Annotated in this window: 49 protein-coding genes (1 of these 49 running past the window's edge); 30 read left to right on the forward strand and 19 right to left on the reverse strand. The window is 27.4% G+C overall.

The features are described from left to right. The 3 genes from KJR01_RS05640 to KJR01_RS05650 form a co-directional block, all read right to left on the reverse strand. On the reverse strand, positions 1 to 640 hold a 640-nt coding region (locus KJR01_RS05640), incomplete at its 3' end, for a HAMP domain-containing protein (protein ID WP_214117690.1). Continuing rightward, a complete protein-coding gene (locus KJR01_RS05645) occupies positions 615 to 1,370 on the reverse strand; it encodes a cache domain-containing protein (RefSeq protein WP_214117691.1) in 756 nt (251 codons plus the stop codon). The genes KJR01_RS05645 and KJR01_RS05640, both read right to left, overlap by 26 nt. 166 nt (positions 1,371 to 1,536) lie before the next feature. Then, positions 1,537 to 2,364: a prephenate dehydrogenase gene (locus tag KJR01_RS05650; RefSeq protein WP_214117692.1), complete on the reverse strand. Its 828-nt coding sequence runs from the start codon at positions 2,362 to 2,364 to the stop codon at positions 1,537 to 1,539. A 67-nt stretch (positions 2,365 to 2,431) separates the two neighbouring features. Here KJR01_RS05650 and KJR01_RS05655 point away from each other — a divergent pair, with 67 nt between their 5' ends. Next, on the forward strand, positions 2,432 to 2,839 hold the full coding sequence (locus KJR01_RS05655; protein ID WP_214117693.1) for a hypothetical protein: 408 nt from the start codon (positions 2,432 to 2,434) through the stop codon (positions 2,837 to 2,839). Between the two features lie 51 nt (positions 2,840 to 2,890). Here the strand turns inward: KJR01_RS05655 and KJR01_RS05660 are convergent, their stop codons facing one another. Genes KJR01_RS05660 through KJR01_RS05675 form a run of 4 tightly spaced genes read right to left on the reverse strand, consistent with a single transcriptional unit; the run spans position 2,891 to position 7,866 of the window. Further along, positions 2,891 to 3,613, reverse strand: a complete 723-nt coding sequence (locus KJR01_RS05660) for a fumarate reductase iron-sulfur subunit (protein WP_214117694.1) — start codon at positions 3,611 to 3,613, stop codon at positions 2,891 to 2,893. Continuing rightward, a complete protein-coding gene (locus KJR01_RS05665; protein ID WP_214117695.1) occupies positions 3,606 to 5,597 on the reverse strand; it encodes a fumarate reductase flavoprotein subunit in 1,992 nt (663 codons plus the stop codon). Before KJR01_RS05665 ends, KJR01_RS05660 begins: the two co-directional genes overlap by 8 nt. A gap of 18 nt (positions 5,598 to 5,615) precedes the next feature. Beyond that, a complete protein-coding gene (locus tag KJR01_RS05670) occupies positions 5,616 to 6,335 on the reverse strand; it encodes a fumarate reductase cytochrome b subunit (protein WP_214117696.1) in 720 nt (239 codons plus the stop codon). Between the two features lie 52 nt (positions 6,336 to 6,387). After that, complete coding sequence (locus KJR01_RS05675; RefSeq protein ID WP_214117697.1) at positions 6,388 to 7,866, reverse strand: DASS family sodium-coupled anion symporter; 1,479 nt, start codon at positions 7,864 to 7,866, stop codon at positions 6,388 to 6,390. 451 nt (positions 7,867 to 8,317) lie between these two features. Here KJR01_RS05675 and traF point away from each other — a divergent pair, with 451 nt between their 5' ends. Further along, the gene (gene traF, locus KJR01_RS05680; protein ID WP_214117698.1) at positions 8,318 to 10,051 is read left to right on the forward strand and encodes a conjugal transfer protein TraF; all 1,734 of its coding nucleotides are present in this window, start codon (positions 8,318 to 8,320) and stop codon (positions 10,049 to 10,051) included. Positions 10,052 to 10,089: 38 nt separating this feature from the next. On the opposite strand, the gene KJR01_RS05685 is transcribed toward traF, so the two are convergent. Beyond that, positions 10,090 to 11,490, reverse strand: a complete 1,401-nt coding sequence (locus tag KJR01_RS05685) for an alanine/glycine:cation symporter family protein (RefSeq protein ID WP_350028233.1) — start codon at positions 11,488 to 11,490, stop codon at positions 10,090 to 10,092. Between the two features lie 399 nt (positions 11,491 to 11,889). Here KJR01_RS05685 and KJR01_RS05690 point away from each other — a divergent pair, with 399 nt between their 5' ends. From KJR01_RS05690 to lepA, 3 genes are all read left to right on the forward strand, one after another. Continuing rightward, positions 11,890 to 13,098 (forward strand): aromatic amino acid transport family protein, encoded by a 1,209-nt coding sequence (locus tag KJR01_RS05690; protein WP_214117700.1) that lies wholly within the window; start codon positions 11,890 to 11,892, stop codon positions 13,096 to 13,098. Next, a complete protein-coding gene (locus KJR01_RS05695; RefSeq protein ID WP_214117701.1) occupies positions 13,095 to 14,459 on the forward strand; it encodes an L-serine ammonia-lyase in 1,365 nt (454 codons plus the stop codon). The genes KJR01_RS05690 and KJR01_RS05695 overlap by 4 nt, the downstream gene beginning before the upstream one ends. Positions 14,460 to 14,543: 84 nt before the next feature. Then, positions 14,544 to 16,331, forward strand: coding sequence for a translation elongation factor 4 (gene lepA / locus KJR01_RS05700; protein ID WP_214117702.1), 1,788 nt, complete (start codon positions 14,544 to 14,546; stop codon positions 16,329 to 16,331). 24 nt (positions 16,332 to 16,355) lie between these two features. Here lepA and KJR01_RS05705 read toward each other — a convergent pair whose 3' ends face one another. Further along, a complete protein-coding gene (locus KJR01_RS05705; protein ID WP_214117703.1) occupies positions 16,356 to 17,012 on the reverse strand; it encodes a uroporphyrinogen-III synthase in 657 nt (218 codons plus the stop codon). Beyond that, the gene (locus tag KJR01_RS05710) at positions 17,009 to 18,094 is read right to left on the reverse strand and encodes a CinA family protein (RefSeq protein ID WP_214117704.1); all 1,086 of its coding nucleotides are present in this window, start codon (positions 18,092 to 18,094) and stop codon (positions 17,009 to 17,011) included. The genes KJR01_RS05705 and KJR01_RS05710 overlap by 4 nt, the downstream gene beginning before the upstream one ends. A gap of 75 nt (positions 18,095 to 18,169) precedes the next feature. On the opposite strand from KJR01_RS05710, the gene ileS reads away from it, so the two are divergent. From ileS to KJR01_RS05790, 17 genes are all read left to right on the forward strand, one after another. Beyond that, positions 18,170 to 20,902, forward strand: a complete 2,733-nt coding sequence (gene ileS, locus KJR01_RS05715) for an isoleucine--tRNA ligase (RefSeq protein WP_214117705.1) — start codon at positions 18,170 to 18,172, stop codon at positions 20,900 to 20,902. Between the two features lie 94 nt (positions 20,903 to 20,996). Then, positions 20,997 to 22,358: an Asp-tRNA(Asn)/Glu-tRNA(Gln) amidotransferase subunit GatA gene (gene gatA, locus KJR01_RS05720; protein ID WP_214117706.1), complete on the forward strand. Its 1,362-nt coding sequence runs from the start codon at positions 20,997 to 20,999 to the stop codon at positions 22,356 to 22,358. A 215-nt stretch (positions 22,359 to 22,573) separates the two neighbouring features. After that, a complete protein-coding gene (locus KJR01_RS05725; RefSeq protein ID WP_214117707.1) occupies positions 22,574 to 23,599 on the forward strand; it encodes a hypothetical protein in 1,026 nt (341 codons plus the stop codon). Positions 23,600 to 23,610: 11 nt separating this feature from the next. Beyond that, entirely contained in the window at positions 23,611 to 23,742 is a 132-nt protein-coding gene (locus tag KJR01_RS10385) for a hypothetical protein (RefSeq protein WP_284467021.1), read from the forward strand. A gap of 128 nt (positions 23,743 to 23,870) precedes the next feature. Beyond that, positions 23,871 to 24,890 carry a hypothetical protein gene (locus tag KJR01_RS05730; RefSeq protein WP_214117708.1) on the forward strand — a complete coding sequence of 340 codons (1,020 nt, stop codon included), beginning with the start codon at positions 23,871 to 23,873 and terminating at the stop codon, positions 24,888 to 24,890. A 24-nt stretch (positions 24,891 to 24,914) separates the two neighbouring features. Next, positions 24,915 to 25,064, forward strand: coding sequence for a hypothetical protein (locus tag KJR01_RS05735; protein WP_214117709.1), 150 nt, complete (start codon positions 24,915 to 24,917; stop codon positions 25,062 to 25,064). A gap of 117 nt (positions 25,065 to 25,181) precedes the next feature. After that, complete coding sequence (locus KJR01_RS05740; protein WP_214117710.1) at positions 25,182 to 26,243, forward strand: lysozyme inhibitor LprI family protein; 1,062 nt, start codon at positions 25,182 to 25,184, stop codon at positions 26,241 to 26,243. Beyond that, a complete protein-coding gene (locus tag KJR01_RS05745; protein ID WP_214117711.1) occupies positions 26,240 to 26,725 on the forward strand; it encodes a hypothetical protein in 486 nt (161 codons plus the stop codon). Before KJR01_RS05740 ends, KJR01_RS05745 begins: the two co-directional genes overlap by 4 nt. After that, the gene (locus tag KJR01_RS05750) at positions 26,715 to 29,027 is read left to right on the forward strand and encodes a VWA domain-containing protein (protein ID WP_214117712.1); all 2,313 of its coding nucleotides are present in this window, start codon (positions 26,715 to 26,717) and stop codon (positions 29,025 to 29,027) included. The genes KJR01_RS05745 and KJR01_RS05750 overlap by 11 nt, the downstream gene beginning before the upstream one ends. 71 nt (positions 29,028 to 29,098) lie before the next feature. Next, positions 29,099 to 30,397 (forward strand): HlyD family type I secretion periplasmic adaptor subunit, encoded by a 1,299-nt coding sequence (locus KJR01_RS05755; RefSeq protein WP_214117713.1) that lies wholly within the window; start codon positions 29,099 to 29,101, stop codon positions 30,395 to 30,397. Continuing rightward, complete coding sequence (locus KJR01_RS05760) at positions 30,394 to 31,659, forward strand: TolC family protein (protein ID WP_214117714.1); 1,266 nt, start codon at positions 30,394 to 30,396, stop codon at positions 31,657 to 31,659. The genes KJR01_RS05755 and KJR01_RS05760 overlap by 4 nt, the downstream gene beginning before the upstream one ends. A gap of 1 nt (position 31,660) precedes the next feature. Continuing rightward, the gene (locus tag KJR01_RS05765; protein WP_214117715.1) at positions 31,661 to 33,757 is read left to right on the forward strand and encodes a peptidase domain-containing ABC transporter; all 2,097 of its coding nucleotides are present in this window, start codon (positions 31,661 to 31,663) and stop codon (positions 33,755 to 33,757) included. 199 nt (positions 33,758 to 33,956) lie between these two features. After that, positions 33,957 to 34,811, forward strand: a complete 855-nt coding sequence (locus KJR01_RS05770; protein ID WP_214117716.1) for a hypothetical protein — start codon at positions 33,957 to 33,959, stop codon at positions 34,809 to 34,811. After that, entirely contained in the window at positions 34,808 to 38,956 is a 4,149-nt protein-coding gene (locus KJR01_RS05775) for an SPM autocatalytic domain-containing protein (protein WP_214117717.1), read from the forward strand. The genes KJR01_RS05770 and KJR01_RS05775 overlap by 4 nt, the downstream gene beginning before the upstream one ends. Before the next feature lie 130 nt (positions 38,957 to 39,086). Continuing rightward, positions 39,087 to 39,422 (forward strand): hypothetical protein, encoded by a 336-nt coding sequence (locus KJR01_RS05780; RefSeq protein WP_214117718.1) that lies wholly within the window; start codon positions 39,087 to 39,089, stop codon positions 39,420 to 39,422. 283 nt (positions 39,423 to 39,705) lie between these two features. After that, complete coding sequence (locus tag KJR01_RS05785; RefSeq protein WP_214117719.1) at positions 39,706 to 40,317, forward strand: hypothetical protein; 612 nt, start codon at positions 39,706 to 39,708, stop codon at positions 40,315 to 40,317. A gap of 45 nt (positions 40,318 to 40,362) precedes the next feature. Then, positions 40,363 to 40,974 (forward strand): hypothetical protein, encoded by a 612-nt coding sequence (locus KJR01_RS05790; RefSeq protein ID WP_214117720.1) that lies wholly within the window; start codon positions 40,363 to 40,365, stop codon positions 40,972 to 40,974. A gap of 49 nt (positions 40,975 to 41,023) precedes the next feature. On the opposite strand, the gene KJR01_RS05795 is transcribed toward KJR01_RS05790, so the two are convergent. Genes KJR01_RS05795 through KJR01_RS05835 form a run of 9 tightly spaced genes read right to left on the reverse strand, consistent with a single transcriptional unit; the run spans position 41,024 to position 49,349 of the window. Next, complete coding sequence (locus KJR01_RS05795) at positions 41,024 to 42,718, reverse strand: proline--tRNA ligase (protein ID WP_214117721.1); 1,695 nt, start codon at positions 42,716 to 42,718, stop codon at positions 41,024 to 41,026. Further along, positions 42,715 to 43,941: a glutamyl-tRNA reductase gene (gene hemA / locus KJR01_RS05800; protein ID WP_214117722.1), complete on the reverse strand. Its 1,227-nt coding sequence runs from the start codon at positions 43,939 to 43,941 to the stop codon at positions 42,715 to 42,717. Before hemA ends, KJR01_RS05795 begins: the two co-directional genes overlap by 4 nt. Beyond that, positions 43,941 to 44,828, reverse strand: a complete 888-nt coding sequence (locus tag KJR01_RS05805) for a polyprenyl synthetase family protein (protein WP_214117723.1) — start codon at positions 44,826 to 44,828, stop codon at positions 43,941 to 43,943. The genes hemA and KJR01_RS05805 overlap by 1 nt, the downstream gene beginning before the upstream one ends. Position 44,829: 1 nt before the next feature. Beyond that, positions 44,830 to 45,273 carry a hypothetical protein gene (locus KJR01_RS05810; RefSeq protein ID WP_214117724.1) on the reverse strand — a complete coding sequence of 148 codons (444 nt, stop codon included), beginning with the start codon at positions 45,271 to 45,273 and terminating at the stop codon, positions 44,830 to 44,832. Further along, a complete protein-coding gene (locus tag KJR01_RS05815; protein WP_214117725.1) occupies positions 45,246 to 45,398 on the reverse strand; it encodes a hypothetical protein in 153 nt (50 codons plus the stop codon). The genes KJR01_RS05810 and KJR01_RS05815 overlap by 28 nt, the downstream gene beginning before the upstream one ends. Beyond that, entirely contained in the window at positions 45,395 to 45,889 is a 495-nt protein-coding gene (locus KJR01_RS05820; RefSeq protein WP_214117726.1) for a thermonuclease family protein, read from the reverse strand. The genes KJR01_RS05815 and KJR01_RS05820 overlap by 4 nt, the downstream gene beginning before the upstream one ends. Then, positions 45,889 to 46,905 (reverse strand): D-alanine--D-alanine ligase, encoded by a 1,017-nt coding sequence (locus tag KJR01_RS05825; RefSeq protein WP_214117727.1) that lies wholly within the window; start codon positions 46,903 to 46,905, stop codon positions 45,889 to 45,891. Before KJR01_RS05825 ends, KJR01_RS05820 begins: the two co-directional genes overlap by 1 nt. A gap of 9 nt (positions 46,906 to 46,914) precedes the next feature. Then, the gene (gene ruvA, locus KJR01_RS05830; protein WP_214117728.1) at positions 46,915 to 47,469 is read right to left on the reverse strand and encodes a Holliday junction branch migration protein RuvA; all 555 of its coding nucleotides are present in this window, start codon (positions 47,467 to 47,469) and stop codon (positions 46,915 to 46,917) included. Beyond that, on the reverse strand, positions 47,466 to 49,349 hold the full coding sequence (locus KJR01_RS05835; protein ID WP_214117729.1) for a flagellar assembly protein A: 1,884 nt from the start codon (positions 49,347 to 49,349) through the stop codon (positions 47,466 to 47,468). The genes ruvA and KJR01_RS05835 overlap by 4 nt, the downstream gene beginning before the upstream one ends. A gap of 62 nt (positions 49,350 to 49,411) precedes the next feature. Here KJR01_RS05835 and murJ point away from each other — a divergent pair, with 62 nt between their 5' ends. The 8 genes in view from murJ to KJR01_RS05875 are tightly spaced (at most 10 nt apart) and all read left to right on the forward strand, a layout consistent with a single transcriptional unit that may run on beyond the window. After that, positions 49,412 to 50,824, forward strand: a complete 1,413-nt coding sequence (gene murJ / locus KJR01_RS05840; protein ID WP_214117730.1) for a murein biosynthesis integral membrane protein MurJ — start codon at positions 49,412 to 49,414, stop codon at positions 50,822 to 50,824. Further along, the gene (gene cysS / locus KJR01_RS05845; protein ID WP_214117731.1) at positions 50,811 to 52,157 is read left to right on the forward strand and encodes a cysteine--tRNA ligase; all 1,347 of its coding nucleotides are present in this window, start codon (positions 50,811 to 50,813) and stop codon (positions 52,155 to 52,157) included. Before murJ ends, cysS begins: the two co-directional genes overlap by 14 nt. Further along, a complete protein-coding gene (locus KJR01_RS05850) occupies positions 52,154 to 53,908 on the forward strand; it encodes an ABC transporter ATP-binding protein (RefSeq protein WP_214117732.1) in 1,755 nt (584 codons plus the stop codon). The genes cysS and KJR01_RS05850 overlap by 4 nt, the downstream gene beginning before the upstream one ends. A 10-nt stretch (positions 53,909 to 53,918) precedes the next feature. Further along, positions 53,919 to 55,148: a M16 family metallopeptidase gene (locus KJR01_RS05855; protein WP_214117733.1), complete on the forward strand. Its 1,230-nt coding sequence runs from the start codon at positions 53,919 to 53,921 to the stop codon at positions 55,146 to 55,148. Continuing rightward, complete coding sequence (gene dapA / locus KJR01_RS05860; protein WP_214117734.1) at positions 55,145 to 56,038, forward strand: 4-hydroxy-tetrahydrodipicolinate synthase; 894 nt, start codon at positions 55,145 to 55,147, stop codon at positions 56,036 to 56,038. Before KJR01_RS05855 ends, dapA begins: the two co-directional genes overlap by 4 nt. Then, positions 56,038 to 56,820, forward strand: coding sequence for an enoyl-ACP reductase (locus KJR01_RS05865; RefSeq protein WP_214117735.1), 783 nt, complete (start codon positions 56,038 to 56,040; stop codon positions 56,818 to 56,820). Before dapA ends, KJR01_RS05865 begins: the two co-directional genes overlap by 1 nt. Next, positions 56,820 to 57,359 carry a CDP-diacylglycerol--glycerol-3-phosphate 3-phosphatidyltransferase gene (gene pgsA, locus KJR01_RS05870; protein WP_214117756.1) on the forward strand — a complete coding sequence of 180 codons (540 nt, stop codon included), beginning with the start codon at positions 56,820 to 56,822 and terminating at the stop codon, positions 57,357 to 57,359. The genes KJR01_RS05865 and pgsA overlap by 1 nt, the downstream gene beginning before the upstream one ends. Then, on the forward strand, positions 57,356 to 57,671 hold the beginning of the coding sequence (locus KJR01_RS05875) for a M50 family metallopeptidase (protein WP_214117736.1). It continues 785 nt past the right edge of the window; 316 of the gene's 1,101 nt are visible here — the first part of the coding sequence; its start codon is at positions 57,356 to 57,358; the stop codon falls past the right edge of the window. The genes pgsA and KJR01_RS05875 overlap by 4 nt, the downstream gene beginning before the upstream one ends.

The following is a 57,671-nucleotide window of genomic DNA, read 5'->3' on the forward strand; positions in this document are numbered from 1 at the left end:
TTGTTTTTAACATATCTCTTATTTGCTTACCTAACATATTAGTTGCAAGTTCTACTCTACCTTTAGCATTTTTTATTTCATTTCTAAAGTCGTTTTGGCTATATTCATCAAATATCTTTTCAATTGAGTTTGTATTAGCTCCAACTTTTTCTTCTAAAGTATCAAGCATTTTATTTAAGACATTTTTTAATTCAATTAATTGTGGGTTTGCAGGATTTAGAGTAATTCTTGCTTTTAAATCTCCGCTTTCAATTGCTGCTGCTGTTTGAACGCTTTGTTCTACTGCGTTTGTATCTTGAGTAAGTGAGTTGATTGTTCTTTCAATGTTTTCATTAATAGCTTTAGCCATATCTCCGAACTCATCTTTAGAATTTAAATCAATCTTACTTGCTGTTTTTCTTTCGTGATTTATTAGTGCGAATACTTCTTTTAGACCTTTTTGAATGATTTCAAGTGGGCGAAGTGAGAATTTGATTAAGAAGAATAAACATAATAAAATAATCACTAAAGAAGCGAAAAATAATGTTATATTTTGTTTTAATAAAGAATTTAAAGTATCATCTATATCGCTAGTTAAATTGGTGCTACAGAATTTCCAGCCTGTTGTATTTGAATTAATACATACTGCAGTTTTTTTCATCACCTTTAAAGGTATAGCGAACTGAAATGCCATCTTTTAGATTATTTTCAATCATTTTTATAACATCATCTTGTTTTAATTCAAATTCTTCATTTGGGTGCATTACAAATTCTAATTTATCATCATAAGCAAATATTGTGTTGGTCTTAGAAAAATGTAAAGTTAAAATTTGATTTTTTAAATCTTTAAATGCCATATCTCCACCAATTACTCCAATGATTTTGCCATTTTTAATAATAGGTGCTGAAATTGTCATAACTTTTTCTTTTAATCTCTCATCAGGATAAACTTCTTTACTTAATAAAGCTCTATTGGCACTAATAGCATCTTTATACCAACCCCTACTTCTTGCATCTTGGTCTTTTACTATGTAAGGCTCATTATTAGAACTAATATAATAAAACTTACCACTATCAGCCATACCAATAAATAAAGCCGAGAAATTTGAAATTCCTAAATAATTTTTAAGAATTTTAAAAATATTCTCATCTTGATTATCTTCACTAATTGAATTTGCTAAAATTGGTGAGAATTGCTCTATAAAATTTATTCTTGAATTAAAATAAGAATCTACATAAAGCATAGTGGCATTTAAGCCGTTTTCTTTAGCTTTATCAGTAAATGATAATGAATCAGTTTTTGAACTAGAATAATTCACTAAGCATAAAATGATAAAACAAACTACAAGTGGGATAGCAATTAATGCTGGAATTTTGTTTGTTAATTTCATAATACTCCTTTTTAAAAAATTGCGTTAATGTTACAATTAAAGAATTGAATAATATTTAATAGAAAAAAAATTTTTAAATATCTATGTAGCAATGGTTTAAGCGTTTAAGGAATAATAAGAAAAATTATGATTTCAATTAAAAATATATTAATTGAAATCAATGAAATTATAAAATCTCTTTTAATTTATTTGCATTCTTAAGCCATTCGTTTAGCTTTTGATATTCATCGTTATTTATCATTTGCTTAAACTCATTTAGTTCATTTATAAAGCCATCAAGAGCATTTAAAACATTTATTTTATTTTCTTTAAAAATACTTTCCCACATTGCAGGGCTACTCTTTGCAATCCTACTCATATCAGCAAAAGAACCACCTGCTAGGTGTAAAATATTTTTCTTATCTTCGCAATCTAACACATAATTTGCTAAAGAAAAGCTGATTACATGCGGTAGATGAGATATGATAGCACTATGATGATCGTGTGAGCTTGCATTCATAAAAGTAATTCTCATTCCAATATTACTTAATAATTCTATGGTTCTATGCTGATGAAATACGCTCGTATTTTCGGTATTACACAATACACAAACAGCGTTTTTAAATAAATCAATCTTAGCAGCACTAGGACCATTATGCTCTGTTCCTGCCATTGGATGAGCTAGTATGAATTGCTCTTTTAAATCATCGCTTATTGCGTTTTGAATACTTTCTTTTGTGCTACCAAATTCTATAATTGTAGTAGTTTTTGGAATATCTTTTAATTGTTTAATAATTTCAATAATAGCCCCAACAGGAACACATAAGAAAATCAAATCACAAGTTTTAATCTCATCAAAAGTTATAATTTCATGAACTAAATTAAGCTTTAAAGCTTCTTTTTCGTGTTCTTTATTTAAATCAATTCCATAAACTCCACTAATAAATTTGTTTTTCATCAAATTTAAAGCCAATGAGCCACCAATTAATCCTAATCCAATTACAACTGCTTTCATAACTTATCCTTAATTAAGATTTATATATGCAAAATAATATAATATTTTTCTAAAAAAAGGAGTTTAAATGGTTGATTTTATTGTGATTTTTTTACACTTATTTTCAGCAATTATTTTTATAGGTTATGTATTTGTTGATGCGATTTTATGCTATGGGTTAAAACAAGCTAATGAGCTAAAAAAGGCTTATTTTAAAAGTTCAGGTATTTTATATGCACTTAGCTTTGTTGTATTAATTCTTAGCGGAATTTATCTAGCATATAATGAATATACTAATTTTGCAAATATAAATAAAATTATGTTTTTTATCAAAATAACTCTAGTAATTTTAATGCTTTTTATAACTTTTATTAGTATTTATATAGCGAGATTTAAAAACAATAAAGAACATTTTTTGGTAAAACAAGCTCATATTTTAGCCTTGATAATATGTTTTTTGATAGTTTTATTTGCAAAATTATTAAGTATTTTATGAGTAGTGAAAAAAGAATTTGAAATAAAATCTTATTTCAAATTCTTAATATTTTTAGCCTTTATTTGTAGCTAATTTGCGTCTTAGATAAGCGATTTTTGTTTGTAGTGGTAATTGTTTAGGGCAATTATCTTCACAAGCAAGTAAGCTCATACAAGCAAAAATTCCATCATCATCACCAACTAATTCATAAAAATCATCTAAAGTTCTATTATCGTGTGGGTCTTGCTCGTATCTTGCAGCCCTCATAAGTCCTGCAGCACCTATGAAATTAGGTCTCATAACTTTAGTTGCACAAGAAGCTATACAAATACCACATTCAATACATCTATCAAGCTCAAATGTTTCTTCAGCAACTGCTGGTTCAACTCTTTCTTCAATCTTAGAAATATCAGTAACTTTGTCAGTATGTATCCAGCTTTCTACCCTTTTACACATACCTTCCATCCATTCACCTGTATTAACACTTAAATCCTTAATATGCTTAAACGCAGGTAAAGGCATAAGCTCAATTACTCCATCAGGATAATCTTTAGTAAGAGTTTTGCAACCTAATTTTGGTTTTCCATTAATCATCATTGCACATGAGCCACAAATTCCTGCACGACAAACGAAATCAAAACTCAAACTTGCATCAAATTTTTCTCTAATTTGATTTAAAACTATAAAAATAGTCATACCACTAGTTTCATCTAATGTATAAGTAGCAAAATGTGGCTTGCTAATTTTACTATGTGGATTATATTTAAATACCCTTATTGTTAGTTTCCTACTCATAATCAACCCCTATTCTTTGATTAGCTGCTTTAAATCTAGCTTGTAATTCATAAGGCATAAGTGCGTCTTGGATTTCTGCTCTACTTTTACCTTCTGCTTGTAATTTTTCTGTAATTTCATCTACTTGTTTTTGACGAACTTCACTTAAAGGATTTTCAATTATATTTCCTTTTGCACCATAACCACGGAATGCTGGTGGCATTTCCATTTTCATAATATCAAGGTCTTCATATTCAACTCTAGGTAAAGTTGAGCCTTCATCCCAATAAGTCATAGTTCTTTTCATCCAATTTAAATCATCTCTTTTTGGATAATCTTCTCTATAATGAGCCCCACGGCTTTCAGTTCTAAGAAGCGCACCACGAGCAACACATAAAGCAACTTTTAACATTCTTGGAACTCTATAAGCTTCTTCTAGCTCTGGATTTGAGCAATTTAATTCTTTATCTTTAATAGCTACTTTTTTGCTCTCTATTAATAATTCTTCAAGGCGTTTTACTGCGTATTCTAATCCTTCGCCTGTTCTAAAAATAGCAACATGCTCCCACATAATATCTTTCATTTCGTTTTTGATTTCAAAAATATTATATTTACCTTCACGATTTGCTATTTCTTTTAAATAATTTGCTTCATCGTTTAAGAATTTTTGAACCACTTGCATATCAGCTACTATTGTATTATTTTTGCAATACTCAGAAAAATAATCTCCTACAATCATACCTGCAACAACGGTTTCAGCACAGCTATTTCCACCAAGTCTATTAAATCCGTGCATATCCCAGCAAGCTGCTTCACCTGCTGCAAAAAGACCTTTCATCTTTGGAGTTTCTCCATTTGGCTTAGTTCTAATTCCACCCATTGAATAGTGTTGCATAGGAAGAACCGGCGCCCAACCTTTTGGACCTTCATCAGCAGGGTCAATTCCATTAAATGTCTTACAAATATCTTGAACATCTCTTAAGTTTTTTTCAACATGAGCACGACCTAAGATTGAAATATCAAGCCATAAATGCTCTCCATAAGGACTTTTAACACCTTTTCCTTTTCTAATATGTTCCATCATACGGCGACTTACAACATCACGACTTGCCAATTCTTTTTTCTCAGGCTCATAATCAGGCATAAAGCGGTATCCATCAACATCTCTTAAAATACCACCATCACCACGGCAACCTTCAGTCAAAAGTATCCCACTTGGAACAATTGGAGTTGGGTGAAATTGAACCGCTTCCATATTTGATAAAGAGCATAATCCTGTCTCAAGTGCCATTGCTGCACCTGTTCCTTCACAAATAACAGCGTTTGTTGTTTGTTTATAAACTCTACCATATCCACCTGTTGCTATCATTGTGCCTTTTGATACAAATGCAGTTAAACTACCATCAATTAAGCTTCTTGCAACTATACCTAAGCAAATTCCATCTTTGTGAATAATTCTAAGAGCTTCCATTCTATCTATGATTTTTACATTGTGCTTAATTGCTTCGTTTGCAACTCCAAAAATCATACAATGCCCTGTAGCATCAGCAATATAGCAAGTTCTCCATTTTTTAGTCCCACCAAAATCTCTTGCGTTTATTAGTCCGTGTGCTTCTTCTTTTTCTTCTATCGTTACTTTTTGTGCGTTTATAACAACATTTCTAGGACCTTTTGTAATCCTAGTCCAAGGCACGCCCCAACTAGCTAACTCACGAACAGCCTTAGGCGCAGTTTGAGCAAACATTCTTGCTACTTCTTGATCGCATCCCCAATCGCTTCCTTTTACGGTGTCAGCAAAGTGTAAATCTTCATTATCTCCTTCACCTTTATTACTATTAGCAAGACTTGCTTGCATACCACCTTGAACCGCAGCTGAGTGAGAACGCTTAACAGGACAAATACTTAAAAGCGTAACTGATTGACCACTTTTAGCAACTTCAACAGCACTTCTAAGTCCTGCTAAACCACCACCAACTATTAAAGCATCACTAAATTCTACTTTCATTTTAAGCCTTTCTGTTTGTTATAAGCTAATACCAGCTTTTATAAATACTGCTAAATTAGCAAGTCCTAAAACTATAAAGAAAATACTAATAACCCATTTTAATTTTTTAAGAGTTTTTCTTCTAGCTCTTGCAGTATGCACATCATTTCCATCAAACCAGCCCCATTTAACGCAAAGTCTATAAAGACCAATACCACCATGAAGCTCAACAGCGAATAATAAAATTAAATAAAACGCCCACATATTATGATTTACAATTCTTTCAACTGCACCTAAAAATCTAATAGTTTCAGGATTAAAAAACATCATTGCAAGGTGCATTGAAGCGAAGAAAAACATAACAAAACCTGTACAGGCTTGAATAACCCAAAGCGTTGTATCTTCGTGTTTTATTAGTTTTGAATGCTCTCTTGCGATTTGCCATTGGCGATAAGTAATTGGTAATTTTCTCATACCAAGAGCAGCGTGAATAAAGAAAATAATAAAAATAATAAGCACCATACAAGATACTAAAGCAGGTTTTGGTGTATCAAAAATAGCCGAACCCTCAAAAAACTTAGCCGTAGCTTCAAAAAATTCAGGACTGATTAAAACGGTAGAAACAAAAAGCATATGTCCCCACATAAAAAGCCCTAGAATTAAACCAGTAGCACTTTGATAAAAATCAAGCTTAGCAGGTAAGCGTGATTTAGTGCCATCAACTCTTTTGCCTAAAAAATTTTCAATTTTACTAGACACTTTAACTCCTTTTCTTAAATTTTTCTCATTTTACTAATGTTTAACAAACGACCTACGAAAAAATATGTGGAATAATGAATTTAAACCACGGATACGCAATAAGTGTGTAAATTAGTAAATAAATAGCTCCAAAAATAGCACCTAATTTCCAAAATTCTGCACCTTTAATATAACCACTCGCAAACCAAATTGGGCTATGTCCTGTCCCATAAGGCGTTAAAACACTTATCATACCCATTGGAGCTAGTAAAAACATCATAATAAAAGACGCATCATAACCAGCAATTTTACTTGCAATAATTGCAAACACTCCAACAACTGCAGTAACATATGCAGTCCCAGAAGCAAAGAAATATCTTAATAAACAAAACACAAGTAATAATATAAATACTGCTAAAGTAGGACTAATACCACTTAATAAACTATCAGTATATTTTGATAAGAATTCTAAAAATCCAACATTTTTTAATCCACCTGCCATTGTTACTAAAGTAGCAAACCAAGTAAGAACATTCCACGCTGGTTTATTAGCTAAAAAATCATTCCAAGTAATAATATTAGTAACTATCATTAGAATAATTACAATTAAAGCAGTTGTAGTAGCACTAACTCCAAAAGTCTTTGAACCTATCCATAAAATTAGAGCAAGAATTGAAATGCTTAACATTAATAATTCTTTTAATTTAATTGAGCCAAGTTTTACTAATTCTTCTTTAGCCCAAGCACTAATTTTACTAGAGCCTTTAACTTCTGGTGGATAGATATAATAAGTTAATAAAGGAGTGATTAAAAACAAAATAATACCAATAGGTAAAAAGCATAAAAACCAACCCATCCAATCAACTACAGCAATACCTGATTTTGATAATATCTCTAAAGCTAGTGGGTTTGGTGCTTGACCTGTTAAAAATATTGAACTTGAAATACAAGTAGTAGCAAGACTTACCCACGCTATGTAAGCACCTATTTTTCTTGGTTCTTTATCAGGAGAGCTATCATACATAGCAGGAATACTTGTAGCTATTGGATAAATAGTTCCACCACTTCTTGCAGCATTACTCGGAATAAATGGAGCTAAAATTAAATCAGCAATAGCAATTGCATAGCCTAAACCTAAAGTAGATTTGCCTAATTTATTTACTAAAATTAAAGCAATTCTTTTACCAAGACCACTATTTTGATAGCCAATTCCTATCATAAATGAAGCAAAAATAAGCCACACAACAGAATTTGAAAATCCAGTTAAACCCCAATTAATTGCAGCTTCTGAAGTAATTTTTGCACCAACTTCGCCTGATTTTGCAGGTCCAACTTTAAATAATACTGCTAAAGCTATAGCAATAATACCTAAAAAAGCAGGTGGCATAGGCTCTAAGATAAGCCCTACAACTAAAGCAGCAAAAATGCTAACATAAATCCAAGCATTCATACTAAGCTGAGAATAATCAGCAAATAAATACGAAAGCAAAAACACAAGCAAACCAGCAACAACTGGTGCGATAAATTTCCACAACGGAACCTTACCTTTCATATTAACTCCTAAAATTAAGTTGAAATTAATATATTCCAAAAAAGCTAAAGAAAATCTTAATTTTTTAAATAATCATCTAACTTTAAAAAATTAATATCTATTTTTAAGCTTTAATTTAAAAACAATTTAAACTTAAAATATTTTAAGGTTAATTTTTAATCATCATTTGCATTATTAAAAGCTAAATTAGTAAAAACCAAAATTCCATTTAATATTTTTGCTTATAAAATATTCCTAATAATAAAAACAAACTTATAAAGCCGACGCTATAAAGTAATTCTACAAATAATTTGCTTGTCATTTTACTAATCTCCTTTTGAGAGATTTTATAAAAAATTATATTTTTTAAGCCAATTAATTAAATAAAATAATCTAAAAATTATTTTTTTGATACATTAAGTAACAATAATAAAGTAACTATATAATTTTTAATATTTTAAAAAGGAAAATTATGAAAAAAATAATATTAACTAGTGCTTTTAGCTTTAGTGCTTTTAGCTTTAGTGCTTTGGCGTTAGAATTTGGTAGTTTAGGTAATATACCTTTGAGTATGGGATATGCTGGAGTTGCACTTAAAGATAATGATTTTGCAGCTTATTATAATCCTGCTAGTTTGATTTATTCTAAAAATGGAGTTAATTTTAGTTTTGGAGCAAATTATAATCAAAAAAATCTTTTAGAATTATCTAATCTTGATAAATCTATAAATAAAAAAATTGAAGCAAATATAAGCAAAATAAAGCATATTTTTAATCCAAACAACAATTCAAGAGCTAATAATTTAAAATTTGGTAATTTTGGTAGTGTTATAGATGATTTTATATTAAGAAACACAAATAGCGATAATGAAGATTTAGCCTTATTAGCAAAAACTTTTAAAGATGAATTAGATGATAATTTAACTAAAGATGAACTAGACAATATAATTAGTGATTTAAAAAATAAAATGCAAGATAATGATGAATTATCTACAACAATCAAAACCGAACTAATAACTTCAACAAATAATACAAATGAAGAATTAAATAACAATGGTGTTGATACAAAATTATTAACAAATATAATAAGTGATACCGATACAAAAAATGTCTTAGATGTGATAAAGAATTCAAAAGATGGTAATGTTAATTTAGATGATTTATTGTTAGATATTGGAGATACTAAATTAGATACCTTTCTTGATGAAAATACCTTAAATGATATTGAATTAATTTATAATGCAGTTTATGACAATGAAGTTAATTTAAATATATTAAGTGGTTTAGAATATAACAATAATTTAGGGGATTTAAGTGCTTTTGCTGTAAGCTTATTTAATACGATTTCACTTAATACTTATGCTTCATTAAATAAAGAAAAAAGTAGTTTAATAATAAAAATAAAAGATGATGATAGATATATTTATTTAAAATTATTTAAAAGCAATTCACAACTATTCGTAACCAATGTAAGCGAAGAAGAATATTTAAATCATTCAGCAATGCAAGATAGTGTAAAAAATCCTTTAAATACAACAATGCTAATGATAACAGAAGTGCCAATTAGCTACGCAAATGGTTTTATAATGCCTTATGGAGAGCTTAGTTTAGGTGCTAGTTTAAAATATATGAATATTCAAGCATATCAAGTAGAAAAAGGCATTAAAATAGATATGAATGGAGTTAATTCTAAAGATATAAATATTAAAAATGATTTGCATAATGCAAAATCAACAAATACTTTTGGAATAGATATAGGGGCATTATATAGTATTGATGATTTTTCTACTGGATTGGTTATTAAAAATTTAAATAATCCTAAAATCAAATTCCATTCAAGTAGTATGAGATTAAATCCGCAAGTAAGATTTGGATTAGCATATAAATATAGTGATTTTACTTTTGCTTTTGATACTGATTTAGTTACAAACACAACTTTATCAAATAAATACAATAAATCTCAAATGTTAGGCGGTGGTGTTAAATACGAATTTAATGATTATTTTAATCTAAGGGGTGGCTTAGCTTATGATATTAAAAAAGATTATGGGACTATACTTACAACGGGAGCTAATTTCTTTAATATATTTGATATAGCCTTAGCAAGTGGATTAAAGTCTAGTAATTGCGATAAAGATATTTGCAAGGTTTCAAGTAAAGTGCCTAATTATTTTGATTTAAGAATAGGATTTGGATATAAATGGTAAAGAATTTGAATTAGGATTTAACCTAATTCAAATCTTGCTTAATCCCAACATTCAGCGTTTTTAATACCTAATTTTTTAGCGCTAAATACAGGGTCTAAACCTCTTTTCTTTTGCTCATCATAATCTTTTAAGCATTTTATTAAAATAGGACTTAATAACAAAATAGCAATGATATTTATAGAAGCCATTGCAGCCATTGTAATATCTGCTAAATCCCAAGCTACTTTTAAATCTAATTGAGAACCAATAAATACCATAGCAACCGCACTTATTTTAAAAACTAATTCGTTTAAATTGTTTTTTGTAAGGTTTTTAACATTTGCATCTGCATAGTAAAAATTACCGATTAATGAAGTTACAGCAAATAAAATAACTGCAAAAGTTATAAAATGAAGTCCCCAAGTACCATAATATTCCATCATTGATTGTTGCACCATAGGTAAAGCATTTAATTTAGTTTCGCCAGTTGATAATTGATTAATGTAACTTTGTGAGAACAATACTAAAAATCCAGAGCATGAACATATAATTAAATCAATAAATACTGAAAAACTTTGAATAATTCCTTGTTTTACAGGATGGCTTGTATTTGCTGCTGCAGCTGCGTTTGGAGCAGAACCCATACCAGCTTCGTTTGAAAATAATCCACGCTTAATTCCTATTACTATAACACTACCTGCAAATCCACCAAAAATAGCTTGAAAATCAAAAGCACTATTAAAAATCATTTTAAACACAGATGGTATTAAATCATAGTGCATAGCCATAGCAATAATGCTTAATAAAATATAAACAAAAGCCATTATAGGAACAATAATTGAGCTTACTTTTCCAAGTGATTTTGAATTTGAAAAGAATAATGCAAAAGCAACAACACTTAAAATAATCCCTATAATTATACTTGCACTACTAAAGTTATCAGGAAAATATATCTCAAATGCTGAAGTCATAGTATGGCTTTGAAGCCCATTAAATCCATAAGCATAAGTAATAATTAAAATAACTGAAAATAATTTACCAAAAAATTTATTTCCTAAGCCTTTTTCAATAAAATATGCAGGTCCTCCACGAAAACCATTTTCATCTTTACTTTTATATATTTGAGCTAATGTGCTTTCAGCAAATGCACTTGCACCACCTATAAATGCCATTACCCACATCCAAAACAATGCACCTGCACCACCAACTACAACTGCAGTGCTAATTCCAGCGATATTTCCGATACCAACCCTTGAAGCTGTTGAAATCATTAAAGCTTCAAAACTACTAACATGGTCTTTGTTGTCTTGCTTTTCTTTTAATAATGTTAAAACATTACCCATCAATCTAAACTGAGCAAAACGAGTATTAATAGTATAAATAACACCTACAATAATTAGTGCAAATACTAAAAAATAAGTATACAAATAACCATTTATTAAATCTAAAAATAAATGTATTTCTTCTAATAAACTTTGCAAACGCTCTCCTTGATAAAAATTTCAAAAAATCATTATATATAAATTCAAGCGTTTTTGGTTAATTACTTATGCTTACTGCTTTTATCTTCGCAAGCAATAATTAATCTTTCAAAAGGATTTTTTTGATTATCTGGCTTTTTAATAATGTCTTTTAAGCTCTTTGGATGTAATAAATTCATAATATCTCCTTTAAATTTAAAAAAAACGAAGTTATTATAATAAATAAAAGATAATAAATATCAAAATCATATTATTTTTTATAAATTTTAATATTTTGTTACATTTTGTAACATTTATTTTAAAAGTTTGATTTAAATTTATAATAAGTTATATAAATATAATTAAAATAGCGGCTTTAAATTATTTTAAGGAGTAATAATGAAAAAATGGAGCGAATTTGACAATCGTTGGATGTTTTCATTGTTTGGCACTGCTGTTGGTGCTGGAATTTTATTCTTACCTATTCGTGCAGGAACTGGTGGCTTTTGGCCTATTGTTTTAATGTGTGTATTAATTTTCCCAATGACTTATTTATCACATTTATTCTTATCATATTTTGTAGGCTCTACTAAAGGTGGAGATATTACTGATGCAGTGAATAAATATTTTGGTAAAGAAGTAGGAATTGTGATTACATTTTTATACTTTTTTGCAATTTATCCTATTTGTCTTGCTTATGGGGTTGGTATTACAAATACTATAAGCTCATTTATGGTAAATCAATTAGGCTTAGCCGAGCCAAATCGCTTAATCTTGGCTATTGTTTTAATTACAATTATGATGGCTGTAATGTTTACTAATGAAACTTTAGTTACTAAAGTTTGTGAATGGCTTGTTTATCCATTATGCTTAATACTATTTTTATTTTCACTTTATTTAATTCCACATTGGAAATTAGAAGTTTTAGGTGAAGTTCCAAGTGCAAAGGAATTTATTAGCACAATATGGCTTACTTTACCTGTATTAGTATTTAGCTTTAATCACTCTCCTGCGATTTCAACTTTTAGCCTAAATACATATAATGAATATAAAGAAAACTCGGACGCAAAAAGAAAGCAAATATTATTTAATAATGCTACGCTTTTATTAGTATTTGTTATGTTTTTTGTATTTTCTTGTATTTTATGTCTTGATAAAAATGAGTTTGCTATTGCAAGAGATGCAAATATTCCAATCCTTAGCTATTTTGCTAATAAATTTGATGGAAATATTATAAGTTATGGTGCTCCTGCTGTTGCATTTTTGGCAATTTTAACTAGCTTTTTTGGACACTATTTTGGTGCTAGAGAAGGCTTAAATGGACTTATTAAAAAAGTAAGCGGAAAAGCTGTTAGTAAAAATAATGCCTTTACAACTATATTTATGTATGTAACTATGATAATAGTAGCTTACTATAACCCTAGTATTTTAGGATTTATAGAAGATTTAGGCGGTCCTATTATTGCTGTAATATTATTTTTAATGCCTGTATATGCTATATATAAAATCCCAGAGCTAAGAGTTTATAAAAATGGTGCGGCTTGTTATTTCGTAGCTATTATGGGAATTATCACAATTACAAGTGTAATTTATAAGATGAACTTATGAGTAACTTAAGTATTTTTAAAATCGGCATTGGTCCATCAAGTTCGCACACAGTTGGACCTTTTGTTGCGGGAAATGAGTTTTTAAAAGGTTTAAATTTAAAAGAAATTACTAGGATAAAAGTTACTTTATTTGGCTCTTTATCACTTACAGGTAAAGGGCATTTAAGCGATATTGCTGTGGTTTTAGGTCTTAGTGGCTTAAATGTAAAAACAATAAGCCCAGAACAAAAACAAGTTGTATTATTAAGATTAAATGAAAGAAAGCTTTTATTAGGAAATGAATTTGAAATAGATTTTGATGAAAATAGTGATATTATTTTTTCTAAAGAATTTAAAAGCTATCACGAAAATGCTTTAACGATTGAAGCGTTTTCAAATAATACTTGTGTTAAATCTAAGACTTATTATTCAGTTGGCGGTGGCTTTATTAAAAGTGAAGATGAGATTAGTAAAACTAATCAAACTAATCAAGAAAAAAATTATGATTATTCTTTTGATAGTGCGACGGAGCTTTTGTGGTTATGTAATAAATATAATAAAAACATAGCCGAAATTGCAATGCTTTATGAGCTTAATTTTAATAGCGAAGAATATATAAATAATTATTGCAAAGAGATTTATGAAGCAATGCAAGATAGCTTTAAAGCAGGTGCTAATTCAAATGAACTAATCCTACCAGGACCAATCAAGCTTAAAAGAAGAGCTCCTGCATTAGCTAAAAAATTAATGCTTTTAGATGATAAGAATTTAAATCGTAAGGGTGATTTGGATTTTATAGATTATTTTAGCCTTTATGCTATGAGTGTTTCAGAAGAAAATGCAGCGGGTAATCGTGTAGTAACTGCTCCAACCAATGGAGCTTGCGCAGTAGTTCCTGCTGTGCTTTTATACTTAAAAGAGCATGTAAAAAGTATGAGTGAAAAAGACATTAGAGACTTTTTATTAGTATCAATGGCGATAGGTTCATTGTTTAAGAAAAACGCAAGTATAAGTGGAGCTGAAGCAGGTTGTCAAGCAGAAATTGGCTCAGCTTCTTCAATGGCAGCTGCTTCATTTGCCTTTAGTATGGGGGCAAGTCCGATTGATTGTTGCTCTGCTGCTGAAATTGCAATGGAGCATCATTTAGGGCTAACTTGTGATCCTGTTGCAGGACTTGTTCAAATTCCTTGCATTGAGCGTAATGTATTCGGAGCGATAAAGGCTGTAAGTGCAGCTAAAATGGCTATGGATAGAGAGAGTGCTCCTAGCGTTGGGCTTGATGAGGTTATTAAAACTATGTATGAAACAGGCAAGGATATGGATACAAGATATAAAGAAACTAGCCTTGCAGGTCTAGCTACAAATTACAAGAAATTTTGCTAAAAAAGGGCTTTATGCCCTTTTTACAATCTGTAATTTATTATTTTTTGTTAATATTAAAAATCACATCAAAATAATGGAACTTTAATGCAAAATATAAGAAATTTTTCAATAATAGCACATATAGACCATGGTAAAAGCACTTTAGCAGATTGTTTAATCACAACTTGCAATGCTATAGAGCAACGCAAAATGAGTAAGCAAGTAATGGATACTATGGATATAGAAAAAGAGCGTGGAATTACTATAAAAGCTCAATCAGTTAGATTAAATTATACTTATAATAAAGAAAATTATATTTTAAATCTTATTGACACCCCAGGTCATGTGGATTTTTCGTATGAAGTTAGTAGAAGTTTAGCAAGTTGCGAAGGGGCATTATTAGTAGTTGATGCTTCACAAGGCGTTCAAGCACAAACAATTGCGAATGTTTATATGGCAATTGAGCATGATTTAGAAATAATTCCTGTAATTAATAAAATTGACCTACCCGCAGCAAATCCTGCAAAAGTAAAGGCTGAAATTGAGCATATAATAGGAATTGATTGTTCTAATGCAATAGAAGTTAGTGCAAAAGCTGGGATAGGAATTGCTGAATTATTACAAGCAATTTGTGAGAGAATTCCTGCACCAAAAAGTAATCAAAATAAGCTAAAAGCACTAATTTATGATAGCTGGTTTGATAGCTATTTAGGGGCTTTAGCTTTAGTTAGAGTAAGGGATGGAGAGATTAATAAAAACGATGAAATATATTTAATGCACGAAGGCGTAAAGCATAATGTATTAGATTTACGCTATCCACACCCACTAAATCCAATGCCAACAAATACAATTAAAGCAGGAGAAGTTGGTATCGTTGTATTAGGATTAAAAGACATAGCGCAAATTAGCGTAGGAGATACAATAACCCTAGCAAAAGATAAAGCAACAGAACCAATTGAAGGTTTTGCTAAAGCAAAAGCCTTTGTATTTGCGGGGATTTATCCAATTGAAACTGATAAATTTGAAGATTTAAGAGATGCTTTAGATAAATTAAAATTAAACGATAGCTCAATCTCATACGAGCCAGAAACTTCACTTGCTTTAGGTTTTGGCTTTAGGGTTGGCTTTTTAGGTTTATTGCATATGGAAGTTATAAAAGAACGCTTAGAGCGTGAGTTTAATTTGGATCTAATAGCAACCGCTCCTAGTGTTACTTATGAAGTTAATTTAACTGATGGAAGCGTATTAAATATCCAAAATCCAAGCGACTTACCACCTGTAAATAAAATAGACCACATAAAAGAGCCTTATGTAAAAGCTACCATAATAACTCCTAGCGAGTTTTTAGGAAATTTAATTACTCTTTTAAATAATCGCCGTGCAATACAAACAAAAATGGATTATATAACAGAAAATAGAGTATTGCTTGAATACGATATACCTATGAATGAAATTATTATGGACTTTTATGATAAATTAAAATCACTTACTCGTGGATATGCTAGTTTTGATTACGAATTTTGTGATTATAGAGTGGGAGATTTAGTAAAGCTTGATATAAAAGTGGCAGGAGAAGCGGTTGATGCGTTAAGTATTATCGTGCCAAATCAAAAGGCTTTAAGCAAAGGTAGAGATTTAGTAAAAGCTATGAAAGATATTGTGCCTAGACAATTATTTGAAGTAGCAATTCAAGCAAGTATAGGTAATAAAATCATAGCTCGTGAAAATGTAAAATCAATGGGTAAAAATGTTACTGCTAAATGCTACGGCGGGGATATTACTAGAAAAAGAAAGCTACTTGAAAAGCAAAAAGAAGGTAAAAAGCGTATGAAAGCAATAGGTAAAGTATCTTTACCACAAGAAGCATTTTTAAGTATTTTAAAGATTGATTAAAAAAGGAATTTCAAATTGAAATTCCTAAACTTTATTTAAAGTATTAGCTAGGTTTAAGCAATCTTGCAAAGTAGGATAGTCTGAAACAAAGATATTTTTTACATTATATTTTTTTAATTCATTTTCAGTGCTTTTTCCTATTGCTATTATATTTTTTGGAAAAGTTTTGAAAAAATATTCATAATCACGCACTCCTGATGGTGCTAAAAATATCAATATATCTTCATTATTTATTGACTTTACAAAAGGCTTTAAATCCTTATCTAAAGGCGTATTTAATCTAGTGTTACTATATGCTATTACAGACCTTAGGCTAATATTATTTGAATCTAAAAACTCATCTAAATCACTTATAATATTTAAAGCCCTAAAATAAACACATTTTAAATTATTTAGCAGTGGCAATATCTCGTTTTTAAATTCACTCGCGTGAGCTGATTTGCCTGTATAAAACACATCTAAGCCTAAACTATTTAAGTATTTCGTAGTTGCTAAACCTATACTAAAAATCTTTTTATTTTTTAGATTAATATTATTTAATACACAAGATTTAACGGCATTTTTGCTAGTAAAAATACAAGCATCAAAATCATCATTAATGCTAAAATCATTAAAAATTATTTCATTTACAAAAATACTCTTTATATTTGTTTCGTTTTTTAAACCAACTACATAAATCATTCAAAAAACACTTCTCTTTCAAGTTTGCAAAGCAATAAAGCACAAGCTAAAGCACATTGATTTTGCTTATAAATCCTATCTCCAAGTAATTCTAATCTCTCGTGTAAAATCAAGCCTGTATCACTAATAGCACATATAAAAGCTACACCGCTTTTAACGCCTAAATCATCGCTATCTCCTAAAACCCCCGTGCAAGTTATAGCGTAATTTGCCTTAGTTAATTTTAATACCCCCGTAGCCATTGCTAAAGCACAATTTTGAGAATAAACTGCTTGATTTTCTAAATGAATATCTTCTACATTTAGCCAAGCTTTTTTGCTTTTATTTGAATATGTTATAACACTACCTTCATAAACACTACTTGAGCCATTAATTTTAGTAAAATTACTAGCCAATAATCCACCAGTGCAGCTTTCTGCGAAGCTTAATTTTTTGTTATTTTCTTTTAATTTTTTAATTATATGCTCGTATAAATTATCAGCAAAAATCACTTTTTTAGGGAATAATGATTTAACGGAATTTAAAAGCCCTATTTCATCTGAATACTCATTAGTATTTACTTTGACATATAATAAATTATCAAGTAGTGAATAAATATTAAGACTTACTCCATAAGGCTTTACGCTAGTATTTAATAATATTTCAGCACTTTCTAAATCCAAATCACTTATTAAAAAATCATAACTAAGTTTTGTATTATGCAAAATTTCAGGTAGATAAAACATACTAGCTTTTAATATATTAATCATAACCCCATTTAAATCTATTAAAACTGAATTTTTCTTATAATCTTTAGGATTTTCTACTATAAACTCATCATCAATTAAACTCAATTCACATTCTTTTAATGTAGCTAGGATTTTATTAATCATAGAAAAAGAATGTTCATCAGCAATTATCGTTACTAATTCATATTTTTTAACATCTATTTCTAAAAGAGTATTTAATTTAGAATCATCATCATTAAGCTTAATGATAGTATTAGCAAACAAATTCTTCTTAGCCAAACTTCTATCTACAAATTCACAAAAACTACTATTAAAACTCAAATCTTTTGTAAAATATATTAATAAATGTTTCATTTCTTATCCTTTTATTTAAAAAAGTATAGCAAAATAAGTGCATTTTAACAATCAAAAAATATTAAAGGCACATTTATGGATTATAAAGATACATTATTATTACCCAATACTACTTTTGAGATGAGAGCAAATCTTTATGAAAACGAGAAAAAAAGTTTTGAAAAATTTTCATCATTTGCATACGCACAATTAAGAGATAAAAAAGCACCTAAATTTATCCTACACGATGGCCCTCCTTATGCTAACGGGCATTTACACATAGGTCATGCTTTAAATAAAATCTTAAAAGATATGATTAATAAAACTAGATATTTTCTAGCTAATAATTCAATTTCATATACTCCTGGTTGGGATTGCCATGGTTTGCCTATTGAACAACAAGTTGAAATCAAATTAAAAGATAAAAATCCAAGTATAAAAGAAATTCACGACGCTTGCACCGAACACGCAAAAGAATTCATAGGTATTCAAATGAAAGAATTTAAAGACTTAGGAATAATTGGAGATTTTGACAAGCCTTATTTGACTATGGATTTTAAATTTGAAGCAAATATTTACAAAACTCTTTTAGAAGTAGCTAAAAATGGTTTATTAATTCAAAGAAGTAAGCCAGTTTATTGGAGTTGGGCTGCTAAAAGTGCTTTAGCTGAAGCAGAAGTTGAATATGAAGATAAAGAAGATTATTCAATTTTCGTAGCATTCAAACTAAACGATGATGCAAAAGCAAAACTTAAATCTTTAGGAGCAAATGATAGTGTTTTAAACAATGCAAGAGCTGTTATTTGGACTACTACTCCTTGGACTTTACCAGCAAATAAAGCAATCGCACTAAATAAAGATGAGCTATATGTTTTAGGAGAAAATGGTCTTATCGTAGCTAAAAAAAGATTAGAAGATTTAGCAGAATTTAATATTAAACCTGTGCTTGAATTTAAAGGAGATTTTTTAGAAAATACAAACGCATTAAATCCTTTAAACAATAATCTATCTCAATTCATAACAGGAGAGCATGTTTTAATGGATGGCGGTAGTGGTTTAGTTCATACTGCACCAGGACACGGAGAAGATGATTATTATGCTTGTTTAAGATATAACATTGAAGTAGAAATGCCTGTAGGAGATGATGGTTGTTATGATGAAAATATCAAAAGATTAGTGCCAAATAAACCTGAATTATTAGGAATGCATGTATTTAAAGCAAATGAAGTAATTATTGAATTATTGGGCGAAAGTCTTTTAAAATGCTCTAAATTTATACACTCATATCCATTTTGCTGGAGAACTCATAAACCAATAATTTATAGAGCTACTAAACAATTTTTCATAGCTATGGATAAAGAATTTTACAATGGTATGACTTTAAGAGAATTAGCTCAAAAATCACTTGATGAAGTGAGTTTTTATCCAAAAGCAGGAAGAAATAGAATAGGAACTATGATTAGTAATAGACCTGATTGGTGTATTTCAAGACAACGCTCTTGGGGTGTGCCTTTAGCATTCTTTAATGATAAATCAGGGAATTTGATTATGGATTTTGAACTTTATGAACACCTTGCAAACATATTTGAAAAAGAAGGCGTAAGAGTATGGTGGCAAAAAGATATTAAAGATTTATTACCAGCTAATTCAAAATATAAAGCAGATGAATTAGAAAAAGTTACTGATATTTTAGATGTTTGGTTTGATAGTGGCTCTACATTTAACGCTGTTTTAGCTAGTGGAAATTACGATATCAAAACAACTCAAGCTGATATGTATTTAGAAGGAAGCGACCAACATCGTGGGTGGTTTCAAAGCTCATTGTTATTAAGCGTTATTTTAAACAAACAAGCACCTTATAAAGCAGTTTTAACTCACGGATTTACCGTTGATGAAAAAGGTAGAAAAATGAGTAAAAGTCTAGGCAATGTAATAGCGCCAGAACAAATTGCAAAAAATTATGGCTTAGAAATCTTTAGACTTTATATAACATTATGTGATTATTCAACTGATGTTAAATTAGGCGAAAGCATATTAAAACAAACTAGCGAACAATATAGAAAAATAAGAAATACAATAAGATTTTTATTAGCAAATACAAGTGATTTAAAAGCTTATAATTATAATTTCAGTGATTTAGACAAAATGATTTTAAATAAAGCTAATAATGTGTTTGAGCTTTACAAAAAATCATTCTTAGAATATGATTTCGCTAAAGGTATGAATGCACTTTGCACATTTTTAAGTGCTGATTTAAGTGGTGTTTATCTTGATATTTGTAAGGATAGCTTGTATTGTGATGCTAAAGAAGATAGCAAAAGAACAGCGTCAATTACTGCAATGGCTTTAATACTTAAAAAATTATTAGTTTTACTAGCACCTGTATTAACTCATACTACAAATGAAGCTTGTGAACACGCAAACAAATTTATATTAGGCGATATTAAGAGTATTTTTGATTTAGAAGATTTTGATTTTGCTAGTAAAATCACACCGAGCAAAAACGATTATGAATATTTATTAAAAACTCGTGTTAAATTCTACGAGCAAATTGATATATTGAAAAAAGATAAAATAATCAAAAGCACATTAGAGCTAAATCTAGCTACTAATGATGAAGTGATATTAAATTATGAAGAAGCAGCTGATTTTTATTCATTAAGTAAAATTGAAGCTTTAAATAACAACGAAGCTTTGGCAAGTTTTGAAATTGATAATAAAACATACAAAATCATAAAATCAAATCTATGCAAATGCCCTAGATGTTGGAAATACTTAAGCCTAAGCGAAGAAAGCTTATGTCCTAGATGCGAAAGGGTGTTAAAATGAGCGAACCTGTTAGCTTAGAGCTAATAGTCGGCACTATTATAGTATTAGCTATAATTAGTGCTATTGGAGTAATTTTAGTAAATAAAGGAAAGAAATGATAACTTTAGAACAAGCATTAAAATTAAGTGATAATGAATTAATAGAATTAAAAAAAGAACTAAATAAATTAGCATTAGAAAACAAACATTTAGGAGCTTATGTAGAGCAATTAATCAATACTCCTTTAGATGATGTTGATTATCTAGGAGTGCCTGTAGCTATTAAAGATAATATTCAAGTTAAGGGCTGGAGCATTACAAATGGTTCAAAAATAATGCAAGGATATTATGCACCTTATGATGCAAGTGTGATTAGCAATATGAAAAAACACAAATTCGCACCATTTGGAAGATGTAATATGGATGAGTTTGCTATGGGTAATACTACAAAAACAAGCTTTTATGGAAAGACCTTAAATCCTTTAAATAATGCTTTAGTCCCAGGTGGAAGTAGTGGTGGTAGTGCTGCTGCGGTAGGTGCAAAAATAGCTCTTGCTGCATTAGGAAGCGATACAGGTGGAAGTGTTCGCCAGCCTGCTGCATTTTGTGGTTGTGTAGGTTTTAAGCCAAGTTATGGAAGAGTTAGCAGATATGGACTTGCTAGTTATTCAAGTAGTTTAGACCAAATAGGAGTATTAACTCAAAATGTAAAAGACGCTAGTATTTTATACGATGCGATTGCAGGTCATTGTGAGTTTGATAGCACTAGTGCTGATATTCAATTTGTGCCTACATTTGATAAATTAGACGCTAATAAAAAATACAAAATCGCAATTATTAAAAATTATATAGATTCATGCTCTGATGAAATAAAAACACAAACTTATAAAGCTATAGATAAATTAAAAGCTTGTGGTCATACCATAAGTGAAGTTAGCCTTGCTGATAGTAAATACGATGTAGCTGCTTATTATATAATAGCTTGTGCTGAAGCAAGTGCTAATTTAAGCCGTTACGATGGGATTAGATATGGCAATAGAGCTAAGGAATTTAAAGATTTAAACGAGTTATATGTAAATACTAGAAGCGAAGGTTTTGGGCTTGAAGTTCAAAAGAGAATTTTATTAGGAACATTCGTGCTTTCAAGTGGTTATATTGACGCATATTATAAAAAAGCTCAATTAGTAAGAGAAGTTATCACTAGAAAATACAATGAAATTTTAAGCGATAATGATTTAATACTAATGCCTGTTGCACCAAGTCTTCCAAAATCATTTGATGCGAAGACTAGTTCTGTTGAAAGCTATTTAGAAGATATTTTCACTATTTCAGTTAATCTTGCAAAGCTTGCAGGTATTAGCGTGCCTGTTGCTAAAACTGAAGATAATTTAAATGTGAGCGTTCAATTAGTAGCAAAAAGATTTGATGAGCAAAACTTATTAAATGCAGCATTAAGTTTGGAAAACGCTGTTAAATAACCTACCCTATTCTATTTTAAATTCTAAGAATTTAAAATAGATTTTAATCACTTTTAGCACTTTGCTTAATATTTATATTATGTAATTTTTATACTTTCTACCTTTTTTTATCGTAAATTAACTATCTAAATAGTGGCTAAATTGTAAATTAATAAAGTTTTTTGATATTTTTATTTAAGTAAATGCTATGATATGAAAAATATTTAAGGTATGGTATGAAAAAAACATTAGAATTCTTAAAAATACTTTTTAAGATTTTTATAATAATTGAAATAATGATTGCTATTGGCTCAATTTTAGCAGGTGTAATTTTTAGCATTGGATCAGATGTAAATGTAATTTATTCAATTATTGTTTGCTTTTTTGCAGCTAATTATTTTATTTATGAAAATTTAAGTCAAATAATAATTTTATTTTATAAAGGACTTATACTTTATCCACTAATATATCTTAAAGTTTTTATAATTATATTTTTTATAATATTTTTCTTTAAATTAAGAAAGAAATTTAATAAAAAACTTGCTTTTAAATATAGCATAATTCCTATGATAATAATATTTGCTTTATATAATTATTTTTTTAGAACCATACCTGATTATTCAAGTAAAACTCATGAAAGAATAGTAACTCTAAGTGATTATAAAAAATATCAGCAAGGCTATTGCTTAAAAGAAGATAGGATATTACCTAAAGATGAGCTTTATAAAAGAGTAGTGGTTGATCATTTTGTAAAACAACAAGAATACAAAAAGATATATACGAAAATGCGTTATAACGAAACTTGTGAGTGTGGATACTATATACATAAAGATATTAATTTAGCTAATTACAAAGATTACTTAAGAAAAAATGTTTATTCTAAAGAATATGTTAATTACGATGAATTAGAATCAGTTGATTATACTAAATATATAGTAGTTAAAAATAATATAGCAGGATTTACTAAGCCTATTATCTCCTTTGATAAAGGTGTTATTTTTTATACAGATATAGCTTTTGATTTTCAAGATGATACATATGGAATTTATAAATTATTTCTTATTGATGAATTTGATGAGCGTGAAGATAAAGAAAAAGAGTATAAATATAGACTTAGAGTTTTTAATCATGAGCTTTTATCATACGAAGCTGATATAAAGAAAAAACGTAGTTATATACGCAAATTTGATAATTGTGGTTATTCAAATTTTAATCCAGAAAAAGAAGCAAAAGAAAGCTTAGAAGAAATAAACTTTAAATAAAAGGAGAAAATATGGCAAATTTTAGATTAGATTTAAATGGTAATTTTACAAATATTATAATTATACCTATGGGGACAAAAACTCTTAATAAAAATAAAATTACAAATTATAAAACTTCTAATTACTATTTTAAATTCTTGTAAAAATTATGAGAATTTGAAATAAGGATTTAAAAATATTACAAAAAGTAACAATTAATAAAAATTAATAAAGTTTTTTGATATTTTTATTTAAGTAAATGCTATGATATGAAAAATATTTAAGGTATGGTATGAAAAAAGCATTAGAATTCTTAAAAATACTTTTTAAAACTTTTCTAATTATTGAATTACTAATTGCTATTGGCTCAGTTTGTGTAGGTGGTGTTTTTGGCATTGGCTCAAATGTAAATATAATTTATTCAATTCTTTTTTGCTTTTTTGTAGCTAATGGTTTAATTTTTACAGATTTAGGTCAATTATTTGATTTATCATATAACGCAATTTCATTTCATCCACTAATATATCTTAAAGTTTTTATAATTATATTTTTTATAATACTTTTCTTTAAATTAAGAAAGAAATTTAATAACAAACTTGCTTTTACTTATAGCATAATACCTATGATAATAATATTTGCTTTATGTAGTTATTTTTTAAAAGTTGTTCCTGATTACTCAAGTAAAACTCATGAAAGAATAGTAACTCTAAGTGATTATAAAAAATACCAGCAAGGCTATTGCTTAAAAGAAGATAGGATATTACCTAAAGATGAGCTTTATAAAAGAGTAGTGATTGATGATCTTACAAAGCAATTAGTATATAGAGATAAAGTTTATAAAAATCTTTATAATATCATTACAAGTCATAAATATAAGATACATAAAGATATAAATCTAGATAATTACAAAGATTACTTAAGAAAAAATGCTTATTCTAAATATTTTGTTAATTACGATGAATTAGAATCAGTTGATTATACTAAATATCTAGTAATTGATACCAAAAATAATACAGCTGGATTTACTAAACCTATTATTCTTGTGGGTGATGGTTTAATTTCAGTTACATTTTATTTAGATTTAGCATTTGAATTTGAAGATAATGCATATAGATTTTATAAAATTTACCTTTCTGATGAATTTGATGAGCGTGAAGACAAAGAAAAAGAGTATAAATATAGACTTGAAAAAGTTGATTATTGGCTTTTGTCGTATGAAAATGATATAAAAAAACAACGTATTTCTTATAATTATAAATTTGATAATTGTGGTTATTCAAACTTTGATCCAGAAAAAGAAGAAATTGAATGATAAAAATTATAAAAAGGAGAAAGAATGGCAAATTTTAGATTAGATTTAAATGATGATTTTACAAGCGAAATATTATCGTTATACTTATGGGGACAAAAAAGAGCTCCTAGTAAAGATGAGATTACAAATTATAAAACTTATAATTCTTATTTTAAATTCTTTAAAAAATTATGAGAATTTGAAATAAGGATTTAAAAATATTACAAAAAGTAACACAATAATTAATTTTAATAAAGTTTTTTGATATTTTTATTTAAGTAAATGCTATGATATGAAAAATAAAGGAGAGTTATGTTTAAAATATTAGCTATTTTACTAATTACAAATATTTATTCATATCAAATAAATAAGTTAAAAATAGAGCTAGATAGTATTTATAAAAGCTTTGCATATATTACAAAAGAGATAAAACAAGACCAAAATGAGTTTATAAAAATCATTAGTAATTGCAAAGATGATAATAATTGTATTATAAGTTCTTATAAAGCTAGAATAAAAGAGCTTAGCACTAGTCTTGAAAACTCAAAAACCTATCCTAAAGAACTAATAGAACATATAAAAATAATTCAAGAAAACTCAATAGAATGCAATAAAGATAACTATATGCGATATGAGCATGGACGATTTATTGATGAGCCAGAAAAATGTAGAAAATTACTAAAACTCAATAATTTTTGGCAAGATTTTTTTAGATATAAGGATATAAAAATAAAGCCAAAAATTGTAGATGCTAAGCCTTACGCAAGCCAAGAAGTAAAAGATACTCTTAAATACTGCTGGGATTTAGGGCTTGATAGAAAAGTTTATAAGTATATAAAAGATTATAGTTCAGATGATAGCAATGATAATGTCAGTTATCGTTTTATAGAAGTTGATAAAAATAATGAGCTTTATATTATAAGTAAAATTAAAGGTAAAAAATACATAGAAAAACATAAAAGTATAACTATAAGTGATGTAGTTTTAGATGATAAAAATTACTTAGCTTTATCAGGTGAAATTGGAAATATATTATTTATAGAAAAAGATTTTTGCAATCATCCTATGAAGAATAAAAATCTATTAGAACTTTTAAAAAATTCTAATAAAATGAAAATGTCAAATAAATATTACGAAGAAGCAAAAGAAACTTTTATTATAGAGTATAAGGGTAGTGATTATATTTTAAATTATCATAAATTTAATAATTTAAATCATATTAGATATGACAGTTATTATAATATAACTTTTATTGATATTTTAGATATGGTATCTAATGTAATTTATCAACCATATTCAGAAAAAACTCTTAATAGATGTAATAAATTTAAAATTTTTGGTTGTGAAACAAATCTAAAAAAGGAGAAAAAATGAGTTTAAGTGGTTTACATAGGGTAAAAAACTTTAGTAGTGAATTATATAATAATATTAAGAATAATGAAGGTTTTGATGTAAAAGTTTATCTTGATAGTAAACTTAGACCTACAATTGGTGTTGGTTATGAATTAATTTCTCATAAAAATACTTGGAGAGAACATTTTAAAACAATCAAACTTAATGTTAGCAATGAACAAGCTAATGATTTTAATAATTTAATATCTGCTTTATCTAAAGTAAAGTCTAAAGATGAAGGCAAACGTATTATTGAAAAGTATTATAACAATAAAAATAGCATAAAACTAACTAACGAAAAAGAAGCAAAAGAACTTTTTTATACTATATTGCCAGATTATAAAAAAATGATTATTAAAACAAGTAATAATCCTAATCAAGGAATTAGTGAAGAAATGTATAAATATCTAAAAGATAGCAAAGAATTAATAACTCTTATTGATTTAGCGTACAATGGGGGGTAAAAAATTAATAGGACCTGGTTTATCTAAAGCTATTGAAGAAGGTGATAGAGCTAGAGCTTGGTTTGAGATAAGATATAATTCTAATGGCGGGAAATCACGAAAAACTAGTGGTTATGGAATTGCACAAAGAAGAATAAGAACTTCAGATTTTTTTGGGCTTTATCCTGATGGCAATGTAGATGAAGAATATCATATGAAAGTAGTTAGAATGTATGCTGACTATAAAGATAAAATAATCGGAGAAGAAACCAGCATAGAAGAACCTAGTGAAAATGATGGTAAGAAAATAGGAGAAGCTTATCAAGGTACAAATAGTTTTAAAAGCCAAATCTCTACAACCCTTAAACATTTTACTAATGAAAATCAAATTAGTGGGGATATTATATTGCTTGATAATACCCATAATAAATTAGGTGAAAATACAAATTTAAATAAAAATGATTTGATTATCATTGATGGTGGAGAGCATAAGATTAGCGATATAAGCGGTAATGATATTTATTATGTTCGTAATGGTAAAGTTACAATAGACGATAAGGATGGCAAAGGTCAAGTAGTATTTAATGGCTCTACATTAGAAGGTGGTTCTTATGATGAAGATAGGAAAGCATATATAGATGCTAAAGATACAAGTATTACATATGAGCTTAAAGACAATAATGATTTAATAGTAACTAAAGGCGATAGTAGTATAACAATACGCAATTTTAAAAAAAGCGAAGATGGATTTTTAAATATTAATTTAAAGGATAATCCAGGCAAAGAAGTAGCTATAGTAATAGATACAACAGGTTCTATGGGAGATGATATAGCAACTTGCAAAGCAAATGCAAAGATTATAGCTAGTAATATCTTTAAAGAAAATTTTTATTCTAAAATATCAATAGTTACTTATAATGATAATGATATAAAAACAATTGGAACTTACACTGATTATCAAGGTTTTTTAGGTGGAATAAATAGTGTTAATTTGCAATATGGTGGCACAGAATACACTATGGCAGCTATCTTAGAAGGAATGAGTCGTTTTACACCAAATAATCACTTGAGTAAAGAAGTGTATGTAATGACAGATGAGCCTGGAGATGATAATCATAGAAGAGATGAAGTAGAAGGTAGAGCTAAAATTTTTTATGTAGCAGGTCTAAGAAATGCAAATAATACCAATAAATACGAAGATAATTCAGTAAAAATTAATTTTATAGCTATTCGTAATGAGTTTGAGCATTTTAAAGATTTAGCTAAAAATACTAATGGAATGTATTTTAATTCAAATTCAAGTGAAGAGCTTAGCGATGCTTTATTTGAATTAAGCAATATAGGAACCTCAAGTAATGATGTGATAGAAGGCAATGATAAGGATAATAGTCTTAATGGATTTGGTGGAGATGATACACTAGTAGGTAAGGCTGGAAGCGATACTTATACATTTACTGGGCTTAATTTTGGTAACGATACCATAATAGAAAGCAATTTAAATAATATTGATAAAAATACAATTATTTTTAAAGATGTAAGCTATAAAGATGTAAGATTTAAAAAAGATTTAAATGATTTAAAAATTACACTTAATAAAGATAATAGCGTAACAATAAAAGATTTTTATAATACCAATAATGAAAGTAAAATTAGTAGCATAAGCTTTAGTGATGTTACATTAGATGAACTAGCTATCAAAAGAAGCGTAAGTATGCAAGCAAACAAAGAAGCGATAATATTCTTAAAAGAAAAAGATTTTAGCTTTTCTAATTTTGCTACATCAACATTTGCAGTAGCCTATCAAGATAATGCAAGTAATATAAGCACATCTTATAAAGATGATGTAATAATAGGTAGTAATAAAAACGATGTTATATCAACCAAATTAGGCAATGATACTTTAATCGGTGGTAAAGGAGATGATAAGTTATATGGTGGATTTGGTAATGATATATATGTTTATAGAAAAGGTGATGGAAATGATTTAATCTATGACGATGGTGGGCAAGATGCTTTAAAATTACAAAATTTAAAAGCTGATGAAATATTTTTAATAAAAGATGGTAAAGACCTGCTAATAAAGTTTAAAGATGATGATACAAATAGCATAAGAGTAGCACATCACTTTGCTTGGAAATTTGGCTATCACAATCAAATAAACACAATAGAACTTGATGATAATAAATTCATCAATACAAAAACAATAGATAAACTAATAGAGCAAACTAGTGCATTTGCTAAAAATAACGGCATAGATATTCATAATATTAATCATATAAACGATGATAGATTAAATCAAATCTATATGAGTGCTTGGAATTAAGCAAATTACCCTAAATTAATTTAGGGTAATTATTATTTAAGTATTTAAAAAATATATTAATTAGGTAAAATATGTTTAAAATTTTTAAAAAATTTGATGATGATACACACGAATTTAAACCACTTTTAGTAGAGTTAGAAGATAGACCGCAAAATCCATTAGGTAAAAGTATTTTATATATAGTTTTATTTGTAATAGTTTTTAGTATTGCTTGGCTAATACTAGCTAAGGTTGATATAGTAGTAAGTGCTAGTGGTAAAGTAGTTCCTGATGGAGAAATTAAAATAATCAAACCTTTAGAAAACGGAGTAATTTATAAAATTCTTGTAAAAGAAGGTGATAAAATAAAAGCAAATGAGCCTTTAATATTAGTTGACCCAAGTGTATCTAAAGTCAATTTAGAAAGTAAAAAAGAGAATTTAAAAGCTTTAGAAGATAGTTTAAAAAGATTAAATGCACTAAGTAACGAGAGTGAATTAAAAGATGTTAGTAATGCAGAATTAAGCCTATATCAAAACCAATTAAATAGCTTTAAAAATAGCATAAACACTTATGAATTTAAAATCAAACAAACTATTAATTCATTACAAGCCAATAAAGAAGAATTAAAAAGATTAGAAATAGAGCATAAATACACAAGCTCAAAATTAAATAGACTTAGCAAGGTAAAAGATATAATCGCTTATAAAGATTATGAAAATTTATTAAAAACAAAGCAAGATTTACAATTACAAATACTTGTAAATAAAAACAAATCTTTAGAATTAGAAAATAAATTAAACGAACTCACAAAAGAACTTGAGAGTTTTAAAGCAAATTTTATTGCTAAAAATTATGATGAACTCTTAAAAACTAAAAATGAAATAGCATTATTAAAGGCAGATATAAACGCGATAGAATTTCAAAGCCTAAGGCAAGTTATTTCATCACCAGTTGATGGATATGTAGGAAAATTATTTGTAAATACTGAAGGAAGTTCTGTATCAAGCAATGAGCAATTAATATCAATAATCCCAATTGATAAACCACTTATAATAAAAGCAAATGTATTAAATCAAGATATAGGATATCTTAAAAAAGGGCAAAATGTAGCTATCAAAATAACCACATTTAATTTTCAAAAATACGGCAAACTAGATGGAATTTTAGAACATATTGGAAACGATGCTATAAAAGATGAAAAATTAGGAGATATTTTTGAAATTAAGGTAAAACCTTTAAAAAATCATTTGATAGTAGATGGTGAAACAAAAGAAATAGAACCAGGAATGCAAGTAATAGCTGAAGTAAAGGTTGGCAAAAGAAGAGTAATAGAGTTTTTCATATATCCTATTATTAGATATCTTGATGAAGGGCTTAGTATTAGATGAAAATTATTTTTGTTTTTCTTATAATGCTTAGCACATCAATAGCTAAAGATTTTTACACCATACTAGACTATGCACTTAAAAATTCTCCTATCATAAATATCGCAAAAATAGATATTAAAAGCGCTAATTATAATTATGATTTTTATAAATCATATTTATATCCAGAATTATCATTTAATGCAGATTTTAAGTATTCAAATACAAAAAGTAATGATTACAAAAGAGAGCTTTTTAGCGATTATAACAATCATCAAAGCACAATATCGCTTATATTAAAATATGATTTATTCAAATTTGGAAATGATTATTATAAAATCAAATCAGCCAAAGAGAATATTGCTACAAGTAATTACAATAAGTGTTATAAGGAATTGCAATTATCACTAGATTTATTAGAATACTACAAACTCGCACTATTAAGTGAAAATAAATTAAAAACATATAAAAATTTAAGCCTTGCTTATGAAAGTTTATATAAATTATCAAAGAGATTAAATAAAGTTGGAGAATTAGATTTAATCAATGTAAATTCTTATTTTTTGGACTTTAGCGATGCAAAAACACAGATTTTAAAACTAGAATTTGAATTAAGAAATTATTTATCATATATATCGTATTTATCAAATCTTAATATTGATAAAATAGATGATTTTAGTAAAATTGATGAAATTGCTTTAGACTTTTTAGAATTTGAAAAAACAAATAAATTTTTAGAATTAAATTCTAAAATAAAAAGCTCAATGTATGAATTAAAATCCCTAAATCAACGCCCTACAATAAGCCTTTATTCAAGATATGATTTTTATGATAAAACCAAAAATAATTATCAAGACCTTGCCGATAGTTCTAAAAAATACGGGTATTTAGTAGGAATTGGGATTAACTATATTATATTTGATGGATTTAAAACAAGTTCATCTAAAGAGTTAAAACAATTAGAAATAAACAAATTAAATCAAGAGCTAATACAAGCAAAGCTAGAATATGAAAAACAAATAAACGAGCTTATATTTTTCATACAAAACAAAGATGAAATAATAAAAACCTTAAAGATAATAAGCAAAGAAGCAAATACAAATGAGCTTTATATACAAAAACTACACAAAACTGGTGAAAAATCAAAATTTGAAGTCATAAATGCAAGTATAGAAAACTATAAAAAACTCCAAGATTTAAATGAATATATAATAAATGCAAATGCAAACGCTATTAAAATTAATTTAATAAATAATCAATTTAATAATTGTAAAAAAGGATATTAATATGCATACAGCCTTAGGTTGCTTATCACTTTGTGCGCAATTTGCAAATATATCAATAGATATTAATGCGATTTGTAACAAATACGCTTTAAAAGATAGCGAGCCAAGTATTTACGAACTAGCAAAAATCGCTAAAGATAATGATTTTAAAGTAAAAATCAAAAAGCTTAATTTAAAAAACCTTCATTTATATAAAGCACCTTTTATATTTTTGAAAAAAGATTTAACATATTTTGTAGTTTTAAAACTTGATTTTAATAATCAACAAGCTCTTATTTTTGATGGTGGAAAAGAAGCAAGGCAAATTAGCTATGAAGAATTACATAATTTATCAAGTGATAAAATCTTAATCCTAGCACACAAATTATTAAACGATAGTGTAAAGTTTGGCTTCTCTTGGTTTTATAAAAGAATGCTAAGTTATAAGGGTATTGTATTACAAATTTTATTAGCAAGTTTTGTTATGCAATTATTTGGCTTAGTTACACCTTTATTTACCCAAGTAGTCCTTGATAAAGTCTTGTTGCACCATAGTATAAGCACACTTAATGTAATTGCTTTTGCATTTTTTAGCGTTATTGTTTTTGAAAGTTTATTAAGCCTTAGTAGAAATTATATCTTTACTCATACTACCACAAAAATTGACGCAAAATTAGGCAGTGAGTTATTTACACATTTATTATTGTTACCTATGGTGTATTTTGAGAATAGAAAAGTAGGCAACATAGCAGCTAGAATAAGAGAGCTTGATAATATAAGAGATTTTATAGCCAACAAATCAGTAAGCGTGATTTTAGATTTGTTATTTAGTATAGTTTTTATTTTGATGATGCTTTTATATAGCGTGAAGCTAACATTTGTTTCATTAGCTTTTGTGATTTGCATTGCTTTAATTTATTTTTTTATAACGCCTATTTTAAGAGCAAGGCTTGAAGATAAATTCCAAATGGGAGCAGCATCTAATTCATATCTAGTAGAAAGCATAACAGGAATGCAAACCATAAAATCCCTAGCCATTGAAGGTAGTATGAAAAAATACTGGGAAGATTATTTAGCAAAATATTTAAAATCATCTTTTAATTTAAGTAATCTAAGCAATATCGCAAGCACTTTTGCTAATTCTTTACAAAAGCTTATGACATTAGCAATTTTATATTTTGGAGTAGGATTAGTAATTGATGGGAGTTTAAGCGTAGGACAATTAATAGCCTTTCAGATGTTTGCTAATCAATTTAGCGCCCCTATTATGCGACTTGTAAGCTTGTGGAATGAATTACAACAAGCTATTTTAAGCGTAGATAGATTAGGAGATATTTTAAATACACCGCAAGAGCAAACTACAAATAAACCTATATCGCTAAATCAAGTATCAGGTAATATAAAATTTGATAATGTAAGCTTTAAATATAGCCCAAATTCTAACTATGTCTTAAACAATCTAAGCTTTAACCTACAAGCAAATAAAAGCATAGGAATAGTAGGACGCAGTGGCAGTGGTAAAAGCACCATAACAAAACTCATAGAAAGACTTTATATCCCCAACGAAGGCTCTATTTATATAGATGGAATAGATTTAAGACATTTAAATCCTTATGTTTTAAGGAGTAATTTAGGCGTAGTTTTACAAGAAAATTATTTATTTAGCGGTAGTATCAAAGAAAACATAAGCCTATCAAAGCCAAGTGCATCAATGCAAGAAATAATAAATGTATGCAAAATAGCAGGAGCACACGATTTCATAAGCGAACTTAGTGCAGGTTATGATACTTTAGTAGGAGAAAGAGGCTCTGCGTTAAGCGGCGGTCAAAGACAAAGAATAGCAATAGCAAGAGCCTTGCTACATAATCCAAGGGTTTTGATATTTGATGAGGCTACTTCGGCACTTGATTATGAAAGCGAGAAAATCATCACATCAAATCTATCACTAATCAAACAAAACAAAACCTTTATAATAATAGCACATAGATTAAGCACGGTTAAAGATTGTGATGAGATATTAGTCCTTGATAAGGGTAATTTGGTTGAGTGTGGAAATCATACAAAACTAATGGAACTTAATGGATACTACGCACATTTATACAAACAACAAAATCTATAAACACTAAAACTATAAATAATTTAATAAATATTATTTATAGTTTTAAAAGAATTTGAATTATGAATTTAAAATTAAATCAAAAAATATTTTTTAATATTATTTATTACGAAAAGTAACATAATTTTAATAATTATTTTTAAATTTTATGAATTTTTATTATTTGTTTGATATAATTAATCTTATTTTTACAAGGTTAAATATGAATATAGACAATTTAAAAGATTATAAAATAAAAAACGATTATTTATATAGTTTAGAGCTTATTAGGTTATTTAATGAGATTTTTTCAATTTTACTTATTTTTATCTTGTTTTATTTTACAATAGATATTATCAATGAATTAAATAGTAAACCCGAAAAAACAATGACTGACATACGAAGAATTCAAAAAGGTTGGAGTGGTATTATTGATGGTATTTTTTTTGTTGCATTCTTTTTAAAACTTAGACAAATAAAAAGACTTAGATTTGTTAAAAATAATGATTTTTATATTAGCGTAGATAATGAAAAGATATATTTTGATACTTATGAGATAGATGAAGCAGGTGTTTTTGGTATAGCAAAGAGCTATAAGAAAGTAACTGCAACGATAAATAAAAGCGATATAGTTTTTAGATTGCAATCTAAACGACCTGCTTTAGCGTGTTCATATATATTTAATAAGGATGCTTACAATATTAAAGAAATAGAAAATAAAAGCTTAAATTATAGATTAGACTATCAGATAGCTAGAATAATTTTCTTTCCTATACTTATATTTTTTGTAATATTAGATATTTTATCAAGTTATTTAATATTGTTTTTATTAAATGGTAAAAACTTAAAAACTTACACAATATATCAAACTAAAACCAAGCTGGTTTCATTGCCTTTTGTTGATGATTTATCAGTTTATTTTTTATACACAGAGTTTAGACAAAAGTATTCTGCGATGAGTAAAGGTGGCTATGAAATGGAATTTAGAGAAGAAGCACAACCACTAGGTGAAAAATACATAGCAAAACAACAAAAGAAAATTGAAAAGATTTTAAACAAGAAAAAGGAGACATTATGACCGAGAAAAATAAAGAGACTTTAGATTTTATAAATGATGTTTTTGCAAAAATTCAATTTGTAGAAAAATCAATGGCAAAATATCTTGGGGTTAAGAATACAATATTTTTTGATATTAAAACTCAAACATTTTCTATATATATAAAATATTTACAAAATAAAGATAAAGATAATACAGCTTTAAGGTTGGCAGGTTATGTCTTTGGCAGTATAATTGATGAAGCTATATTAAATAAATCTAAAAACATATTAGTATCATTAAACAAACTAGGTATCATAGAAAATGAAACAATTGAAGCTATTATCAATTTTAAAGCTTCTGATTATTTTGAAGAAACTTTTCCTGAAGCTGCTGAAATTTATGACAAAATGTTAAATGATAAAGAGTTTGCAAAAGAAATGTTTGAAAATGCCAAGTCAGTTTTAGATTTTGATTTGATAAAGGATTATTATTCTAATGTGACTTTTGATAAATTTTGTAGTGATGTTATAGATTTACTTAGACCAAAAGAAGATGTGAAAAAAGGTAAACCTGTATTAGAAGCAGAAGTTAAAGATAATAATATAATTATTAAAGCAGATAATATTAATGATGGGATTGATTTTGCAAATAATTCTAAATTTAATAATTATGATATCGCATTAAGTGATTATAATAATTCAGTTCAAATTGAAAAAAGCAATAATTTTGTCACAATAAACACCAATAATAATTCTACTTTATCTGATGAAGATTTATTTGATTTAGCACTATTTAGTGGAGTAAATAAGGCTAGTATCAATAATGTTAAATATGATATAAAACAATTAGATAATGATACTTTAAAAGATATTATAGATTATATACCTAGTAAATCGTTTGTGCTAACTAATATTAAGATATTAGTAGGAGAAGAGATTTTATTAGGAGATAATAAAAAATATGTAGTAAAACAAGGCGATACAATCATAGATATTGCAAAAGCAAACAAAATGAGTGTTAAATCTTTAATCAAACTAAATCCAAATTTAATAGAACAAGGAAGAGTTAAATTTTTAGAAGATAAAGTATTAGTTGAAGCAAACGGAGATTTAGCAAAAATATTTGATTATAAAGATTTTGTATCAAGAACCTTTAAAGATACATTTAAAGGAGATTATAGTGATGATTTTAAAAATAGTTTATATACAAATAAAACTTTAAACATTTTCTATAATCCAATGGCTAAAGTTATAAAATACGACCCGCTAGTCCTAGACCTAAACAACAACGGCAGAATAGATACAATCACTCTTAATAATTCTAAGGCATTTTTTGACCACAATAGTGACAACATAGCTTATAAATCATCTTGGATTAATGAAGTTGATGGATTATTAGTATTAGATAAAAACAATAATAATCTAATAGATAATGGCAATGAATTATTTGGAAACTTTACTGAAATTCCAAGTAGTGATTTTAAAGCTTTAGATGCTAACAATAATCAAACCTTAAATCCTACTCAAACCACATTTGCTCTAAACGGCTTTGAAGCCTTAAAGCTTTTAGATAGTAATGAAGATGGAGTAATTGATATAAATGATAAAGAGTTTAACAATCTTAAAGTATGGTTATCCGAAGATGGCATAACGCAAATAAACGAGCTAAAGTCTTTAAAAGATTTAAACATAACTAGCATAAATCTAAACTATAAAGATACAAATCAAAAGCTTGATAATGATAACACCATCACTCAAACAGCTACCTTTATCAAGGATGATAAAGAAAGCTTATTAGCTGATATTAATTTTAGCGTTAGTAGTATAGAAAGAGTATTTAAAGACAAGATAAAATATTCAGAAGAAGAATTAAATCTAGCAAATCTTAAAGGCTATGGAGTATTAAGAGATTTAAGGGACGCTGCTTGTTTAGATACTAAATTAAAAGCATTGCTTAAAGATTATTCATTAGCAAATAGCAAAGAAGAGCAATTAAACAAGCTTGATAGTCTAATTTATGCTTGGGCTAATACTAATAAAGCTTTAAACAAAGACTTTAACCTATCTAAAACCAAAGAATTTGATAGCAATAATCCTAGCAATACTGATAGTATAAGGGATTTATGGCTTACGCCATCACAAGCTAGAGAATATGCTAATTTTACTATTAGCGAAAGTTTAAAAAATGAGTTTAATGAGCTTAAGCAAAAAATATCAATTATTAATTCATTTTTAGGCGTTAATAATCAAGATTTTTATATAGCTAGTTTAAATGAGTTTAACGAGCTTAGAAATAGCTTTAATAATACTTATGATAGTTTAAGAACTTATGTTTATAAGGGATTGTTATTTCAAACAAGATTAAAAGAATACTATGATGAAATAAGCATTACTAGCTACGAAAACAATGGCTCGTATGAGCTTAAATTAGATTTTTCTAAAAGTATAGAAAAATTTAAGGCTATTAATGAAACAAATCCTAAAAAAGCTTTCGTTGATTTAGCTGAGTTTATAACAAGCTTTAAAGATATAAATTCTTTAAATGATTGTGTAATATTGCTAGGTGATTTTATAAAAACAATGAATAATTATACTTTAAGTGATTATTTAAAACTTTTAGATGAAGATACTATAAATGCACTATCAACTCAAACAGGAACAAGTGGTAATGATACATTAGTAGGGACAAATTTATTAAATGGTAAAGATACTTTATATGGACTTGATGGTGATGATACCTTAATCGGTGGAATTGGTGATGATACTTTAGTAGGTGGAGCAGGCAATGATACTTATGTTTTTGATAAAGATTTCGGACACGATACTATCATAAACTACAAATCAAATCTAAATGATATAGATTGTATTAAATTTAACGATGCAAGCATAAATGCCAATAATTTAAAATATGTAAGAAATTATGATGATTTAATGCTGATTAAAGATGATAATAATAGCATTAGAGTTAAAGACTTTTTTGCATATGAAGATTTAAGAAATACTATTGATGAAATCAAATTCGCTAATAATACAAGTATAAATAAGGATGAGATAATTAATAGAGTTTATACACCTACAAATGGTGATGATAACTTTACAATGTTTTTTACAAATAAAGATTATGTAATAACTATGCTAGATGGCAACGATACCATAATCACACATAATGGAGATGATATTATTGATGGTGGAGATGGAGATGATATCATAAGAAGTGGAGCAGGAGATGATATCATAAATGGTGGCAATGGTAATGATGATATTTATGCAGGAGATGGTGATGATATCATAATAGGCGGAGCAGGAGATGATATCTTGCAAGGCGGTATGGGGAATGATAAGTATATTTATAAAGGAGTTTGGGGGAAAGATACAATAATTAATCTTAGAAATGATAATGCTTATGATGAAATAATCCTAGATGTTAGCTCATCATTTGTAAAAATTACTAGAAATAATGATGATTTAATAATAAACAAGCTAAAAAGTGCTGGTTGGTTTAGAAAAGTGGTTGATGAAAGTTCATCTATAAAAGTTGTAGATTTTTTCAAAAAAGATTATGATATATCTGCTTTAGTATTACAAGATAAGACTTTAAGTGCTAATGATTTAAGACAAATGGTATTAACTCCTACTTGGGGCAATGATACTTTAATTGGAAGTGAATATAGCGATAAAATATATGGCTTATTTGGTAATGATACTTTAATTGGTGGTAAAGGAGATGATTATTTAGACGGCGGTGCTGGAAATGATACATATATCTTTAATAGAAATGATGGAAATGATTATATAAAAGATGCCTTAGGATATGATACTATTAAATTTAATGATATTAGCTTTAGTGAAGTTGTGCTTAAAAAAGATGTAGATAATCTAATCATCAAATATAACAATAATAAAGATAGCGTTACTATATTAGGTAATTTTGGGATAGGATTTAATAAGATTGAAAAATTTGTTTTTAGTGATAAAACTTTATGCTATGATGAGTTTATAAATACAGCCACAAAAGAATTACCAAGCTATGAGGATTTGGTAAATAAAGTGATTAAACCTGATTTATCATCTTATTTAAAAAACACAGAAAGACTAATACAAGATACGAATGCTTACTCGCCTAATTCATCTGGATTTATTACATATACAGATGATAAAAACAACAATATTCAAGTATATTTATAAACTAAATCCAAATTCTTTAAGAATTTGGATTAGGAATTTGAAATTAAATTAATAATTATTTTTAAATTTTATGGATTTTTTACTAAAACTTTATATTATAAAAAATTAATTAGCAAGTTAAGGCATTTAAATGTTTTTTTATAAAAAATGTGAAGTTTGTAAAAATAAAATTCCTTTACCTAAAACACATGTTTTTGATGAAGATTTAGGATATATAATGAAATGCGATTATTGTGAAGCTATTTACAAACACCAAACAAGAGATATTTTAGGAATTTTGATTTTTATTTGCAATGTTTTTGCTCTTATTTTTAGTATTATTTTAATGTATGTGTTTTATTGTGTTATAGCTAACGAACTTATATGTTTTTTTATCTTATTATTTTTGTATGGTTATTTTATGCATGTATTTCACATATTAATTATTGATAAATATGTTTTAACTAAAAATACTAAAGAAATTTAATATAGACAATATCGCATCACTTCCTATAAAAAATAACATATTAAGTCTTGCTATGGCTTTTATATCTACTATTTTATTTTATTGTTATATAAAATATAAAAGCAAAAAATAATAACTTTTAATTCCAACTATTTTTACAATAAAACATTTTTAAATTTATTAAAATCCTAATTTAAATTCCAAAATATTTTATACCATCAATTAACCTTATTGTTTAAAAGAATTTAAATAAACTTATTTGCTATACTAAACCATAAAAGTTGTTTTATATTTGGAGCGATAAATGTATTCTAAGCTGATAGAGTTTATAAGAAAATTATTGTATTGTATATTTGCATTGCTTTGCATACTATTTATATTATCTATTTTATCCATCGGCGCTTTTACAATAATAGAATATTATGTTACAAAACCTTACGATTATAGTGATTTTGTTAAGGTAACAAAAGAATTAAAAAAAGTTGAAGAAATTTTATTAAAGCAAGGATATAAACCATATTATGATTTTGGTGATAAAAGAACATATAAGGTAAATTACAATGAACTTGGATATGGTTGCATTATTGATGAGTTACAAAAACAAGAATACGCTATTCAAAATTTTTTTGAAAGATATCCACATACGCAATTAGAAAAAATCAATAATTATAAAAGTATAGATGAAATAAAAGAAATAAAAAAATTTAGCAAAGATTTATTAAAAACTTCACAAATCTATGAATTTAATTACGAGCTAACAATTGATGGTTTTGAGCATTTTTATGATAAAAATTCTTTTATTTTTAAAGATGGAAAATTATTTGTAAAATATTATTACTTTAATTTTAATAATAATTTGCTTGAAGAAAATTATGAGTTTTTAATAGATGATTGTGGTTATATTGAGCGTATGTAGTAAAAGAGTTAGTATGAAAGTAATTAATAATTGTTAGGATTTTAAATGTTTTTTAGAATAGTTAAATTAATATTTGTTATAAGTTTATTATGTTTAATACTTGCTTTATGTTATTTTGCATTAACTTATAATTTTATAAGTAATAACACCGACCCATTAGAAGAATTTAATGAGCTTAAAACAAAATTATATAGAATTGAAGCAGACCTAAGTGAGAATAATTTGAGCTATTATGATTTTAATACTGATAAAACTTATAAAATAGATTATAATAAATTCGGCTATAAGTGTAAAATTGAATACCTAGAACGACAAAAACTCGCTATAAAAGATTATTTTAATCGTCATACAAATGTAGAAAAATTAGAAAAAGTTCAAAATTATAAAAGTATAGATGAAATAAAAGAATTTAGCAAAGACTTATTAAAAACTTCAAAAATAAATAAATTTAATAATGAGCTAGTAATAAAAAATGATAAATATTTTTATGATGAAGCTTCATTTGTTTTTGAAACTGAAAGATTGTTTGTGAAGTATTATTACTTTGATGAAAATAATGATTTTAAAGAAGTTAGTGAAGAGTTTTTCATAGATAGTTGTGGTTATATTGAAAATAGATATAAAGCAATAAGTTCTAAAGGTAGATTTAGATTATAAAAACTATAAATAATTTATAAATATTATTTATAGTTTTAAATGAATAAAATTATTTTAAAAGATTTGATAATTTATCTTTAACTTCGTTTGAGTTTAATTCTAGTTTTTCAAGTGTTTTACGAGCTCTAAATTCTACTAAATTATCATCAAGTTTTTTACCCACTACAATAGCATAAGGTGTGCCTATTAACTCATAATCACTCATTTTTACACCAAAACGCTCATTTCTATCATCTAATAAAACCTTAATGCCATTAGCCAAACAATACTCATATATATCATTTGCAAACTTAACTTGCTCTTCATTTTTAATATCTGATATTATGATTTGTAATGTAAATGCTGAAATATTTTTATCAAAAATAAGCCCATAATCATCATTATTGCATTCAGCAATTACTGCTAAAAGCCTACTAATTCCTATACCATAACAACCCATTATAAAAGGTTTTGCCTTACCATTATTATCAAGATAAGTTGCATTCATAGCGCTTGAATACTTATCGCCTAATTTAAATATATGCCCTACTTCAATGCCTTTTGTAATTTTTAAAGCTTTATTGCACTTATGGCATTCATCATTTTCTTTAACCAAGCTTAAATCATAAAAACGCTCTTGTAAAAAGCTAGTTACCTTAAATCCTACATAATGATAATCTTTTTCGTTTGCTCCACAAATTAAATCGCTTTCATTTTCTAACTCACTATCTATGAAAAATCTAACAGGACAATCCTTAAGCCCAATAAATCCTGGAACTAAATTAGCCTTTATTAATTCTTCTTCACTTGCATCTACTAAATCAAGTGCATTAGCTGCATTTAAAGCCTTAGTTTCATTTAGCTCATCGCAACCTCTTATAAAATATACTATGATTTCTTCTTTATCTACATATATTGCTTTTTTTGCTACTGCTTTTATGAAATTATGCTCTTTGCATTTAAAGAATTTAGCTAAATCTTCTATGGTTTTTACATTTGGAGTGTGAAATTTTGCAAAATCAGCTTCTATTTCTTTAATAAATTTTCTTTTAGCTCTTTTTGCTGTTTCTATATTAGCACAATATCCACATTCACAAATAGCCAAATCATCTTCTCCACTAGGACTAATTACCATAAATTCTCTTGAACCACTTCCACCAATTGCTCCGCTATCTGCTTCTACAATCGCATAATTTAACCCTAATTCATCAAAAATTTTACAATACGCTTCTTGCATATTTAAAAACTCAGCTTCTAAAGACTCAAGCGAATCATGAAAACTATAAGCGTCTTTCATAATAAACTCACGAGCTCTAAAAAGTCCAAATCTAGGTCTTGCTTCATCACGGAATTTAGTTTGAATTTGAAATAAATTAATAGGCAATTGTTTATAGCTTGTAATTTTTCCACGCACAAGCGCAACTATTGCTTCTTCTGCTGTCGGACTTAGGATAAAATCATTTTCTTTTCTATCCTTAAACCTTAGCAATTCTTTACCAAATTTAGCACTTCTTCCACTCTCATCCCAATAATTTAACGGGCATACAAAACTAAGATTTAAATAGTTTGCTCCTGCATTTTTCATATGCTTAATTACAATATTTTTAATATTTTCTAATACTTCAAGCCCTAATGGTAAATAACTATAAAGTCCTGAGCCAAGTTGCTCTATATAAGCTGCTCTACTAAGTAAAATATGACTTTTTAAGATAGCATCTCTTGGTGCTTCTTTTGTCGTTGGTGCGTATAATTTTGAAAATCTCATTCGTTTTCCTTCACATTAAATAAATAATTTAAACTTTGCGTTTCTAAACCTTCATCATCAATATTTTTAAGTCTTATTGTAGGTTCGTGCAAATAAGACTTCATAACTTGTTTTGCGAATTTCAATGCTTCTTCATTATCACTATTTTTTAAATAACCTTTCTTAATTGCTATTGCTAATTCTTGATTTATGATTTCATCTGCTCTAATTCTCATAGCTTTTATTATAGGAGTTACTTGAATTACATTTAAATCCTTATAAAACTCATTAACCATTTTTGCAACTACACTAAAAGCAATTTTTGCTTCTTCATCTTTAAATTGCATATTTTTCTTAACTATTTCATTTAGACTATCAACGCTAAAAACTTCTATCAATTCGCTATTTTCAAGCTCAATATCTCTTGGCACAGCAATATCAAAAAAATACCTTTTAAACTCAACCGGACTTATAATATCTTTAGTAATTATAGGTTCATTTGAACTAGTAGCACAAAATATAAGCTCATAAGAATTTAAAATAGAGATTAAATCTTCATAATCTAAGCATATTAAATCTAGTTCATTTGCTAGTTTTAAAGCATTTGCTTTGGTTCTTGAAATTATCGCAATATTTCCTTTTGTATGATTTAGCAAGTGTTTTGCAGCTAATTCTATCATCAAACCACTTCCTATTAAAAGGATTTTTTTAGTTTTAATATCACAAATCTCTCTTGCTTTTGCTACTGCAACAGAGCTTACTGATACAGAGTTTTTTGAAATAGCGGTTTTATTTCTAACCATTGCAGCACATTTAAAAGAATAATTAATCGCTACTTCTAAATTAGGAGAATAATTAGCACTTTGCAAGGCTTGTTTTAATTGACCTGTGATTTGAGTTTCCCCTATTACAAGGCTATCAAGTGAACTTGAAACACTAAAAAGATGATGAATAAACCCACTGCCTTCGTAAATATCAGGAGAATTTTTGATAAGTTGCTCATCAATCTTACAAATTAAACATAAGCACTTTATTATGTATTCATAAACACCCACTTGGTTTTCAATATAACACATTATTTCTATTCTATTACAGGTGCTTAAAATCACGCATTCTTCTATGTAATCATTAGCTAAGATTAATTTATAAATTTCTTTTTTCTTAAATTCATCACTTAAAGCTAGTCTTTCTCTTACTTCAATACTTGTATTTTTATGAGTAAAACTAACGCTAAAATAATGCATCAAAACTCCCTAAAAATCATTTTTTTAACGATTTCTTTTAATTCATCGCTACTTGCGTATTTTAATGCAAGTTCTCCGTAATTTTTAGCTTCATTTATACTTGCATTTATTAAATCGTATTTTAAAAATTGCTCTTTTATCCACGATAATTCATCTTTGCTTAAAGTCTTACAAAAATAAGACCTTAGTCTTGCTTTATCATCGCCTTGCAATTTTTTATCTAGCATAATGTATGGAAGAGTAACTTTGCCTTCTTTATAATCATTTAAATTTGGCTTTCCTAAAGTAGCTTCATCTTGAGTAATATCTAAAATATCATCAACTATTTGAAAGGCAATTCCTAGATTTTTACCAAATTCTTTATAATCATTAGCGTTAGTATAATTAGCTAAAAGTGCTGCTGCATATGCACTTGCTTCTATTAATGAAGCAGTTTTTTTATAAATCATTTCATAATATTTGCTCTCATCTTCATTAAAGCTTTCTCCAAGCTCTACATCAAGCAATTCGCCACTACTAAGTAAGGCAACTGCACGACCAACACAAGCTGCTATTTCACTTTTAAAAGAGCATAAATTATAAAACGCAATTGAATATAAAATATCGCCTAGCATAATAGCAGTTTTATCGCCATAAATTGCATTAATACTTGGAGCATTTCTTCTAGTTAGTGCTTCATCTATTACATCATCGTGCATAAGTGATGCTAGATGAATACACTCAATTACTGCACATAATTTATAAGCTTCATCACTAACTCCAGCTATTTTTAAAATCAGTTTTGAGCGTAATCTTTTGCCGTGATTTACCTTGGCTAAATACTCATAAATACTAGGATGCTTTAACTCTTTTATAAATTCATTTATATAAAAATCTATCTTTTCCATACTACTTCCCTTTTAAATTCTTATTAAACTCAATATCTACTCTTCCATCGTTATCAATAACTAAAACCTTTATTTTAGCTTTATTATCTTTAAAATCCTTAAATTCTAAAAAAAGTGTAACTTTATCAATGCTAGGATTTTTGTAATTAGGCAAAATTTGTTCTTTAACAAAATCAAGCCCCCTTCTAAGAGATAATACATATTGTTTTCTATAATTTTTATAATCTTTAAAATTAGTTAGCAAAATCAAATTCGTATTATCAAAATGCGTCCATCTAAAGGCATATTTTTGCCATTTTTCTTCACCCTTAGGACTTATGAAAAACCATTCTAATTCATCTTTTTTTAAAATATATTCTTTTTCATAAGCAAAATTAGGCACACCCGCAAATAAATTAATACTAAAAAAAATCAGTATTAAAAATCTATAATATTGTTTGGACATTCTTTATGATAAACCCCAGCTGCGTCATAATATTCATTACAATCTTCATAATAATGAAGTCTAATTCCATCTTTACTAGCACACGAGCTAAAAATAATAGCTATTAAAATAATCAATTTTTTCATGCTATCAACCATTGAAATAATTTTTTAAGCTCTTCACTTTCACTTCTTCTATTTTTATGCTTTTTTCTCCATTCATAAGGATTTTGAGCGTTTTTATCTATCCATAAGCCTTTTAATTCTTGTCTTGCTTTTAACTCATCGCTTTTATACATATTTGTATAATAAGAATACGCCCAAGCACAACCTTGCTGAACTACATAGCGATTTATATCTACCTCATCTAAATATACAATTGCTATGGTTCTTTTATATTTATCTTTGCCTTTGATTTTCAAATCAACCTTTTTGCCAATTATTTTAGATGACAAAACCCTAGTACAATATGCACCAAAATTCTGACTTGTTTCAGGTGCGTCAATACCATATAATCTAACTTTTGTTTTTTTCTTGCCTTTTCTTACTTGAATAGTATCTCCGTCCATTACTTTTGATACAAAATACTCTCCTGCAAATAGATTAATACTTAGCAAGAATATCAAAACAAATCTCATTATTTAGCTCTTACAATTTTATTTAAAAATGTGAAATTTTCTTTAATTTTAAAATCACTTTCAATAGATTTTGCTAATTTTTCTAAAGAAGATTTAAAATCATCAAATAAATAATTAGCATAAGAACCTGGATTTGGATTAATCTCATTTAGATAAATCTCATTATCTTTAATAAAAAAATCACATCTAATTAAAGCACCTTTAAACAACGGCAAATAAAGTCTAGTAAAAGCGTCTTTTAATTTATTTACTAACTCATCATTAAGTTTTACTTCTTCTATTTTTTCTTGTTTAAAGCTTAGATATTTTTGGTCAAAATCTAAATGACCATTTTTCTTAGGCTCTTCAATCTTTGAAAATACAATTTTTTCGCCATCAAAAAATCCTGCTAGATTTACTTCTTGAATATTTTCAATAAAAGGCTCTGCTAAAATCTTGTCATCAAATTCATACGAGCTATCATACGCATAAGCAAAATCTTCTTTATTTTTTACTATATTTATACCTATACTACTTCCAAGCCTAGCTGGTTTTAAAATAACAGGTAGTTCAACCTCATCATTTTTGCTTTCTAATAATTTATAAGCAATTGTTTTAACCCCTACTTCATTTGCATAAAGTTTAGTTAAATGTTTATCAAAACTAAGCACACAAGCAGCAGTTCTAGGGCCTATGTATTTGATATTATAAAAATCAAACATAGAAGCTAATTTCCCATCTTCGCCATCTTTTCCATGAACTATATTAATAGCTATATCAAATTCTACTTTTTCTTCGCCTAAAAGTTTTTTAAGATAAAAGCCACCTTGTTTTAATACTAAAGGCTTAAGGTTTTTAAAACCGCCTTTTGCAAAATAATTTGCATTCATATTATTTTTATCTATTAGATAAAACTCATTATCAAAACTAACATAAATAAAAATTACATCATCTAATAATTTTGCCACAGTTACAGCACTTACTATGCTTATTTCATGCTCGTAAGAATTCCCACCAAAAACCATTGCGTATTTCATTTATTTTCCTTAACTTAATTTTTTAAGAGCTAGTTTTATTACTTCGCTAACACTATTTGCATTAATATCTTTTAAAGCTTTAATCACAGCTTCTTGTTTAAAGCCTAAAGCAAGTAAAGCTTCACTAGCTTCGTAATAATAATTATTCTCCGCACTTATTCCTAATTTGATTATTTTATCTTTTAATTCTAATATTAATCTACTTGCACTCTTAGCACCAATTCCTGGAGCTTTACATAAAGCTTTTGCGTTTTCGTTAATAATAGCACTTTGCAAACTCGCTACATCCATTGATGATAGAAGTGCCATAGCACTTGTAGCACCTATGCCATTTACTTTTATTAAGGCTTCAAATAATATTTGCTCACTTTCATCTAAAAAGCCATATAATTTATTTGAATCTTCTTTAATAATTTGAGTAATTAATAAAGCTACTTTATCTCCTTTATTAATCCTAGCAGCACTTAATAAGCTAAGATTTATTCCATACCCTACTCCATAAGTTTTTAAGATTATAAACGCAGGAGTTTTTTTAATAACTTCACCTTCTAAATAAACTATCAATAATCTTCCTTTTCTTCCATAAATTCATCTTCGTAATTTTTAACTTCTGTTCTTTTTAGCTTTACTATTTTTGCACTTTCTTCATCACCTATCATAACTCTTTCTAATTTTAAACAATATAAATCTTCATATTCTTTAGTATTATAAGTTAGCTCAATATCAGGATAAAGTAATTTGAATTTAATTTCATTTAAATTCGCCCATCTTTTAGTATTTATAACCTTTGCTTCATAGACTTTATTTTGCAATCTTTTTAAATCATCTTCTAAATCTTTATGCTTATCTTTAAAATCTTTTAATTTAGTAATTAAATCATTATATTCAAGCACAACATTTTGATAATCTCTAATTTTTTGCAAAAATGCAGTAGGTGGAATAATATTACTTTGTTTCATCTCTGCTAATCTTTGTTTAATTTGCATAATACTATCTTTATTAGCGTCTATGATTGATTTTTTACTATCTATAATTTTTGGTAAAGATAATAGATTTTTATTTACTTCGGCTAATTGACCTAAAGTTTTTTCAAGACTTTTAACAATTATTGGAGATTTACTAGCACTTACTAAGAATTTGTTATTTTCTCCTAAACACTCTTTAACAACTGCAATATCACTAACTTCTATAGTTGTATTAGTTGTAAGCGTATCTATCATTACTTTATTTGCTATGATTTTACCGCCTAATGCGTGTTTTACTCTTACATTTTTTCCTACAATAACGCCATTTTCAAGCCTATTTACTTCTATATCTTCGCCTTCGCAATAACCCCTATGCACTTCTATATTGATTTTTTTCGCATAAATCTTACTTTTTGAATGAGTTTGTCCACCTATATTTGCAATCTTTGCTTTTACTACTGAATTTTGAGCGATATTTCCTTTTACATTAAGTGTGCTTACTTCTATACTAAGATTTGCCCCTACTGCGTCTTTTAAATAATCTTGTTCATCAACATTTAAAGTAATATCTTTATTAATACCTGCATCAATTGAACCTGTTGTTTTAAATTCCACAGCTTGAACGCTAACACTATCTTTTATATCATACAATTTATCTCTATAAACAAAAGTTACATAGCCATTTATATTTGCATAATACTTTATACTCAAATCATCTTCAAGCATTCTAATATTTTCACTAACCTTAAAATCAGGCTCACTTATAATATTAGAATTAGTAGCGTTAATGATATTTCCTTTTAAATCCTTACCATTAACAGCTTTTATTGGTTTAATAAATTCAATTATTAATTCATCTTTACTAATAGCATTTATAAAACCACGCTGAGAATAATCAATTTTAGCATTTTCATCTACTTTTTTATCTTTATAATAAAGCTTGGTTTCTGAATTAATAGCATTAATTGGCTCAATCCCCTTAGCTAAAACTATACTAGCTTCCATAATTTGCTTACTCTCAAATGCCTTTAGCATTTTTACAAGCTGCTCTTGAAAAGTAAATTCTCTAATGCCTAGTAATAAACCTGCTTTTATAAATTTTTTATTAATTAAATCTCTAATATTTTCTATATATTCAGCAAATTCTATTTTATCATCATAATTTATAGCACTAAAATTTGCTACTACCTTAGTAAGATTTTTATTTGTTCCTATCTTAAAATCAATTAATGGAACAATATTGTCTATTATTTCTATTTCATATATTTGTTTAATTTCCATATCGTCATTAAAGAATTTATCATCGTTAAATACTTCTAATTCGTGTTCTAAAAGAGTTTGAGACATTCCATCTTTAGTGATTATTGTCTCATAATGAAGAACCTTAAAATCTAAATTATTTATATCTTTTCTATATCTATTTGCATAATTTGTTAATTCATCATAAGGTTTATCTGTTTTGATTATGTATTTTTCCAAATTGTAAAGCCTTTATTTTTTTTCGTTAATATACCTAAAAATAAATTAAAAAAGTAAAATGAATGAAACAAGAACTAATAAAAAAATATTTTTTCAATATTTTTGGTATTTTAATATCAAGAATAAGTGGCTTTTGTAGAGATTTTTTACTAGCTAGATTTTTAGGGGCTAGTATTTATTCTGATATATTTTTTATAATGATAAAGCTTCCGAGTGTTTTTAGAACCTTATTTACCGAAGGCACATTTAATCAAAGCTTTTTACCAAATCTAGCCAAAACTAATCGTAAAGGCGAATTTTGTGTAAAGATACTTATAATTTTTATAGCTATACTTAGTTTAATAGCCTTAATTGTTTTTATGTTTTCTAATATCTTTACTAATCTAATAGCCTATGGTTTTGATGATGAGATAAAAAAAATATCAGCACCTTTAATCGGGCTTAATATTTGGTATTTAGTGATTATTTTTTGTGCTTCGTTTTTTGCGTCTTTACTTAATTATAAAGGTAGATTTTTTATAACTAGCATAAGCGCTTCTATTTTTAATTTTGCCTGTGTAGCTGCTCTTTTAATATTTAAAGATTTAGAAAAATTACAATTGCTTAAAATGATTACTTATTTTATTTTAATAAGTGCTTTTATTCAAGTAATTATTTTAATGATTGCTTTAAAAGATAATAAAATCTTTCATTCTATGATAATTTATGTAAAGAATTTAAATCATAAAAATAAAAAAACTTCTCTTAAAGGCTTTTTTAAAAATTTTAGCTCATCTTTAATTGGCTCATCAAGTTCGCAATTAAACTCACTAGTTGAAATTGCTCTAGCTAGCTCATTAGCTCACGCAAGTATTTCATATCTTAATTATTCAACTAGACTTTATCAACTCCCACTAGCCTTAATTGCTATTGCTTTTACTCAAGTATTTTTCCCAAGCTTAATTGCTTATATTAAACAAGGAAAAATTCAAAATGCTATTTTAAGTATTCAAAAAATATTTGAATTAATGCTACTTTTATTAATACTTGCTGCATTAACAGGCTATATTTTAAGCGAAGAGATAATTAAACTCTTATTTGAGCGTGGAGCATTTACAAATGAAAACACACTTGAATGTGCTAAAGTCTTAAGACTTTATATATTATGTATAGTTCCACTTGGAATTTCAAAATTATTTTTAGCTTGGATAAATGCAAATTATTTACACTCAATTGCTGCTAAGATTTCAATAATGTCTTGTTTTATAAGTATAATTGCAAGTTTATGTTTTATAAAAGATTTTGGTATTTTAGCCTTTTGTATAAGTGCTAATATTTCTGCTTGGTTTATACTACTTGCTTATCTTTTTGTGTTTTCTTATGCTAGATTTTTTAGTATTTTAAGACCTAGCGTTTGCTTAGGAATTATCTTTATTAGTGTAATATTTGCTTATGTTTTAATATATTTAAAAGGATTTTTAAATGCAATTTTTTAACTCACAAACTAGAAAAAAAGAAGAATTTACATATAAAAATGAATGTATAAATATATATGTTTGCGGTCCAACCGTTTATGATGACGCACATTTAGGTCATGCAAGGTCAAGCATAAGTTTTGATTTATTAAAAAGAGTAATTAAAGCAAATGGTTTTGAAGTAAAATTAGCAAAAAATTACACAGATATTGATGATAAATTAATCAAAAAAATGAATGAAAGTGGCAAAAGTCTAGCTGAAATTAGTGAAACTTATATTAAAAGTTATGAAGCTGATATGAAAGCTTTAAATGTTTTAGAGCCTGATATTAGCCCAAGAGCAACTGAATATATTAATCAAATGATTAGTTTTATTGAAAAATTGCTTGAATTAAAATATGCTTATAGATTAGATGATGGAATATATTTAAATACAAGTTTAGATAAACTTTATTTAAGTATTTCAAACAAACCTCAAGATGATACTATCTCAAGACTTGAAAATGAAGTAGATAAAAAGAATGCAAGTGATTTTGTATTATGGAAATTTGATGAGAATTATTATAAAGCAAGTTTTGGCACAGGTCGTCCTGGTTGGCATACTGAATGTGTTTGTATGATTTTAGATATTTTTCCTAAATTACACATTCATTGTGGTGGGGCTGATTTGTTGTTTCCACATCACGAAAACGAAGCTTGTCAATGTCGCTTAGCAACTAAAAACGAACTAGCTACTTTTTGGCTACATAATGGCTTTGTAAATATTAATAACGAAAAAATGAGTAAAAGTCTAAATAATAGCTTTTTTGTAAAAGACGCTTTAAAAGAATTTAGCGGAGAAACACTTAGATTTTATTTACTAAGCACTCATTATAGACAAGATTTTAATTACACAATTACTGATTTAAAAGCTTCTAAAAAACGCCTTGATAAAATATTTAGAGTGAAAAAAAAGCTTAATTTAAATGAACTAGATTTAAAAACAATAGCACCTAATAGTGAGCTAAAAGCAAAATTAGTTGAAGCTTTAAGCGATGATTTAAATACTTCAAAAGCACTTGCAATTGTAGATGAATGGGTAAATTATGCAAATACTATAAAAGCTAATGATGAGCTTAAAAATGAGTTTTTAGCTATTGTTGAATTATTAGGAGTTGGAGTAATTAATCCTAATGAATATTTACAAAATTGTGATGAGAAATTCCGTATTCAAATTCTAAAATTAATTGATGAAAGAAATGAAGCTAAAAAAAATAAAGATTACGCAAAAGCCGATAGTATTAGAAATGAATTAAGTAATTTAGGCGTAAGCATTCAAGATAGTGCTAATGGTGTTGATTGGGAGATTTTATGAATTTAAAAGAAATAGAAAATCAAAATGTATCCCAATTAAAATTATCTTATGTATTAAAAAGGTTTAAGCACTATTTTAAAGATTATAAAATAAGATTTTTTCTAGCAATAATAGGTATGATTTTAGCTTCAGCTGGAACTGCTGGTAGTGCTAAGATTATTGAACCGATTTTAAATAAAATCTTTGTAGAAAAAGATGTAACATTATTATATATCTTACCTTTAGGTGTGTTTGCTTTATATTTTATAAAGAATTTAGGTCTTTATATGCAAACAATTAATATGGGTTTTATAGGTATAGAAATTACAAAAAGACTAAGACAAAAAATCCTAAAAAAAATCATAGTAATGGATATGAAATTCTTTCAAAAACACCCTAGTGGAGAGCTAATATCACGCTCTTTAAATGATATTGGAAGTCTTCAAAATGTGCTTACTAATTTCATTCCTGATATTACAAGAGAAATAATTACAACCTTAGGCTTACTTTATGTAGTGATTTCTCAAAGCCCAAAATTAGCTTTTTTTGCATTTATTATCTTACCTGCTGCTATGCTTCCTATTAGATATTTCATAAAAAAACTAAAAAGCATAGGAATAGCAACACAACAAAATTATGCCGAGCTTACTTCAAGACTAAATGAGATTTTAGGCAATATTGAGCTAGTTAAATCATCAAATGCTGAAAAATTAGAACTAGAAAAATACAAAAATAGCAATGAAAATGTAGCAAAATTAATCTATCGTGGAACTAAAATAAATGCCTTTACAAGCCCTATTATGGAAACTTTTGGTGCTTTAGGCGTATCGGCAACTATAATAATAGGTGGAATGGAAGTTATAAATGGCTCTATGCAAATAGGCAATTTTTTCTCATTTTTAACGGCTTTATTTTTGATATATACTCCTGTTAAAAGAATTACAAGTCTTTATGCAAGTCTTCAAACAAACCTAGCAGCTAGCACAAGGACTTTTTATTTGCTTGACCTTGAGCCTGATATTAAAGGCGGAGATGAGAATTTAAATCAAGAAATTAAAAGCCTAAAATTACAAAATGCTAGTTTAAAATACGATAATAAATTAGCTTTAGATAATGTTAGTATAGAGTTTAAAAAAGGCGAAATCACCGCAATTATAGGAAGAAGTGGTAGTGGAAAAAGCTCTTTAGTAAATACTATTTTAAGATTTTATGAGCTAAATTCTGGAGAAATTAAAATAAATAATAACAATTATAAAAACTATTCACTAGATAGCTTAAGAGAAAAAATAGCAATAGTTACACAAAATATTTATTTATTTAGCGATACTATTGCAAATAATATTGCTTATGCAAATGAATTTGATGAAGAAAGAGTGATTAATGCCTTAAAACTTGCAAATGCTTATGATTTTATAAGTGCTATGCCTGATGGAATTTACACTAAACTAAGTGAAAAAGGTAATAATTTTAGCGGCGGTCAAAGACAACGCCTAGCACTTGCAAGAGCGTTTTATAAAAATCCTGAAATAATAATTTTTGATGAAGCAACAAGTGCTTTAGATAATGAAAGTCAGAATTTAATATCAAAAAGCTTAGTAAATATTAAGCAAGATAAGATAATTATTCTAATAGCACATAGATTAAATTCTATTGCAATTGCTGATAATATTTTGATTTTAGATAATTCCAAAATGGTGGGATTTGGAAACGATAAAAGCTTAGAAAATAATGAATTTTATAAAAAATTAAAAGAAAAATTTGAAGAATGTTAAAAGAGATAAAATGAATATAGAAAGTAAAGTATTAAAAAATGGCTTAAAAATTTATGCCGTAAATCTAAATGATAATTCAAGTGTAGCTAGTGTAAATATCTTTTATAAAGTAGGCTCAAGTTATGAAGAATTAGGCAAAAGCGGTATAGCACATTTGCTAGAACACTTATCTTTTAAAAGCACAAAAACTCATAAGGCTGGAGAATTTGATGAGATAATAAAAGCATTAGGTGGAGTTAATAATGCTTGCACTAGTTTTGATTACACTCAATATTATGTAAATATCGCAAATATTCATATTAAAAGGGTTTTAGAATTATATTCTAGTATGATGAGTGAGTTATTGTTTAATAAAGATGAATTTTATAAAGAAAGAGATGTAGTCCTTGAAGAAGAGAGATTAAGAGTAGGAAATGATGCTTTTGGGTATTTATATAATGCTATTTATAATTACGCTTTTATAAAGACTAGTTATCATTGGACGCCGATTGGATTTGCTGATGATATAGCAAATCTTACACCTAAAATTGTAAAAGAATTTTATACTAAATTCTATGCACCAAATAATGCTTGTATAGTAATTAGCGGAGATTTAGCTAATATTGATATTTTTAGTATGTGCGAAGAGATTTTTAGTAAAAAATCAGCAAAAAAAATCACACAAAATAAGGTATATGAGCCAGATAGAACAGGTCTAAAAGAAATAGAACTTAGTTTTCCTAATCTAAATTCTAATATTTTTGCTTGTGCTTATAAAATACCTGCATTTAATCACGAAGATTTTGAGTATTTAAAGGCTATTTCAATATTTTTAAATCTTGATAAAAACTCAATTATAAAAAATAAAATGATAAATGAGTATAATCTATGTGCTGATTTGGACTTTTACGCGCAAAGCTCTAAGAATGAAAATTTATTTATAATTTTTGGAGTTTGTAATGATTTAGTAAATACAAAATCAGCAATAAAGCAACTAAAAAAATTAATTAATCAAACAAAATTTAATAAATTTGATACAAGAACAATTTATAATCAATTAGAATTAAGCATAAATCAAGTAAAATCCAACCCAAGTGCTTTAGCGAGTGGAATTGGTAAATTTGAATGTTTTGGAGATGTAAATGTATTTTTAAATTCTCTAACTTCAAAAGAATTAGATTATAAAATTTTAAACCAAGTTTTTAAAAAATATCTAAAAGATGACAATTTAACTCAAATAATTTTAAAGGAGAAAGTATGAAAAAAGAAATAATAGGTGCAATGACAGCTTTAATAACACCATTTAAAAATGATAAAATTGATGAACTTAGTTATGAAAAGCTAGTTAAAAGACAAATAGCAAATGGAATTGATGCCGTAGTTCCTGTTGGAACCACAGGAGAAAGCCCAACTTTAACTCACGAAGAGCATAAAAGATGTATAGAAATCGCAGTAAGTGTTTGTAAAGGAACAAATACTAAGGTTTTAGCAGGTGCAGGTTCAAACGCAACTCACGAAGCAATATCTTTAGCAAAATTTGCTCAAGAGTGTGGAGCTGATGGGATTTTAAGCATTACTCCATATTATAATAAACCTATGCAAAGTGGATTATATAAACACTATGAAGCTATTGCTAAATCAATTGATATTCCTATTATGCTTTATAATGTTCCAGGAAGAACAGGTTGTGAAATAGCTAGTCAAACTATAATTGAACTTTTTAGAAATTGTCCTAATATTTACGGAGTAAAAGAAGCAAGTGGAAATATAGATAAATGCGTAGATTTATTAGCAAACGAGCCAAAACTAAGACTTGTAAGTGGAGAAGATAGTATAAATTATCCTATTTTAAGCAATGGTGGTAGTGGTGTGATTAGCGTTACTTCAAATCTTTTACCAAATGAAATTGCTAATTTAACTCACGAAGCTTTAAAAGAAAACTATAAAAATGCAAAATCTATTAACGATAAACTTTATAATATAAATAAGATTTTATTTTGTGAGAGCAACCCAATTCCAATAAAAGCAGCAATGTTTATAGCAGGATTACTTCCTAGTCTTGAATATCGTTTGCCGCTTTGCGCTCCTAGTAAAGAAAATCTAAAAAGAATAGAAGAAGTTATGAAAAATTATGATATAAAAGGATTTTAATGCAAGAGATTAATTTTAAAGATAAAGTATTAGTAATAAGCGGTGGAACTCGTGGTATAGGTAAGGCTATTGTGTATGAATTTGCAAAAGCAGGTTGTAATGTTGCATTTACTTATAATTCAAACGAACAAATCGCACAAGAAATCGTTGCTGATATTGAAAAAACTTACAAAGTTAAAGCTAAATGCTATCCATTTGATATACTTGAGCCTGAAACTTATAAAGATTTATTTTTAAAAATTGATGAAGATTTTGATAGAGTTGATTTCTTTATCTCAAATGCAATTATTACAGGTCGTGCAGTTGTAGGTGGATATACTAAGTTTATGAAACTTAAACCTCGCGGAATTAATAATATCTTTACAGCTACCGTTAATGCTTTTGTTTGTGGTGCTCAAGAAGCAGCTAAGAGAATGGAAAAAGTTGGCGGCGGAAGTATTATTTCAATTTCTAGCACAGGGAATTTAGTTCATATTGAAAACTATGCAGGTCATGGAACTGCTAAAGCAGCTGTTGAAGCAATGGCTAGATATGCAGCAACTGAATTAGGCGAGAAAAATATCCGTGTAAATGTTGTAAGTGGTGGTCCAATTGATACTGATGCTCTAAAAGCATTTACTAATTATGAAGAAGTAAAACAAGCTACAATGAATTTAAGCCCATTAAATCGTATGGGGCAACCTGAAGATTTAGCAGGTGCTTGTTTATTCTTATGCACCGATAAAGCTAGTTGGGTTACAGGACATACATTTATTGTAGATGGTGGAACAACATTCAAGTGATGAATTTACCTAATCTTTTGGCTAGTGCTAGGATAGTCCTAGCACCAATTTTATTTATATTATTAACGCATTCAAATGTGTTGGTTAATACTCACAACATACATATTTCTTGGATAAATTATTTAGCAGCTCTTATTTTTACTATTGCTTCTATAACTGATTTTTTTGATGGATATATTGCAAGGTCTTGGAATCAAAAAACAATTTTAGGAGAGATTTTAGACCCTTTGGCTGATAAAATGCTTACTTTAGCAGCATTTTTAGGGCTTATGATGATGGGAAGGGTTAATGAAATTCTAGTTTATTTTATATTAGTTCGTGAGTTTTTTATAACTGGTTTAAGAGTTATGATAGTAGCTGATGGGCTTAAAATCGCTGCAAATATGAGTGGTAAAATCAAAACAACATTTCAAATGTTAGCAATTGGATTTTTACTAATGGATTGGTGGGGAAAAGATATTTTATTTTATCTATGCTTTTTCTTTACTATTTATTCTGGGGCTATTTATGTAATAGAATACGCTAAGGCAAAAAAATGAAGAATATAATTCTCACTTTTATTGTTTTAGCTTTTTGCTTTTGGCATTATGGGGCTAGTTTTTTAGGCACTATTTTAATACTTTCTTTTTTGATATTTTTTCATGAATTAGGGCATTTTTTAGCTGCAAAATACTTTAAAGTTAGAGTTTTAACATTTAGCATAGGGTTTGGAAAGCCAATTTATGTGAAGCATTATAAAGGCACTGATTATCAAATATCAAGCGTATTTTTAGGTGGATATGTCAAGATGAAAGGTCAAGATGATAGCGACCCTACTCTTAAAAATTATGATTATGATAGCTATTCGGTAT

The organism is Campylobacter sp. 2018MI10, from assembly GCF_018501175.1.
In the GTDB taxonomy this organism is placed as follows: Bacteria; Campylobacterota; Campylobacteria; order Campylobacterales; family Campylobacteraceae; genus Campylobacter_E.

Coding starts and splice junctions, on each gene's coding strand:
- KJR01_RS05725 (WP_214117707.1), top strand. CDS start 22,574: ATGAAAAAAACATTAGAATTCTTAAAAATACTTTTTAAGATTTTTATA.
- KJR01_RS05650 (WP_214117692.1), bottom strand. CDS start 2,364: ATGAAAGCAGTTGTAATTGGATTAGGATTAATTGGTGGCTCATTGGCT.
- KJR01_RS05805 (WP_214117723.1), bottom strand. CDS start 44,828: ATGGAAAAGATAGATTTTTATATAAATGAATTTATAAAAGAGTTAAAG.
- dapA (WP_214117734.1), top strand. CDS start 55,145: ATGAAAAAAGAAATAATAGGTGCAATGACAGCTTTAATAACACCATTT.
- KJR01_RS05755 (WP_214117713.1), top strand. CDS start 29,099: ATGTTTAAAATTTTTAAAAAATTTGATGATGATACACACGAATTTAAA.
- KJR01_RS05665 (WP_214117695.1), bottom strand. CDS start 5,597: ATGAAAGTAGAATTTAGTGATGCTTTAATAGTTGGTGGTGGTTTAGCA.
- KJR01_RS05745 (WP_214117711.1), top strand. CDS start 26,240: ATGAGTTTAAGTGGTTTACATAGGGTAAAAAACTTTAGTAGTGAATTA.
- KJR01_RS05655 (WP_214117693.1), top strand. CDS start 2,432: ATGGTTGATTTTATTGTGATTTTTTTACACTTATTTTCAGCAATTATT.
- KJR01_RS05765 (WP_214117715.1), top strand. CDS start 31,661: ATGCATACAGCCTTAGGTTGCTTATCACTTTGTGCGCAATTTGCAAAT.
- KJR01_RS05810 (WP_214117724.1), bottom strand. CDS start 45,273: ATGTCCAAACAATATTATAGATTTTTAATACTGATTTTTTTTAGTATT.
- murJ (WP_214117730.1), top strand. CDS start 49,412: ATGAAACAAGAACTAATAAAAAAATATTTTTTCAATATTTTTGGTATT.
- ileS (WP_214117705.1), top strand. CDS start 18,170: ATGGATTATAAAGATACATTATTATTACCCAATACTACTTTTGAGATG.
- KJR01_RS05760 (WP_214117714.1), top strand. CDS start 30,394: ATGAAAATTATTTTTGTTTTTCTTATAATGCTTAGCACATCAATAGCT.
- KJR01_RS05660 (WP_214117694.1), bottom strand. CDS start 3,613: ATGAGTAGGAAACTAACAATAAGGGTATTTAAATATAATCCACATAGT.
- KJR01_RS05850 (WP_214117732.1), top strand. CDS start 52,154: ATGAATTTAAAAGAAATAGAAAATCAAAATGTATCCCAATTAAAATTA.
- KJR01_RS05740 (WP_214117710.1), top strand. CDS start 25,182: ATGTTTAAAATATTAGCTATTTTACTAATTACAAATATTTATTCATAT.
- lepA (WP_214117702.1), top strand. CDS start 14,544: ATGCAAAATATAAGAAATTTTTCAATAATAGCACATATAGACCATGGT.
- KJR01_RS05785 (WP_214117719.1), top strand. CDS start 39,706: ATGTATTCTAAGCTGATAGAGTTTATAAGAAAATTATTGTATTGTATA.
- KJR01_RS05865 (WP_214117735.1), top strand. CDS start 56,038: ATGCAAGAGATTAATTTTAAAGATAAAGTATTAGTAATAAGCGGTGGA.
- KJR01_RS05645 (WP_214117691.1), bottom strand. CDS start 1,370: ATGAAATTAACAAACAAAATTCCAGCATTAATTGCTATCCCACTTGTA.
- pgsA (WP_214117756.1), top strand. CDS start 56,820: ATGAATTTACCTAATCTTTTGGCTAGTGCTAGGATAGTCCTAGCACCA.
- KJR01_RS05820 (WP_214117726.1), bottom strand. CDS start 45,889: ATGAGATTTGTTTTGATATTCTTGCTAAGTATTAATCTATTTGCAGGA.
- cysS (WP_214117731.1), top strand. CDS start 50,811: ATGCAATTTTTTAACTCACAAACTAGAAAAAAAGAAGAATTTACATAT.
- KJR01_RS05705 (WP_214117703.1), bottom strand. CDS start 17,012: ATGATTTATGTAGTTGGTTTAAAAAACGAAACAAATATAAAGAGTATT.
- KJR01_RS05675 (WP_214117697.1), bottom strand. CDS start 7,866: ATGAAAGGTAAGGTTCCGTTGTGGAAATTTATCGCACCAGTTGTTGCT.
- KJR01_RS05780 (WP_214117718.1), top strand. CDS start 39,087: ATGTTTTTTTATAAAAAATGTGAAGTTTGTAAAAATAAAATTCCTTTA.
- KJR01_RS05790 (WP_214117720.1), top strand. CDS start 40,363: ATGTTTTTTAGAATAGTTAAATTAATATTTGTTATAAGTTTATTATGT.
- KJR01_RS05775 (WP_214117717.1), top strand. CDS start 34,808: ATGACCGAGAAAAATAAAGAGACTTTAGATTTTATAAATGATGTTTTT.
- KJR01_RS10385 (WP_284467021.1), top strand. CDS start 23,611: ATGGCAAATTTTAGATTAGATTTAAATGGTAATTTTACAAATATTATA.
- hemA (WP_214117722.1), bottom strand. CDS start 43,941: ATGCATTATTTTAGCGTTAGTTTTACTCATAAAAATACAAGTATTGAA.
- KJR01_RS05735 (WP_214117709.1), top strand. CDS start 24,915: ATGGCAAATTTTAGATTAGATTTAAATGATGATTTTACAAGCGAAATA.
- KJR01_RS05795 (WP_214117721.1), bottom strand. CDS start 42,718: ATGAGATTTTCAAAATTATACGCACCAACGACAAAAGAAGCACCAAGA.
- KJR01_RS05695 (WP_214117701.1), top strand. CDS start 13,095: ATGAGTAACTTAAGTATTTTTAAAATCGGCATTGGTCCATCAAGTTCG.
- traF (WP_214117698.1), top strand. CDS start 8,318: ATGAAAAAAATAATATTAACTAGTGCTTTTAGCTTTAGTGCTTTTAGC.
- KJR01_RS05710 (WP_214117704.1), bottom strand. CDS start 18,094: ATGAAACATTTATTAATATATTTTACAAAAGATTTGAGTTTTAATAGT.
- KJR01_RS05815 (WP_214117725.1), bottom strand. CDS start 45,398: ATGAAAAAATTGATTATTTTAATAGCTATTATTTTTAGCTCGTGTGCT.
- KJR01_RS05855 (WP_214117733.1), top strand. CDS start 53,919: ATGAATATAGAAAGTAAAGTATTAAAAAATGGCTTAAAAATTTATGCC.
- gatA (WP_214117706.1), top strand. CDS start 20,997: ATGATAACTTTAGAACAAGCATTAAAATTAAGTGATAATGAATTAATA.
- KJR01_RS05825 (WP_214117727.1), bottom strand. CDS start 46,905: ATGAAATACGCAATGGTTTTTGGTGGGAATTCTTACGAGCATGAAATA.
- KJR01_RS05690 (WP_214117700.1), top strand. CDS start 11,890: ATGAAAAAATGGAGCGAATTTGACAATCGTTGGATGTTTTCATTGTTT.
- KJR01_RS05750 (WP_214117712.1), top strand. CDS start 26,715: ATGGGGGGTAAAAAATTAATAGGACCTGGTTTATCTAAAGCTATTGAA.
- KJR01_RS05730 (WP_214117708.1), top strand. CDS start 23,871: ATGAAAAAAGCATTAGAATTCTTAAAAATACTTTTTAAAACTTTTCTA.
- KJR01_RS05770 (WP_214117716.1), top strand. CDS start 33,957: ATGAATATAGACAATTTAAAAGATTATAAAATAAAAAACGATTATTTA.